This is a genomic window from Vibrio azureus (assembly GCF_002849855.1).
Classification (GTDB): Bacteria; Pseudomonadota; Gammaproteobacteria; order Enterobacterales; family Vibrionaceae; genus Vibrio; species Vibrio azureus.
The window spans coordinates 288,358-344,637 of sequence record NZ_CP018616.1 but is presented as its reverse complement, the minus strand read 5'-3'; the positions used below and the strand labels follow the sequence as shown (position 1 = coordinate 344,637).

65 protein-coding genes (1 of these 65 only partly in view) are annotated in these 56,280 nt (G+C 44.4%); 20 read left to right on the top strand and 45 right to left on the bottom strand.

Annotation, left to right across the window (positions count from 1 at the left end):
* Positions 1–2,167, top strand: the 3' portion of a protein-coding gene (locus BS333_RS01750) for a TRAP transporter permease (protein ID WP_021709389.1). 413 nt of this gene lie to the left of the window's left edge; only the last 2,167 of its 2,580 coding nucleotides appear in the window; its start codon lies off the left edge, out of view; it ends in the stop codon at positions 2,165–2,167.
* A gap of 67 nt (positions 2,168–2,234) precedes the next feature.
* Here BS333_RS01750 and thiQ read toward each other — a convergent pair whose 3' ends face one another.
* The 5 genes from thiQ to mpl all read right to left on the bottom strand — a co-directional run bounded on the left by thiQ (position 2,235) and on the right by mpl (position 7,782).
* Positions 2,235–2,948 carry a thiamine ABC transporter ATP-binding protein gene (thiQ, locus tag BS333_RS01745; RefSeq protein WP_021709390.1) on the bottom strand — a complete coding sequence of 238 codons (714 nt, stop codon included), beginning with the start codon at positions 2,946–2,948 and terminating at the stop codon, positions 2,235–2,237.
* A complete protein-coding gene (thiP, locus tag BS333_RS01740; RefSeq protein ID WP_021709391.1) occupies positions 2,942–4,534 on the bottom strand; it encodes a thiamine/thiamine pyrophosphate ABC transporter permease ThiP in 1,593 nt (530 codons plus the stop codon). Before thiP ends, thiQ begins: the two co-directional genes overlap by 7 nt.
* 14 nt (positions 4,535–4,548) lie before the next feature.
* The gene (thiB, locus tag BS333_RS01735; protein WP_021709392.1) at positions 4,549–5,541 is read right to left on the bottom strand and encodes a thiamine ABC transporter substrate binding subunit; all 993 of its coding nucleotides are present in this window, start codon (positions 5,539–5,541) and stop codon (positions 4,549–4,551) included.
* Positions 5,542–5,785: 244 nt separating this feature from the next.
* Positions 5,786–6,424, bottom strand: coding sequence for a flavin prenyltransferase UbiX (locus BS333_RS01730; RefSeq protein ID WP_021709393.1), 639 nt, complete (start codon positions 6,422–6,424; stop codon positions 5,786–5,788).
* Positions 6,424–7,782, bottom strand: a complete 1,359-nt coding sequence (gene mpl, locus BS333_RS01725; RefSeq protein WP_021709394.1) for a UDP-N-acetylmuramate:L-alanyl-gamma-D-glutamyl-meso-diaminopimelate ligase — start codon at positions 7,780–7,782, stop codon at positions 6,424–6,426. Before mpl ends, BS333_RS01730 begins: the two co-directional genes overlap by 1 nt.
* Positions 7,783–8,134: 352 nt before the next feature.
* On the opposite strand from mpl, the gene fbp reads away from it, so the two are divergent.
* Both fbp and ppa read left to right on the top strand, forming a co-directional pair.
* The gene (fbp, locus tag BS333_RS01720; protein WP_021709395.1) at positions 8,135–9,151 is read left to right on the top strand and encodes a class 1 fructose-bisphosphatase; all 1,017 of its coding nucleotides are present in this window, start codon (positions 8,135–8,137) and stop codon (positions 9,149–9,151) included.
* A 109-nt stretch (positions 9,152–9,260) separates the two neighbouring features.
* The gene (gene ppa, locus BS333_RS01715) at positions 9,261–9,785 is read left to right on the top strand and encodes an inorganic diphosphatase (RefSeq protein WP_021709396.1); all 525 of its coding nucleotides are present in this window, start codon (positions 9,261–9,263) and stop codon (positions 9,783–9,785) included.
* A 103-nt stretch (positions 9,786–9,888) separates the two neighbouring features.
* On the opposite strand, the gene BS333_RS01710 is transcribed toward ppa, so the two are convergent.
* From BS333_RS01710 to tamA, 3 genes are all read right to left on the bottom strand, one after another.
* Positions 9,889–10,236, bottom strand: coding sequence for a gamma-glutamylcyclotransferase family protein (locus BS333_RS01710; protein WP_021709397.1), 348 nt, complete (start codon positions 10,234–10,236; stop codon positions 9,889–9,891).
* A gap of 93 nt (positions 10,237–10,329) precedes the next feature.
* Entirely contained in the window at positions 10,330–14,097 is a 3,768-nt protein-coding gene (gene tamB, locus BS333_RS01705) for an autotransporter assembly complex protein TamB (protein ID WP_021709398.1), read from the bottom strand.
* Positions 14,094–15,809, bottom strand: coding sequence for an autotransporter assembly complex protein TamA (tamA, locus tag BS333_RS01700; protein WP_033003631.1), 1,716 nt, complete (start codon positions 15,807–15,809; stop codon positions 14,094–14,096). Before tamA ends, tamB begins: the two co-directional genes overlap by 4 nt.
* Before the next feature lie 245 nt (positions 15,810–16,054).
* Here tamA and msrA point away from each other — a divergent pair, with 245 nt between their 5' ends.
* Positions 16,055–16,687 carry a peptide-methionine (S)-S-oxide reductase MsrA gene (gene msrA / locus BS333_RS01695; protein ID WP_021709400.1) on the top strand — a complete coding sequence of 211 codons (633 nt, stop codon included), beginning with the start codon at positions 16,055–16,057 and terminating at the stop codon, positions 16,685–16,687.
* Between the two features lie 68 nt (positions 16,688–16,755).
* Here msrA and BS333_RS01690 read toward each other — a convergent pair whose 3' ends face one another.
* Positions 16,756–16,956, bottom strand: coding sequence for a DUF1107 domain-containing protein (locus tag BS333_RS01690; protein WP_021709401.1), 201 nt, complete (start codon positions 16,954–16,956; stop codon positions 16,756–16,758).
* A gap of 319 nt (positions 16,957–17,275) precedes the next feature.
* Here BS333_RS01690 and BS333_RS01685 point away from each other — a divergent pair, with 319 nt between their 5' ends.
* The 7 genes from BS333_RS01685 to BS333_RS01650 all read left to right on the top strand — a co-directional run bounded on the left by BS333_RS01685 (position 17,276) and on the right by BS333_RS01650 (position 23,523).
* Positions 17,276–17,827 (top strand): YtfJ family protein, encoded by a 552-nt coding sequence (locus BS333_RS01685; RefSeq protein WP_033003623.1) that lies wholly within the window; start codon positions 17,276–17,278, stop codon positions 17,825–17,827.
* 475 nt (positions 17,828–18,302) lie between these two features.
* A complete protein-coding gene (locus BS333_RS01680; RefSeq protein ID WP_021708900.1) occupies positions 18,303–18,647 on the top strand; it encodes a DUF2607 family protein in 345 nt (114 codons plus the stop codon).
* 146 nt (positions 18,648–18,793) lie between these two features.
* On the top strand, positions 18,794–19,441 hold the full coding sequence (zrgA, locus tag BS333_RS01675; protein ID WP_021708901.1) for a zinc uptake protein ZrgA: 648 nt from the start codon (positions 18,794–18,796) through the stop codon (positions 19,439–19,441).
* A 195-nt stretch (positions 19,442–19,636) separates the two neighbouring features.
* Positions 19,637–20,365, top strand: coding sequence for an ABC transporter ATP-binding protein (locus tag BS333_RS01670; protein WP_021708902.1), 729 nt, complete (start codon positions 19,637–19,639; stop codon positions 20,363–20,365).
* Positions 20,362–21,621, top strand: a complete 1,260-nt coding sequence (locus tag BS333_RS01665) for an ABC transporter permease (RefSeq protein ID WP_021708903.1) — start codon at positions 20,362–20,364, stop codon at positions 21,619–21,621. Before BS333_RS01670 ends, BS333_RS01665 begins: the two co-directional genes overlap by 4 nt.
* Before the next feature lie 6 nt (positions 21,622–21,627).
* Positions 21,628–22,182 carry a DUF3299 domain-containing protein gene (locus tag BS333_RS01660; RefSeq protein WP_021708904.1) on the top strand — a complete coding sequence of 185 codons (555 nt, stop codon included), beginning with the start codon at positions 21,628–21,630 and terminating at the stop codon, positions 22,180–22,182.
* Positions 22,183–22,629: 447 nt separating this feature from the next.
* On the top strand, positions 22,630–23,523 hold the full coding sequence (locus tag BS333_RS01650; protein WP_021708905.1) for a TIGR03899 family protein: 894 nt from the start codon (positions 22,630–22,632) through the stop codon (positions 23,521–23,523).
* A 95-nt stretch (positions 23,524–23,618) separates the two neighbouring features.
* Here the strand turns inward: BS333_RS01650 and cysC are convergent, their stop codons facing one another.
* From cysC to cobA, 5 genes are all read right to left on the bottom strand, one after another.
* Positions 23,619–24,236: an adenylyl-sulfate kinase gene (cysC, locus tag BS333_RS01645; protein WP_021708906.1), complete on the bottom strand. Its 618-nt coding sequence runs from the start codon at positions 24,234–24,236 to the stop codon at positions 23,619–23,621.
* A 25-nt stretch (positions 24,237–24,261) separates the two neighbouring features.
* Positions 24,262–25,986: an SLC13 family permease gene (locus BS333_RS01640; protein WP_021708907.1), complete on the bottom strand. Its 1,725-nt coding sequence runs from the start codon at positions 25,984–25,986 to the stop codon at positions 24,262–24,264.
* Between the two features lie 241 nt (positions 25,987–26,227).
* Complete coding sequence (gene cysN, locus BS333_RS01630) at positions 26,228–27,661, bottom strand: sulfate adenylyltransferase subunit CysN (protein ID WP_021708908.1); 1,434 nt, start codon at positions 27,659–27,661, stop codon at positions 26,228–26,230.
* A gap of 18 nt (positions 27,662–27,679) precedes the next feature.
* On the bottom strand, positions 27,680–28,588 hold the full coding sequence (gene cysD / locus BS333_RS01625; protein ID WP_021708909.1) for a sulfate adenylyltransferase subunit CysD: 909 nt from the start codon (positions 28,586–28,588) through the stop codon (positions 27,680–27,682).
* Positions 28,589–28,642: 54 nt separating this feature from the next.
* Positions 28,643–29,518: a uroporphyrinogen-III C-methyltransferase gene (gene cobA / locus BS333_RS01620; RefSeq protein WP_021708910.1), complete on the bottom strand. Its 876-nt coding sequence runs from the start codon at positions 29,516–29,518 to the stop codon at positions 28,643–28,645.
* A 292-nt stretch (positions 29,519–29,810) separates the two neighbouring features.
* On the opposite strand from cobA, the gene BS333_RS01615 reads away from it, so the two are divergent.
* On the top strand, positions 29,811–31,775 hold the full coding sequence (locus BS333_RS01615) for a bifunctional 2',3'-cyclic-nucleotide 2'-phosphodiesterase/3'-nucleotidase (RefSeq protein WP_021708911.1): 1,965 nt from the start codon (positions 29,811–29,813) through the stop codon (positions 31,773–31,775).
* 81 nt (positions 31,776–31,856) lie between these two features.
* The gene (locus tag BS333_RS01610; RefSeq protein ID WP_021708912.1) at positions 31,857–32,423 is read left to right on the top strand and encodes a Crp/Fnr family transcriptional regulator; all 567 of its coding nucleotides are present in this window, start codon (positions 31,857–31,859) and stop codon (positions 32,421–32,423) included.
* 180 nt (positions 32,424–32,603) lie between these two features.
* Here BS333_RS01610 and dbpA read toward each other — a convergent pair whose 3' ends face one another.
* Positions 32,604–33,983 (bottom strand): ATP-dependent RNA helicase DbpA, encoded by a 1,380-nt coding sequence (gene dbpA, locus BS333_RS01605; protein WP_021708913.1) that lies wholly within the window; start codon positions 33,981–33,983, stop codon positions 32,604–32,606.
* Positions 33,984–34,141: 158 nt separating this feature from the next.
* Between dbpA and BS333_RS01600 the strand changes: the two genes are divergently transcribed.
* From BS333_RS01600 to BS333_RS01585, 4 genes are all read left to right on the top strand, one after another.
* Complete coding sequence (locus tag BS333_RS01600) at positions 34,142–34,594, top strand: GNAT family N-acetyltransferase (RefSeq protein WP_021708914.1); 453 nt, start codon at positions 34,142–34,144, stop codon at positions 34,592–34,594.
* The gene (locus tag BS333_RS01595; protein ID WP_021708915.1) at positions 34,595–35,482 is read left to right on the top strand and encodes a DMT family transporter; all 888 of its coding nucleotides are present in this window, start codon (positions 34,595–34,597) and stop codon (positions 35,480–35,482) included.
* Complete coding sequence (locus BS333_RS01590; protein ID WP_021708916.1) at positions 35,454–36,161, top strand: helix-turn-helix transcriptional regulator; 708 nt, start codon at positions 35,454–35,456, stop codon at positions 36,159–36,161. The genes BS333_RS01595 and BS333_RS01590 overlap by 29 nt, the downstream gene beginning before the upstream one ends.
* Positions 36,162–36,255: 94 nt before the next feature.
* On the top strand, positions 36,256–36,732 hold the full coding sequence (locus BS333_RS01585; RefSeq protein WP_021708917.1) for a DUF4405 domain-containing protein: 477 nt from the start codon (positions 36,256–36,258) through the stop codon (positions 36,730–36,732).
* A gap of 184 nt (positions 36,733–36,916) precedes the next feature.
* Here BS333_RS01585 and BS333_RS01580 read toward each other — a convergent pair whose 3' ends face one another.
* Entirely contained in the window at positions 36,917–37,510 is a 594-nt protein-coding gene (locus BS333_RS01580) for a LysM-like peptidoglycan-binding domain-containing protein (RefSeq protein WP_021708918.1), read from the bottom strand.
* 288 nt (positions 37,511–37,798) lie between these two features.
* Here BS333_RS01580 and BS333_RS01575 point away from each other — a divergent pair, with 288 nt between their 5' ends.
* Positions 37,799–38,419, top strand: coding sequence for an FKBP-type peptidyl-prolyl cis-trans isomerase (locus tag BS333_RS01575; RefSeq protein WP_021708919.1), 621 nt, complete (start codon positions 37,799–37,801; stop codon positions 38,417–38,419).
* Between the two features lie 191 nt (positions 38,420–38,610).
* Complete coding sequence (locus BS333_RS01570) at positions 38,611–39,096, top strand: DUF2780 domain-containing protein (protein WP_021708920.1); 486 nt, start codon at positions 38,611–38,613, stop codon at positions 39,094–39,096.
* 91 nt (positions 39,097–39,187) lie between these two features.
* Here the strand turns inward: BS333_RS01570 and rplQ are convergent, their stop codons facing one another.
* The 29 genes from rplQ to rpmE all read right to left on the bottom strand — a co-directional run bounded on the left by rplQ (position 39,188) and on the right by rpmE (position 53,617).
* Positions 39,188–39,568, bottom strand: coding sequence for a 50S ribosomal protein L17 (gene rplQ, locus BS333_RS01565; RefSeq protein WP_005383141.1), 381 nt, complete (start codon positions 39,566–39,568; stop codon positions 39,188–39,190).
* Positions 39,569–39,594: 26 nt separating this feature from the next.
* Positions 39,595–40,587 (bottom strand): DNA-directed RNA polymerase subunit alpha, encoded by a 993-nt coding sequence (locus BS333_RS01560; protein ID WP_021708921.1) that lies wholly within the window; start codon positions 40,585–40,587, stop codon positions 39,595–39,597.
* A 24-nt stretch (positions 40,588–40,611) separates the two neighbouring features.
* Positions 40,612–41,232 (bottom strand): 30S ribosomal protein S4, encoded by a 621-nt coding sequence (gene rpsD / locus BS333_RS01555; RefSeq protein ID WP_021708922.1) that lies wholly within the window; start codon positions 41,230–41,232, stop codon positions 40,612–40,614.
* 27 nt (positions 41,233–41,259) lie between these two features.
* Entirely contained in the window at positions 41,260–41,649 is a 390-nt protein-coding gene (gene rpsK / locus BS333_RS01550) for a 30S ribosomal protein S11 (RefSeq protein ID WP_001118870.1), read from the bottom strand.
* 18 nt (positions 41,650–41,667) lie between these two features.
* The gene (gene rpsM / locus BS333_RS01545) at positions 41,668–42,024 is read right to left on the bottom strand and encodes a 30S ribosomal protein S13 (RefSeq protein ID WP_005450559.1); all 357 of its coding nucleotides are present in this window, start codon (positions 42,022–42,024) and stop codon (positions 41,668–41,670) included.
* Between the two features lie 149 nt (positions 42,025–42,173).
* Positions 42,174–42,287, bottom strand: coding sequence for a 50S ribosomal protein L36 (rpmJ, locus tag BS333_RS01540; RefSeq protein ID WP_000868186.1), 114 nt, complete (start codon positions 42,285–42,287; stop codon positions 42,174–42,176).
* A gap of 38 nt (positions 42,288–42,325) precedes the next feature.
* Complete coding sequence (gene secY, locus BS333_RS01535) at positions 42,326–43,660, bottom strand: preprotein translocase subunit SecY (RefSeq protein WP_021708923.1); 1,335 nt, start codon at positions 43,658–43,660, stop codon at positions 42,326–42,328.
* 20 nt (positions 43,661–43,680) lie between these two features.
* A complete protein-coding gene (gene rplO / locus BS333_RS01530; RefSeq protein ID WP_021708924.1) occupies positions 43,681–44,115 on the bottom strand; it encodes a 50S ribosomal protein L15 in 435 nt (144 codons plus the stop codon).
* Between the two features lie 6 nt (positions 44,116–44,121).
* Positions 44,122–44,298 (bottom strand): 50S ribosomal protein L30, encoded by a 177-nt coding sequence (rpmD, locus tag BS333_RS01525; RefSeq protein ID WP_000201159.1) that lies wholly within the window; start codon positions 44,296–44,298, stop codon positions 44,122–44,124.
* Positions 44,299–44,305: 7 nt separating this feature from the next.
* A complete protein-coding gene (rpsE, locus tag BS333_RS01520; protein ID WP_021708925.1) occupies positions 44,306–44,809 on the bottom strand; it encodes a 30S ribosomal protein S5 in 504 nt (167 codons plus the stop codon).
* 14 nt (positions 44,810–44,823) lie between these two features.
* A complete protein-coding gene (rplR, locus tag BS333_RS01515; protein ID WP_021708926.1) occupies positions 44,824–45,177 on the bottom strand; it encodes a 50S ribosomal protein L18 in 354 nt (117 codons plus the stop codon).
* A 9-nt stretch (positions 45,178–45,186) separates the two neighbouring features.
* Positions 45,187–45,720, bottom strand: coding sequence for a 50S ribosomal protein L6 (gene rplF, locus BS333_RS01510; RefSeq protein ID WP_021708927.1), 534 nt, complete (start codon positions 45,718–45,720; stop codon positions 45,187–45,189).
* 12 nt (positions 45,721–45,732) lie between these two features.
* Positions 45,733–46,125, bottom strand: a complete 393-nt coding sequence (rpsH, locus tag BS333_RS01505; RefSeq protein WP_005450567.1) for a 30S ribosomal protein S8 — start codon at positions 46,123–46,125, stop codon at positions 45,733–45,735.
* A gap of 29 nt (positions 46,126–46,154) precedes the next feature.
* Positions 46,155–46,460 (bottom strand): 30S ribosomal protein S14, encoded by a 306-nt coding sequence (rpsN, locus tag BS333_RS01500; RefSeq protein WP_004410442.1) that lies wholly within the window; start codon positions 46,458–46,460, stop codon positions 46,155–46,157.
* 17 nt (positions 46,461–46,477) lie between these two features.
* On the bottom strand, positions 46,478–47,017 hold the full coding sequence (rplE, locus tag BS333_RS01495; protein ID WP_021708928.1) for a 50S ribosomal protein L5: 540 nt from the start codon (positions 47,015–47,017) through the stop codon (positions 46,478–46,480).
* 24 nt (positions 47,018–47,041) lie between these two features.
* Positions 47,042–47,359 carry a 50S ribosomal protein L24 gene (rplX, locus tag BS333_RS01490; RefSeq protein WP_005435084.1) on the bottom strand — a complete coding sequence of 106 codons (318 nt, stop codon included), beginning with the start codon at positions 47,357–47,359 and terminating at the stop codon, positions 47,042–47,044.
* A gap of 13 nt (positions 47,360–47,372) precedes the next feature.
* The gene (gene rplN, locus BS333_RS01485) at positions 47,373–47,744 is read right to left on the bottom strand and encodes a 50S ribosomal protein L14 (protein WP_004410450.1); all 372 of its coding nucleotides are present in this window, start codon (positions 47,742–47,744) and stop codon (positions 47,373–47,375) included.
* A gap of 165 nt (positions 47,745–47,909) precedes the next feature.
* Positions 47,910–48,164, bottom strand: coding sequence for a 30S ribosomal protein S17 (gene rpsQ / locus BS333_RS01480; protein ID WP_021708929.1), 255 nt, complete (start codon positions 48,162–48,164; stop codon positions 47,910–47,912).
* Positions 48,164–48,355, bottom strand: coding sequence for a 50S ribosomal protein L29 (rpmC, locus tag BS333_RS01475; protein WP_004410456.1), 192 nt, complete (start codon positions 48,353–48,355; stop codon positions 48,164–48,166). The genes rpsQ and rpmC overlap by 1 nt, the downstream gene beginning before the upstream one ends.
* Entirely contained in the window at positions 48,355–48,765 is a 411-nt protein-coding gene (rplP, locus tag BS333_RS01470) for a 50S ribosomal protein L16 (RefSeq protein ID WP_021708930.1), read from the bottom strand. Before rplP ends, rpmC begins: the two co-directional genes overlap by 1 nt.
* Before the next feature lie 11 nt (positions 48,766–48,776).
* Positions 48,777–49,475, bottom strand: coding sequence for a 30S ribosomal protein S3 (gene rpsC / locus BS333_RS01465; RefSeq protein WP_005435080.1), 699 nt, complete (start codon positions 49,473–49,475; stop codon positions 48,777–48,779).
* 18 nt (positions 49,476–49,493) lie between these two features.
* Positions 49,494–49,826 carry a 50S ribosomal protein L22 gene (gene rplV, locus BS333_RS01460; RefSeq protein WP_005528535.1) on the bottom strand — a complete coding sequence of 111 codons (333 nt, stop codon included), beginning with the start codon at positions 49,824–49,826 and terminating at the stop codon, positions 49,494–49,496.
* Positions 49,827–49,836: 10 nt separating this feature from the next.
* Complete coding sequence (gene rpsS / locus BS333_RS01455; protein WP_005435078.1) at positions 49,837–50,115, bottom strand: 30S ribosomal protein S19; 279 nt, start codon at positions 50,113–50,115, stop codon at positions 49,837–49,839.
* A 21-nt stretch (positions 50,116–50,136) separates the two neighbouring features.
* Positions 50,137–50,961 (bottom strand): 50S ribosomal protein L2, encoded by an 825-nt coding sequence (rplB, locus tag BS333_RS01450; protein ID WP_021708931.1) that lies wholly within the window; start codon positions 50,959–50,961, stop codon positions 50,137–50,139.
* 15 nt (positions 50,962–50,976) lie between these two features.
* Positions 50,977–51,282, bottom strand: coding sequence for a 50S ribosomal protein L23 (rplW, locus tag BS333_RS01445; RefSeq protein WP_021708932.1), 306 nt, complete (start codon positions 51,280–51,282; stop codon positions 50,977–50,979).
* On the bottom strand, positions 51,279–51,881 hold the full coding sequence (gene rplD / locus BS333_RS01440) for a 50S ribosomal protein L4 (protein ID WP_005435074.1): 603 nt from the start codon (positions 51,879–51,881) through the stop codon (positions 51,279–51,281). The genes rplW and rplD overlap by 4 nt, the downstream gene beginning before the upstream one ends.
* 17 nt (positions 51,882–51,898) lie before the next feature.
* Entirely contained in the window at positions 51,899–52,528 is a 630-nt protein-coding gene (gene rplC / locus BS333_RS01435) for a 50S ribosomal protein L3 (protein ID WP_021708933.1), read from the bottom strand.
* Between the two features lie 14 nt (positions 52,529–52,542).
* Positions 52,543–52,854, bottom strand: coding sequence for a 30S ribosomal protein S10 (gene rpsJ, locus BS333_RS01430; RefSeq protein WP_005392381.1), 312 nt, complete (start codon positions 52,852–52,854; stop codon positions 52,543–52,545).
* A gap of 544 nt (positions 52,855–53,398) precedes the next feature.
* Complete coding sequence (rpmE, locus tag BS333_RS01425) at positions 53,399–53,617, bottom strand: 50S ribosomal protein L31 (RefSeq protein WP_021708934.1); 219 nt, start codon at positions 53,615–53,617, stop codon at positions 53,399–53,401.
* A gap of 309 nt (positions 53,618–53,926) precedes the next feature.
* Between rpmE and priA the strand changes: the two genes are divergently transcribed.
* On the top strand, positions 53,927–56,128 hold the full coding sequence (gene priA / locus BS333_RS01420) for a primosomal protein N' (protein WP_021708935.1): 2,202 nt from the start codon (positions 53,927–53,929) through the stop codon (positions 56,126–56,128).
* Positions 56,129–56,280 lie beyond the last annotated feature (152 nt).

Sequence of the window (56,280 nt, the reverse complement as noted above, 5' to 3'; positions counted from 1 at the left end):
ACTGCTCGAGGCAACTCGCCGTGCACTGGGTCCACCTCTGATGATCGTTGCCGCCGTCTTTCTCACCTATACCTTTGCTGGCCCTTACATGCCAGAAGTCATTGCCCATAAAGGAGCCAGTTTAAATAAAGCCATGTCACACCTTTGGTTAACCACTGAGGGTGTATTTGGTGTTGCTCTGGGGGTCTCTACATCTTTTGTATTTTTATTTGTTCTTTTCGGAGCCATGCTTGAACGGGCAGGCGCAGGCGCTTATTTCATCAAAGTCGCCTTCTCTTTGTTAGGCCATATGAAAGGTGGCCCAGCCAAGGCAGCCGTCGTCGCTTCAGGGCTGTCTGGTTTAGTCTCAGGCTCTTCGATTGCAAACGTAGTCACAACAGGCACCTTTACTATTCCCCTAATGAAAAGAGTTGGCTTTCCAGGAACCAAAGCTGGTGCAGTTGAAGTGGCCGCTTCGACCAATGGTCAATTAACGCCACCTATTATGGGGGCAGCGGCATTTCTGATGGTCGAGTATGTGGGGATTTCTTACGTTGAAGTCATTAAAGCTGCCCTTCTCCCTGCCCTTATTTCTTACATTGCTCTGATTTATATTGTCCACCTTGAAGCCTGTAAAGCGGGGATGACAGGCCTACCTCGACGCCATAATCCAACGCTGCTGTATAGCTTACTTTCTTTTACCGGCACGATTCTCGGACTCTGTGTAATCAGCGCGGCTGTTTATTATGGTGTTGGATGGACAAAAGATGTTTTTGGTGAAGCCGCCACAATGATCGTCACTGGAGTCTTATTACTTTCCTATGTCGGTTTAGCAAAAATATCAGCAAACCACGCTCAGCAAGGTAAGGTTGAGATCGATGCGGAACTAACAGAAGTCCCTGAGCCTGGACCAACCATTAAGTCTGGTTTGCACTTTTTACTGCCTATCGTGGTATTAGTTTGGTGCCTAACTGTCGAGCGTTTTTCACCCGGCCTATCAGCTTTCTGGGCAAGTGTATTCATGATTTTTATCTTGCTCACTCAGCGACCGTTGATCGCTTGGCTATCCAAACAAAATGATCTGATCGAACCGACAAAAGCTGGCGTGACTGACTTACTCGAAAGTCTCGTATCTGGTGCCCGTAATATGATCGGTATTGGTGTAGCCACAGCTGCAGCAGGAACGGTTGTCGGTGTCGTGACACTAACTGGTATTGGCTTGGTGATGACCGACTTCGTCGAATTTATCTCAGGTGGAAGTATCATTCTGATTTTGCTGTTCACCGCAGTGATCAGTTTAATTTTAGGAATGGGTTTACCCACCACAGCTAACTACATCGTTGTTTCAACCTTGATGGCTCCAGTTATCGTCACACTGGGTGCTGCACACGGCCTAATCATTCCACTTATTGCAGTACACTTATTTGTTTTTTACTTTGGCATCTTAGCTGATGATACTCCGCCGGTTGGTTTAGCTGCTTTTGCAGCAGCAGCGATTGCAAAATCGGATCCTATCAGGACAGGTATTCAAGGTTTTACTTATGACATTCGTACCGCAATTCTGCCCTTTATGTTCGTCTTTAACACTCAGTTATTATTAATTGGGGTCGACTCTTGGTGGCATTTAGCGCTGACGATTATCTCTTCCATTATTGCGATGTTGATTTTCTCAGCAGCAACACAGGGTTGGTGGTTAACACGCAATAAGTGGTGGGAAACCGTCATACTGCTGGTTCTTACTTTTTCTTTCTTCCGACCGGGTTTTTGGTGGGACATGATTTATCCAGCACACTCTGTTTCTCCTGGAGTGGAAGTCACCCAGATTGCTCAAAACCTTAAACCAGGTGAAACCCTTAAGTTGCTTGTTGCTGGTGAAAATTTAGAAGGAAAATATCAAGAGAAAACGGTCCGCCTTCCATTTGAGGAGCAAGCGAAAACTGGCGAAGAGCGCATCACATCGATGGGCCTAATGCTGCAAGAAAGCGATAATAAAATGCTGGTAGATATGGTCGAATTCGGCAGTCCAGCAGAAAACGCAGGGATTGATTTTGATTGGGAAATTAAGTCCGTCATTCAAGAGGCAAACCGCCCGATGAAAGAGTGGGTTTTTGTACCCTGCCTATTGCTGTTATTACTCCTCGCCATGAACCAAAAATACCGCGTCCGTCGAGAAGCTCTGACCAACTAGGCTTATCGCGTACCTTCGCACCTTAAATCACCTATCAGGCCTCGACTGTGTCGGGGCCTTTTGTGTTTCAATTTACTGTTTTTGCTGCCTGAACAAAACTTCTTACAACAGGGCTAGAGTGATGTTCGGTAAATTCATTGATTGCGCCACAAGCCTCAACTCGACCTGCAGCAATTAAGGCAAAGTGACTAGCAATCGATCGTGCGTCACTGAGATGATGCGTCACCATCAACACTGTAATATCTCGGGCGACGGCCAACTGTTTGACTAACACGAGCATCTCTTCACGCAAAACCGGATCAAGCGCTGAAAAAGGCTCATCCAATAACCAAATAGGATGAGGTTGAACAAAACAACGGGCCAGTGCCACCCGTTGCCGCTGACCTCCAGAAAGATGCTCTGGCAATCGATCAAGATAGTCTGCAACTCCAACCTGTACAGCAGCTTCTTCGATAAGCTTTTGCTCTGCTTCATTAAGCTTTAAGTTCGGCTTTAGTCCTAAAGCGATGTTGTCTCTGACCGTCAAATGGGCAAACAAATTATGCTCTTGGAATAACATTGAACATGGGCGCTGATAAGGCTCTCTTTCCACAATAGAATGGCCTTCAACACATATGTCACCTTGTTCGGGGTTAATAAAACCAGCAACTAAAGCGAGTACCGTTGATTTGCCCGAACCACTAGGCCCCATTAAAGCAACAATTTGCCCCTTCTCAATGTTTAGATCAAAATAAAAACATTCTTGAAGATAGGTATATTGCACATCACTCAACACTAGCATGGTACGTTATTCCTTGTTTTAAAGAGTTTTTCAATCAAAGCGAAACAACCTAAATTCAATAACAGCAAGGTGACAGAAACAACGGCCGCGGCTTCCATTTGGTAGCTTCCCAATAGCTGAAATAAATATAACGGTAAAGTCCGGAAATCTTGGCTGCCAAATAAAGCAATTGCACTTAAATCCCCCATCGAAAACATCAAGCTAATCGTAAATGCATGAGCAAAAGGTTTACGTAAAGCACGCCATTCAATCAGACGGAAACGCTGCCAGCCAAGAAGGCCTAAGCTCGCACACAAGTATTGGTATTGTTGTTCAATATGTAACATTGGCTGAGATAAGGTTTTAATCACGTAAGGTAACGCCATTAATCCGTTAACGACGATCACCACCCAAAACGCCAAACTGTATACGTCGGTTATTGAACGTAACAACAAAAATAATCCAGTACTGATCACTAAGCCAGGTGTCACTAAAATAATGGTACCAATAAACTCAATATGATCAGCGCGCTTCGAGCGAAAAGATAATCGTAAACGTCGGCTTGTTTGTAAAATAGCCACGCCCGCTCCCATCGCTAATGAACTGGCCAGTAAAGCCACCTTGAGCGACGTTAATAATGCCGACCAAAACGCCTCGTCGGTTAAAACAGTCCAAATTTTCTGATTAAAACCGCTGACTAATACCATCAATAAAGGCGGTATTACGAGTAAAAAGGCACCCATGATCCAAAAGCTATCCCAAGCTTTTGACCACCGATGATCCTTCGTTAAGTATTGCTGTACCAAAGTACTACCACTGGTCACTGATATCGGTTTAGTTAATGCTTGAATGCCTAATGAAAGCACACTACAAAGCAGTATTTGCCATAGCGCCAGTAACGCTCCGGTTTGAAGATCAAAATCAAACTTAATGGCTTGATAAATCGCTAATTCTATTGTGGTTGACTTAGGGCCACCACCTAATGCCATCACCGTCGCAAAACTGGTAAAGCACAGCATAAAGACCAGACCACACACGTGAGGCAATTGCTGTCTTAGCCGTGGCCATTCTACCCAGCGAAATTTATCCCAGTGGCTCATCCCAAGATGCGCACACAATTTATGCTGCTCTGTTGGAATCGACTCCAACGCTTGCACTAAAAGGCGGGCAGCATACGGCATATTAAAGAAAACATGAGCAAGTAAAATACCACTCAAACCATAAATTGAAAAAGGCAGTTCAATACCAAAGCTGAGCAACCACTGGGCCAGTAAGCCACTATTGCCGTAAATGGCTAATAAACCAAAAACACCAACCAAAACCGGTAAAACCAAGGTCGATGCAAACAGCTTAAGTAATAAAGATTTGCCAATAAACTCACGGCGGTAAAGGGCATGAGCAAGTGGAATCGCTAACGTAATACTTAACCCCATCGAGAGGAAAGCTTGGTAAAAACTAAATTTAGTAACGTGTTGATAATAGGGATCGTTCCAAATTAAAGACACATCGAGATCTGGCGCTTGAACAAATAATGCACCAAGAGCGGAAATAACAAAGGTCGCGATAAGTATCGCGACCCCTAAACCGACTTTAGGAATGTGATTCAAAAGTAGTCTCTATATTAATTGGTCAAAGCATGTTGCCACTCACGAATCCAAGATTTGCGCATTTTCGCGACATCATCGGTATCCAAGGTGAGTGTTTTTTGAGGAACATTCAATGCTGCAAACCCCTCGGGTAATGCTACCTGAGTCACTGGATACATCCAGTTTCCTGTCGGTATGACAGCTTGGAACGGTTCGCTCAAGATGAAGTTCATAAACTGATCGGCCAATTCAGGATGGGGGGAGTTTTTCACTTTCGCCGCCACTTCTACTTGCATGTAATGCCCTTCTTTAAAGTCAGCACTGGCGTACTTTGTGTCGTTTTCAGCAATCCGATGATAGGCAGGTGAGGTTGTGTAAGAAAGCACAAGATCAGATTCACCTTTTAAGAACATCGAATAAGCCTCAGACCAACCTTTGGTTACGGTCACCGTTTTGTTTGCTAACTGCTTCCAGGCTTGATCGGCTTCCTCACCATAAAGAGACTTTATCCACAGCATCAAACCTTGTCCTGGAGTGGAAGTTCGTGGATCTTGATAAATAACCTTAAGATCATCGCGCTTCTCCAACAATTCTTGCATACTTTTCGGCGGGTTCTGCAACTTGTTTTTATCATAGATAAAGGCAAAATATCCGTAATCATAAGGTACAAAAGTATCGTTTTTCCAGCCATTTGGCAGCACGATCGTGCTCAAATCGACATTGTGCTTTCCAAGTAATCCGGTTTTTTTTGCTTCAGCCATTAGATGGTTATCTAATCCTAGAACAACATCTGCTTTGCTGCGTTCTCCTTCAAGACGCAACCGATTCAGAATCGAGACGCCATCATCCAGTGCAACAAAATTGACCTGGCAATCGCACTGAGCTTCGAAAGCTTGTTTAATTTTGGGTCCTGGCCCCCAATCGGCAGAAAAGGAATCATAGGTATAGACGGTAAGAGTGTCTTCAGCGGCATACGCAGAAGCTGAAGTGATCGCTGCAAGGGCAACTAAACGACAAGAGGTTTTCACTGCTCGCTCTCCATTTACATTAGGTAGATATAGGTTGAGCGGCACAGGGTTGAGGCGGCTATTTAGGACCGATAATATCCAGACTCAATTCCTACGCCAGCATTATCTGGTTCAGGTAATACGGGTCCCCGATTGCATACTAAGTTGCATTTAGGTCTCAGCGTCCAGTTCAACAATATGATCAGTACTGGGTGGCTCCCCGATGAGTAAGCAGAATTGTAAAGCTATTTGATGTATTTCACAATCAGCGTTGATCATACCCCCAGCGCGGCACCAAACCTTGTTCAACCCCTAGGTGATCCAATACTCTTGCCACCATAAAATCAACCAAATCCTCGATGCTTTGTGGCTGATGATAAAAACCCGGTGCCGCAGGCATGATTGTGACGCCCATTCGCGATAGTTTGAGCATATTTTCAAGGTGCAATGTGGAGAAGGGGGTTTCTCGTACTACCAACAGTAATTGTCCACGTTCTTTGATCACAACATCTGCAGCGCGTTCAATCAGGTTATCCGACATACCATGTGCGATGGACGCTAAACTGCCCGCTGAACATGGGCAAACGATCATCTGTTTAGGCGCCGCTGAACCGGAAGCAACTGGAGAGAACCAATCTTCTTTACCACAAACAGTGACGTTATCTGGAGTGCAGTTGAGATGTTCAACCAATGCCTTTTGTGCCGCTTCAGGGCCGCTTGGCAGCTTTAAATCATACTCGGTTGCCATCACGACTCGAGCTGCGGAAGAAATCAGCACATAAACGTGGTAATCCGCAGCCACCAAACATTCAAGAAGACGAAGTCCGTACGGAGCACCAGAGGCGCCCGTCATAGCTAATGTGATGGCTTTTTTAGGGGTTGCTTTTTGCTGCATAAGTGTCATTAAGTTTTTTGTTTCAGTTGTTCGAGAAGCTTGCCATGGATACCACCAAAGCCACCATTACTCATCACAAGAATTTGGTCGCCAGGTTGCGCTCTTTCGACGATTTTCGCAACAAAAGTATCCATTTCTGCATCAACAAACGCAGGCTGTTCACACTGTTCGGCAATCTCTTGTACAGACCATTCAATGTTATCTGGTTGAAAAAGAAATACTTCATCTGCATTGTGCAGAGAAGATGCCAAAGTATTCTTATGAACACCGCGCTTCATCGTCGCAGAACGAGGCTCCAAAACGGCAAGAATTCGCTGTTTACCTACCTTATTACGTAAACCACCTAAAGTCAGTTCAATCGCCGTTGGATGATGAGCAAAATCATCATAAACCGTCACGCCCTGCTCTTCACCTTTTAGCTCTAAGCGACGCTTGGTATTAATAAAACGCCCAAGAGCCTGACAAGCCAGCTCGGGGGCAACACCCACATGACGCGCAGCAGCAATCGCCATCAAAGCGTTATCTACGTTGTGATCACCTACGAGGTTCCAATCGACAATGCCCACGTTCTCGCCTTGTAGTGACACCTCAAACTTAGAACCATCGACAACCAATTTGTGCGCTTGCCAATCACCAGCGCTGCCAGTGAACTGCGTTTCTGTCCAACAACCACGAGCGAGCACGTCTTTTAACGATGAATCTTGCTGCGGAGCAAGGAGCAAACCATTCTCCGGAACAGTGCGCACTAAGTGATGGAATTGACGCTTGATCGCCTCTAGATCATCGAAAATATCCGCATGATCGAATTCAAGGTTATTCATGATCAGCGTGCGTGGGTGGTAGTGAACAAACTTAGATCGTTTATCAAAGAACGCACTGTCATATTCATCCGCTTCGACCACAAAAAACATACTTTCCCCTAATCGAGCTGACACGCCAAAGTTGCCTAACACTCCACCGACGAGGAAACCCGGCTGATAACCGCAATCTTCTAAGATCCAAGCCAGCATACTTGAAGTGGTTGTTTTACCGTGTGTACCTGAAACAGCCAGCACCCAGCGGTCATGGAGTAAAAACTCCTGTAACCATTGTGGACCAGAGGTATAACGCATATTTTTATTAAGCACGGCTTCAACACAAGGGTTACCTCGGCTCATCGCATTACCAATCACGACTAAATCAGGTTGAGGTTCAAGCTGCTTAGGATCAAACCCTTGGATAATTTCAATACCTTGAGACTCCAATAGAGTACTCATTGGGGGATAAACATTCGCGTCAGAGCCCGTCACTTTATGGCCTAGCTGGCGGGCTAAAATAGCTGCACCGCCCATAAACGTGCCGCAGATGCCCAAGATATGAATATGCATAGATTTGCCTTGTAAAACCGGTTTGAATGCTTTCATTATCGTGATAACGACCAGAAAAGCGAGTCTCTTTGTGTGATCTTAACGTTTTTTCACCATACCACCAAAATTAACCGTAAAGTCATCATCGGCATACATGGTTCACGATAAATCAATCACTTCTTGTTGAATAAGACAATAAATTGAGATCTCAAACAGTTACTTCATTACCATTAATAAGATCCACGGCATAAACTTGATATAAGGCAGTATTTTGTACCCAAGTGACCTCAACAGACTTAGGTATAGTATCCAGTAAGAGATGCACATATTGCCTAACTCCCAATACAATGAAATGAAACAGGTAGGATAAAACATGTCAGGACTGCGCACCCTAGGCGAGTTCATCGTTGAAAAACAAGTAGACTTTCCCCATGCGAGTGGTGATCTTTCATCTCTTCTAGCTTCGATTCGTCTCGCAGCAAAAATAGTGAACCGTGAAATCAATGCAGCAGGTCTTGGTGACATTACTGGTGCGGTCGGCACTGAGAACGTCCAAGGTGAAGATCAGCAAAAACTTGATGTGTATGCCAACGATAAATTTAAAGCGGCACTTGAAGCTCGTGATCAAGTATGTGGTGTTGCAAGTGAAGAAGAAGATGAAGCCATCACTTTCAACAAAGAATTGAACAAGAACGCCAAGTATGTTGTGTTAATGGATCCGCTCGATGGCTCTTCTAACATTGATGTCAATGTTTCTGTTGGTACGATCTTTTCAATTTATCGCCGCGTATCACCTATCGGTACACCACCAACAGAAGAAGACTTTCTTCAACCCGGAAGCAAGCAAGTCGCCGCAGGTTATGTCATTTATGGTTCATCAACCATGCTGGTTTACACCACAGGTAATGGTGTAAATGGCTTTACTTATGATCCATCGATTGGCAGCTTCTGTTTATCCCATGAAAACATGATGATCCCAGAAAACGGTAAGATCTACTCGATCAACGAAGGAAACTACATCCGCTTCCCTCTTGGGGTGAAAAAGTACATCAAGTACTGCCAAGAAAATGAGCCTGAAGACGGTCGTCCTTACACTTCTCGTTACATTGGATCTTTAGTTGCTGACTTCCATCGTAACCTACTCAAAGGTGGCATCTATCTCTACCCAAGCACACAAAGCTACCCTCAAGGTAAATTACGTTTACTGTATGAATGTAACCCTATGGCCTTCTTGATTGAACAAGCTGGCGGTCTTGCCTCTGATGGGGTCAATCGTATTATGGATTTGAAACCAACCGAGCTGCACCAACGAGTGCCATTTTTTGTTGGTTCAAAGAACATGGTACAAAAAGTAGAAGCGTTTCTTGCAGAGCATCAAGACCAAGAGTAAACCGAGATCTTAGTTCAGCGCAGCAGCGGTTTACCTGCTGCGTTTTTGTCGCTAAAGTGAATCGACACCTTCAAACTATTTCCTCATTTCACTGAAAAGGAACATTCAAATGAGTCTGAAAAATATACCAGCAGGTCTATCGCTTCCTGAAGACATCTACGTTGTTATCGAGATCCCAGCCAATGCTGATCCAATCAAATATGAAGTAGATAAAGACACTGGTGCTGTATTTGTCGACCGTTTCATGTCAGCTCCAATGTTCTATCCATGTAACTACGGCTATGTGAACAATACACTCTCGCTCGACGGTGATCCGGTAGACGTACTGGTGCCGACCCCTTACCCATTAATGCCAGGTTCTGTGATTCGTTGCCGCCCCGTTGGCGTATTAAAAATGACCGATGAATCGGGTGAAGATGCGAAAGTGTTTGCGGTCCCACACACAAAAATCTCAAAAGAATACGACCATATTCAAAATGTCGGTGATATCCCAGAGCTGTTGAAAGCACAAATCACCCAGTTCTTTGAGCGCTATAAAGAGCTTGAAGCCGGGAAATGGGTGAAAGTCGATGGCTGGGCTGATGTTGAAGCTGCAAAAGCAGAGATTCTCGAGTCATACCAACGCGTTAAGTAGAAGAAGGAAGAGAGGTAGAGAAAGCGCCCCTCGCTCTAAAAATAAATACCCAAGTGACTCAAAGCACTTGGGTATTTTTATGAGGGTGTATGGATAGATTCGCTTAAACTCGCTGACACCAATCCCCTGAAGCAATCTCCTCATTAAGTGGCTCTGTCCCTTGATATAAATAGATCCAAGCCAAACCAAATGGCGTCACAATGGTTTCTCTACGATATTCCACAGGGACATCCTCGAGCTTATCCAACTCAGCTAAAGTTTGATTATCAATTAAATAAATCTCACCAGAAATGGACTTTTGCCCAGTGGACAAGGCAGGATATGGCCCTAAATCATACAACGCAAATTGTGCATCCGTTTCGTGGTGACCAAGACATTCTGCATGTTTCAAAAAGCGATGGTGGCACTCTCCTTGACGTAACGTGCCATAGACAAAGACCAAATGTTGCATAAGCTCTCCTTTATTCCTTTTCATCGCACTGCGCAAAGCAGATTTTCATGATGATAACTGATGATGGCTTGGCCACTGGCAGCCTCATCAGCCCTAGTTGAATTCGAATTGATACAAGAAGTCGACGGCACTGTCGACGCCCGATACCGCTTCAATATAAAGGTCTTTCAGTAAGCGATAACGCACTGTAAATTCGCCCAGCGAGTTAAAGATACCAACCCCATATTTCACTTGTAGACCAGGCAGAATATAACCACTTACCGTTACTTGAGAGTCATCTCCTGAGCCCGCAGTATCTAATTGTAGGTCTTCTACGCCAAACGCTTCTCCAATTTGCCCGACAACTTGACCACTTTGAGCCAAGCTCAAGCCAATAAGGGCGGTTGTCATCGCATTATCACCTGACTCAGCATCCAGTTTCTGACCACGCAATAGATAAGAGAGAGCATTGGCTTGCGACATCGCAGGTTGAGAAAAGACCTCTATTTTCGGATCACTGGCAGGCCCTGTAACATCGACCCCTGCGATCACATCATCTTGCGTGTTATTAGGATTTCGAATGGCCCTAATCGCAATGTACGGTTCATCTGCTGGGCCATTCATCAAGATTTTACCTTTCTCAATCTGCAAGTCTTGCCCAAATGAGCGATAAGAACCATCAATGATATTCACTTCACCAACGATAAACGGCCCTTTGTCTTTTTGGGTCACATTGAGCTTACCTTGTAAATTACCTTCGAGCCCAAAGGCTGAAAATTGGAAATCATCACCGATATTAATATCCACATCGGTGACCACCTTAAAGGGTAATTTTGCCCCATCATCAAGTGGACGAACATTCGCATTCAAGATAACCGTATCAGAGGAGACCTTGACCGCACTGGGAGGCAATTCATCAATAAATAAGCGCCCCCATGGTAAGTGTATTTTGCCGTCAATTTTAGCCAAATTGGGCTGAAGGTGAATCGTCATGTCCGGTTCAACCATGGCTTTACCCATTGGTGATAAATCCACTTTAAGCTCTTTAGCGAAGACATGTGCCGATGAGTGCCAATCATTCAGATCTTGCCAATCAGCAGCACCATCAACGATCAACTTTCCATCTGGAGTGAGAATATCGGCATTTAATTCAGCTTGATGCCCCTTAAAATCGAGCACCACTTGACCGGAATTTATATCGACTGGCGTCACTTCACCTTGAAGCTTGAGTTGGTTCAGTGTGACATGACCATTAACTTCAGGATGCATAATATCGCCAGATAAGGCCAAATCAGAGTCAAGACTGGCCTTCATCTCACTAAACTCGCCCAACAATGGTGACAAGAAATCTAAGCTAAACGTAGACAGCGATACTTGGCCATCAAGCGTTGCCTCATCGGTAGAGACATTATTAATCACCAGATCACCAGAAAGATCCCCGTTATCGGTAATATCCACCAACCACTGCGTCATTAACTTATCCTGTGCCAATTTGGCTTCAAGATTCATTTTATTCCAATTTAATGTAATGGGTTTATCCAGTGTTTGGACTGCCTTACCTTGTGGCAAAGTAATGATTGCGTTCAATTCAGGCTTAGTGTCGGGAGCCCATTTCGCGTTAATATCCGCAGCCAATTTGCCATACAGTTGCGTCTCTTTGGGTAAGAAATTGTCAACTTGGTCAAAGTCAAAATCACTGATGGCGAGAGACACCTCACCGGTTTTGCCTAGTGTCACATCTTGGGTCAAACATATTTTTGATTCCGCTTGTAACCAGCAATTGGCTTGCACATCAACCAACTGTTTATCAATATTTGCCGTTATTTGAGTCGGTTTTTGTAAAGCCCATGGCCCCTGAGGGGTGCTAAGCGCGAGACGTTGTATCGAGCCATCCCAAATCAGTTGTGGCTTTTGCTTCAAGCTACCCTCAATTTCCACATGACTGGCCAATTTCTCTGATGTCACGTTCCACACAAGCTGATGACTTTGCTCATTTCCAGATAAAGAAACATCAGTACGTTGGATGTGCTGACCACCATACAAGATATCTTTTACGACTAAATTCACATCTGCTTTAGGTTTCGGGTAAGGCGCCACACTCCCTGTCAGAGCAGCACTGGCAATATTTAATTGCTCCTGCCATTTAAGTTTTGTGAGTGATATATCCAGTTCTGCCTGTGGTTGCTTTACATTGCCACGCACCGCTATCGAGCCTGTTACACTACCAGCAAGATCAGGGACCGTTTTAGCAATATCAGGGAACTTAACCTCTAAATCCATCAAGATATCATTATCTACCTTGCCTGTTACCTGCAATAGATTCGGACCATGGGATAGCGTCAAGCCTTGAGTGTTCAGGTGAATATTTTCGGTTTTACCTGTTTTATCAGCAGCCTCTAATTGCCCTTTGATATTAAGAGGATAACCACGCAGAACCCCATCAATATCGAGCATGGGTAGACTCACTTGCCAACCACCTTGAGATGTTAAAGAGCCTGAAGTGTTCAACTGGCCATTTAAATTTCCTTCAATGTCTTGCCATTGCAGACCGGGTTGTATGTGTGCCAAGTTTAAATCAGCTTGCCAGTTTAGCGGAGCATGCCAATTGACCATAACGTCACCCGATAGCTCCCCACCTAAGGTCTTAATCACGATACTTTCTAAATCAATGTGCTCTAAGTTCCCTGCTCCTTTTACATTTACATCAACAGCAGGGAAATCTTTCCCTGAGGCTTCTCCTTGTAAAGAGAGGGTATAACCATTTAAAGACCCTTTTGCTACGACATTAGGCAGCGAGACCTGATAATCACTTTTGCCAACCAATGGCCATTGTGCTTTGACATTGTCCAAAGTGAGGTCAAAAGGAAGCTCTGCTTTCAATGGTTGAAGATGTGCTTGAATTTTCGCGCTGGCTAAATCACTCAATGATGCCTGCAAAGAGAGATCAGCAACACTTCCCGATGCCGATAACGCCAATTTCTGTCCCTTGGCATCCGCTTGCTTAATAAGCGCATCGATTTGTGCGGTGATGGGATAATCTGCGGATAGTGTCACTTGTGTACTGAGCTGCCCTTCCACTTCTGGCATCTTAAGTTCAAGCGTTTGTATATCAACTTTATCACCCGCCGCTTCAGCTTCGAGACCTAAATGATTAACCGTAACGGGAGTTTGCCCCTGCAACTGAAAATCATTGATATCTAAACGTTGCAATTTTATCTTAAGAGGCAGCCAAACCTCTGGCAAAACAATTGGCTCGCGAGTGTGTTCAGTGGCTTGAGTATTGGAGGCTGCCGCCTTGGTTTGGTTTGGCTTCAAGTCAGCAAGTGACACCTTGATCGTACTCATCGTGGTTGGCGCAATCGCCAAACGGTCTCCGTGCATCAACAATGCCGTTGAAAATTCTTGCCAGTAAAGCTTATTACCAAGAATATTCAAATTGATGTCGTTGAAGTTGACTTTATTGACCAAGATCGGCACTGGAGTACTGATTCTTCGAGTGGGTGGTTTTTCTTCTTTAACCGATTCCTGCTGAGGCAGTTCCGGCATTTGCAAATCTACCCCTTGTAAAGTCAATTCATCAATGCACAACCTAAAGTCGAGCAAGCATCGCGCATTTATTGCCAATGTAACACGCTCTGACTTGGCATCAATATGCAAGGTCTCATCAACAAAGGTAACTTTGTTAAGTGAAAAACGCCGGAATAGCGCACCTTGTGCTTGTTCAACCTTCAGTTGGGGTAACACTTTCTCTGTTCCCCACAAAACCAGTTGTAAGCCAGATTGGGTGAACAAACCCACACCAAGACAAACGCTCAGGATCAAGATCAAGCTTAACAAAGCGAAAGAAAACCATTTCATCCACTTAAACGATAGAGTCATCATAATTCAGGCCCTAGAGAGAAATGGATACGAAAGTCTGTCTTAGGTTCAGCATCTAAGCCCCAAGCAAAGTCTAAACTAACAGGACCAACTGGAGAGCCCCATCGAATGCCCACCCCGGTTCCTCTCATCCATTCTGGTGTTTCATTAAACGCGTCACCGATATCATAAAATACGGCCCCCCACCAGTTACCATACAATCGATATTGATACTCTAACGTGCTGGTAAGAAAGTACTTCGCACCAGTCAAAGCACCACTGGCATCCGTTGGAGAAATAGATTCATACCCATAACCTCGAATACTGTTATCACCACCAGCAAAAAAGCGCAGCGATGGCGATAGTTTATCTAATTCATGGGTTAAGTTAGCCCCCCCATCCAAACGGAATAAACCCCGGTTATTTTCGCCGATAGAGCGAATCCAAGAGGTTCGACCTAACAATCGCAACACTTGGGTTTCTGACAGCAATTTAGGATCGCCATATTCAATCCTCAGGCTTTGTTTATCTCCCCACATCGGCATATTACCGCCACGGGTTCGAGTACGAGAGAAAGAAACACCAGGTAAAACAAATTGAACACCGTCGTCTTGTAAACCCTGTGAAAAGTTTTCATACAAGTGACGGACATATAACGTTTTATGCCAACCATTATCACTTAACCAGTGACGTTCTAAAGAGAAAGTCGACTCCAAGCTTTCAGTATCGCTCTTATCCAAATGACGTAAACCTAACTGAGTCTGATAATACTCATGCTGAACATCCTCTAATGGTATTTTATAGCCAGCAGTAATGGTCTGTTCAGGTTTAGACAAAGCCAATGCGGTATTAAAGCTATGACCACGACCACTCACCCAAGGTTTCTTCCACTTTAAAGTTCCACGAACGCCAATATTCGTTGAATAACCCAGACCTGTTTCTAGCTGATTTTTGGCTGCTGGAGCAAGTGATACCTTAACGGGCAAATCTCGGCCATCGTCAAGTTTAGTCAAATCCGGTTCAACAAATACAGATGAAAACCAATCGGTGTTGGATAAGTTTTGGTTGTATTGACCAATTTCAGACACTAAATACGGCTGTCCGGTTTTAAAAGGGCTAAGCGATTCCACTCTATCTTGCCAAATTTGACTACCAGATATATCTAAAGGGCCAAAATGATAACGGATACCGCTGTCATAATGTAAACGTACATTGGCTTCATTTAATTCAGGAATAACTTCTAATCGGCTAAGGGTAAAGTCCCCATTAAAGTATCCCCGCTGTAAAGCCAAATTACGAATACCAGATTTCAAGCTATCGTAATCACCTTGATTAAGCACTTTGCCAATTTTTAAGGGGGAGCGCTTAATCAAGTCAATGAAAGCGTCATCCTCTTTCGCTTCGCCCTTCAAATCAACATCCATGACTTTGACCCGAACTGGGTCGCCAGGCGTCACCCGCACAACCAGATCAGAATTATGTTTAGAGAATAATCCATAGGCAATTTTGGGGTGGTAATAGCCGAGTGCGTTAAGAGCTTCGGTAATACTTTGTTCGACTCGAGATCGAAAGCGCAACGTGTTGACGTAGTCTTTCTTGGGAATGGAAGACAGGTAAGCATCAACATTATCTTTTAACTCGCCGTCTATCCCTTTAATCTTAAGAGAAATAGTGGCATGTGCACTATGAGAAAAAACAAGCAGGCTAGCAATTATTAAGAAAGCTTTTTTTATCATGCTTTTGAGCTGAATGGATGAATAAACGTAAACAATCATAGCGCCAATTCAATGCTAAGTCTGTAATAGTACAGGTTTTATCGAAATTTATACCACTTAAGTATAAAATTCGAACAAGATATTGATTGTATAACCGCGTATATATACCCAAGTAACCTCAAGATACTGTGTTCAGCGAGATGACCTCACTCTGAATTCAGCGCCTAGGGACCTTGGGATAAGAACATACGACAAAGGATGACCCTATGTTGAATAAGCAGACCACGATTAGTGTAGAAGATGCTCTACCAGGTAGAAGTACGCCGATAAAGATCGAACCCATTCACTTTGTTAACCACTCAGATCTCTTTGCTCCACTCACAGAAAATCAGCAGGTCGTTTTATTAGGCATGGGCTGCTTTTGGGGTGCTGAACGCTTGTTTTGGCAACAACCAGGCATTGTATCGACCTCTGTAGGCTACTCCGGAGGTTACACACCGAATCCGACTTATCAAGAAGTGTGTTCAGGTCAAACCGGTCATACCGAAGTAGTACGAGTCGTTTTTGATCAGAACATTACCAACTTAGAAACAATATTGAGCCTGTTTTGGGAGAAACACAATCCAACGCAGGGCATGCGCCAAGGTAACGATTTAGGCACTCAATACCGTTCTGCGATTTACACCTATTCAGATCAACAGCAAGCCATTGCCCAGCACTCTAAGCAAGCTTATCAGCACGCCTTAAATCAAGAGCAACTGGTTGAAATAACCACCGAAATTTACCCTGCAGGTCCTTACTACTTCGCCGAAACATACCACCAACAATATTTAGCAAAAAACCCAAATGGCTACTGTGGTTTAAATGGAACTGGCGTTTGCTTTCCTATGACGGATTAGGGCAACTCTTATCAACATTAAACGCTTAAATACCCAAGCTATGATAGGCTTGGGTATATGTAGACGAGTTATACTGGCAGTAATAAAATAGCACGATTTACTTCACGAAATACCGAGAGTAACTGAGGGTCTTTTACATTCGGAAGTAGAACCTTTCCGTTATCAAACTCAAATTCACCGATACCAGCAATCAAAAATCGGCCTTTAAATAAGGTTTTAACAAAACGAGCTACTTGGCGGGGGCGATAAATAGAAAATACACGAAACATGACGACCTCGAAATCCTTGTCAAAAGCGATTGCTAGTCCATAGCAACCTTCGCACACAATTTGCGACGGAGATCATTCTAACAGACTATCACCACAAACAAAATAAACAGAACATCATTCTCAAAAAGAAAATTTAAGACCCTTTCTATACCCAAATGATTACAAGATTCTTGATTCAGAGCGATATTCTTGCCGAAATACTTCTGTGAACAACAGCATATTTTGAGAGCTTTTGAATCAGCCAAGTCCGTTAAAGTAGCTCCTTGGCCCCCTGAGCAAGTATACTAATAGATTAACTACGGATATGGATGTAAATAGCATGAAAGCAAGAATTCTTCTTCCTCTTTTCTTCACCTTAGCCCCAAACCTAGTTCAAGCCCACAACCTTAAATTGGGCCAACCAGTACCTGAAGCAAATGTGGATGCTTATGGTGAAATCGTGATGCAAGGCAAAGGCGTCGCTTACCAACCATGGAAAACCCAAAATATGCTCGGCAAGGTTCGAGTTATTCAGGCTATCGCAGGTCGCAGCAGCGCTAAAGAAATGAACGCCCCTCTAATGACCGCGATCACGGCCTCTAAATTCCCTGAAAAAGCTTATCAAACCACCACCATCATCAACCAAGATGATGCAATTTGGGGAACGGGGTCGTTTGTTAAGTCATCGGCACAAGACAGTAAAATAGAATTCCCATGGTCTTCTATGGTGTTGGATGAAAACGGCATCGTGGCAAATAAATGGGCCTTAAAAGAAGAAAGTTCCGCCATTATCGTCCAAGACAAACAAGGTAATACTTTATTTATCAAAGAAGGCGCGTTGACTCCTGAAGAGGTGACCCAAGTACTCGCCCTTATCAAGGAAAACATTTAAGACTCGTGTCTAATTATCTAGCTTTTGCACTCACGGTGACTCATTGTCACTTGGCACAGTGGCAAGATAATTAGACTGAGCATGGGTTTAATTACACCTGTAAATGTATTTCCATCGCAGTAATATACCCAAGTAACCTCAAGATGCTGCGTTCAGCGAGATGACCTTAGCTCTCAGGCGCGGCAACGATTCGAAGATATAGTGGCTCTACATTGAGAATCGTTAACAAAGTCTGAGAGTTAAGGTCACTCGCCCTTTGGGAGCGTGTCACTGAGCCGAATTCTTGCGTCAGACAACCGTTCTTCTTACAAAAATAAGAAATAGAATACTATTCCGCTTCGCTGTCTTCCTTGAATTCAACTCAGTGACCTCGCTCTGAATCAAGCATCTTGAGGTCACTTGGGTATAAATGAATGTTATTTAAAACAGATTCAGTGAATTAACTGGCAAACTATTCATATACGAGTCAGAATAAATGTTATATTATAACACTTATTCTGGCTCGGGCATGATCATGCATTCTCATTGTAAAGCATATCAAAATCACTGGCATCGCAAGGTCGCTCTGTTTATTAGCGCGCTTATGCTTGTCTGGAGCTTTGCAACTATCGCTCACCAACTTGATGTCACCCCCGAACACCACACTGACCATCATTGCCAATTATTTTCTGGCCTTCAGCACGGTGCATTAAAATCTTTACCGATACTGACCCCACCCAGCTTTCATCGTTCCTACTTTGTTGACAGCCAACAAAAAAGGCAACAGGTTACCTCACTTCTTCCTTCTGCTCGCGATCCACCTTTAATGCTTAATATTTAACAATGTCTGTCTATTTGCTACCTAAATGCCCTAAAAAGGCTTGGGTGAATAAACTTAGATATATAAATAAGTAAGAAAACTGCAATAGACTTAAACTAAATTTAGAAATATTAATAACTTTTAAGCCAAATTAAAGGAATAACACTATGCCATCAAAACATATTCTTGCACTGACCATCGGTTTATCTTTCAGCGCAGCAGCCGTTCATGCAGAAGAGTATCGCCAGCATGAAGCCCATGTTCATGGTCATGCCGAATTCAACATCGCTCAAGATGGCCATGATCTTCTGATTGAAGTGAAATCACCGGGTGCGGATATCGTCGGTTTTGAGCACGCCCCACAGGATGCACAGCAAGAAAAAGCACTCACGCTTGCAGTGAACAAACTCAAAGATGCGACTTCTCTTTTCACCATTAACCCGCAAGCAGATTGTACTCTCGAAGAGGCACGTGTTTCTCATACATTGAATAAGCATCATGAGGAACATAACGATGCCGATCATGAAGAACATCATGATGAAGGTCATGAGAACCACGATCATGAAGAACATCATGATAAAGGTCATGAAGGCCACGACCATGAAGAACATCACGATCACAAACATGGCGGCCATGGTGAATTTTCTGCACAATACCAGTTCCACTGTGAGAACATCACTCAACTCGACTCTATCGATACCTCTTGGTTTACCCAGTTTGTTACCACAAAGGCAATCAACGCCAATGTATTTACCGATAACATTCAGGCTTCAACAGAGCTTGATAAAACCAAAACTCGTATCAAGCTAAAATAATCACCCGTGTCACAATCAATGGCCTTTAAACAGACACTAAAGCCACTTTGTATCATGACTGCAATGAGAATAGTGTGTAGTGAAAATATTATGTAATAAGAATATTGCGTGATTAAAGTATTTTGAAGGCCTTGATTAAAACAAAATGAGGGAGTAAGTAACTACTTACCCCTCATTGCAACTTTGGTAACCAACATGACTGAAACCACGTCAAACGTTGTTGAGCTCAATAACGCTAAGTTTGTCTGGCCCGGCTCAGCAAACGCCACCATTGATATTAAACAATTAAACATTGCTCATGGCGAACATGTGTTTATTAAAGGTCCAAGTGGCTGCGGTAAATCAACCTTACTTGCCTTACTTACGGGCATCAATGTGCTTTCTTCAGGAAACTTATCGGTCTTAGGTACCGATCTTGCCCAGTTGCGCTCAAGCCAACGCGATAAATTCCGCGCTGATCATATTGGCTATATTTTCCAACAATTTAACTTATTGCCTTACTTAACGGTCGTGGAAAATGTTCTTATTCCTTGCCAGTTCAGTGAGGTCCGTCTTCGTAGAGGCGCACCTAACGCTTCTCTTCATGCAATGAAAGAGCAGGCCATCGCACTCCTGACCCGTTTACGCCTGCCCGAAGAATTACATCATCGACGGGTATCCGAACTCAGTATTGGTCAGCAACAACGTGTCGCCGCAGCTCGCGCACTGATAGGTAACCCAGGGCTGGTTATTGCCGACGAACCCACTTCTGCCTTGGATCATGACAATCGCAAAGCCTTTATCGAATTGCTCATGGAACAAACCAGCCACGCTAACGCCACACTCATTTTCGTTAGCCATGACCCGACGCTAGAGCCTTTATTCGACAAAGTCATTAGCTTACCTGAAATCAATCAAGCTCAGCACATGGGGGAAAGATCATGAAAACCATCGCAATACTCGCTTGGAAGAGCTTGATGAATCGTAAAGCGACGGCGCTATTGACTGTTTTGACGGTTTCTATTTCCGTTGTTCTTTTACTGGGTGTAGAACGAATTCGAACTGAGGCAAAAGACAGTTTCGCTAATACCATTTCTGGAACAGACTTAATTATTGGTGGCCGTTCAGGACAAGTTAACCTGTTGCTCTATTCCGTATTTCGCATTGGTAACGCAACCAATAACATTGACTGGAAAAGTTACCAAGAATTTGCCAATCACCGAGCTGTAGATTGGGCTATCCCGATTTCACTCGGTGATTCCCATAAAGGGTTCCGAGTGATGGGCACCAACCACAGCTACTTTGAGCATTATAAATATGGAAGTAAGCAATCACTTACTTTCTCTCAAGGTAAAGAGTTCAATGGGTTATTTGAAACCGTCCTAGGCGCGGACGTAGCAAAACAACTTGGCTACAAAATTGGTAGCGAGATCATCATTGCTCATGGCATCAGCGACGTTGGTTTTAGCAGACATGATAACTTACCTTTCAAAGTTGTCGGTATTCTGGCGCCAACGGGCACGCCGGTTGATAAGACCGTCCATGTTTCCTTAGAAGCCATTGAAGCAATACACGTGGGATGGGAAAGTGGCGCTCGCTTGGGGCCAACTCCAGATGCAGAGACGTTAAAAACAAAAGCGCTACAACCAGAACAAATTACCGCCATGCTTGTCGGTTTGAAGTCGAGAATTCAAACCTTTACACTACAACGACAAATTAACACCTATACCCAAGAACCACTCAGCGCTATTATGCCGGGTGTCGCACTACAAGAATTATGGGGTATGATGTCCGTGGCGGAGCAAGCCTTAATGGCAGTGTCTGGCTTTGTTGTCATTGCAGGCCTATTGGGTATGCTCAGTAGCCTTCTGACCAGCTTACAAGAACGCAGACGCGAAATGGCGATTCTTAGAGCAATGGGGGCTAGGCCAAAACACATTTTCTCGTTATTAATTAGTGAAGCCAGTCTACTGACTTTCGCGGGTATTATAACAGGTGTGATCGGCCTCTATCTGGTGCTCGCTTTTATACAGCCTCTCATTCAGCAGCATTATGGTATCCATATAACGTTAACGCCTCTGTCGAGTTATGAATGGATACTGATTGGTTTAGTCCAGTGCGCAGGTATTTTTATTGGCTTTATCCCAGCATTTCGTGCTTATCAACAATCACTCAGCGATGGAATGACCATAAGGATTTAATAGATTATGTGGAAAAATATTTTGATAAATGGCGTCTTGCTGATGTCATTAACGACAACAGGTATCGCTGCTGCAGCTTCAACCAGTGAAGTAAATAAAAACAGTGATGCTAAAAAAACAGTACAGACAGAAAGTAAAGTACAAGTCTTGGAGTGGATCGATCTCATTCCTGAAGCAGAACGAAAAATGTTTGATGCCGGGGGCATGCCCGTTGCCGATCATAGCGGAGGTCAGGCTCAACAAAGCACTATCGGTCAGGTACGTAAAGATCTTAATGGCAAAACCGTGAAAATACCCGGCTTTGTCATACCACTAGAGGGCGATGCGAATTCGGTTACCGAGTTTCTTCTTGTTCCTTATTTTGGAGCATGTATTCACGTGCCACCACCGCCACCAAACCAAATTATCTATGTGAAGTTCCCTCAAGGAGCACCAGTACAAGACTTATGGGATGTCATTTATGTTATCGGTACATTGAAAACTCAAACGATGAACCATGAAATTGCTGAAACAGGTTATGTTCTTGAAGGCTCCAAGATAGAGCCCTACGATGATATGTAATTTGTTCCACGACATCGAAAAAAGCGCTTTTGTGGCGCTTTTTTTTATACCCAAGTAACCTCAAGATACCGAGCACAACGAGAAGACCTCTGCTCTAAAGCACAATCGCTCTCAAGCACAATAATGCTTCAAAGACACTTGTTGTCGTTCTACACTGTCTTTATTCAATAATTACACAATAGCCAGTCAATAATTAGACAATATAACGCGATAAATACGCTAACGACCCAACATAAACCGTGAAGACAAACACAAGCGATAGATATTTTTTTAGTTTCCCTGCATCTAAATATTTCATCATCCCTCCAACTAACGATAACAATTTTAACAACTTGTTATCATCTTGGGTAGTGTTTATTTTGTAAAAATAATGGTGAAATTGTGGTCGCCCAAGTCGGAAAGGTGTAGATTGACAATCAGCACTTGTAAGCACTCGCAGGAGAACCCATGACGGAGCCTACTCAACCGCCAGTTGTCATTTCAAAGGAAACAGCGGGCAATAACGATAAAAAGTCCGGTTATATCAAAGACAGCGCTGGTCGAGTGAAAAATATCGCTCAAGCGCATGGCCTTGACGCCCTAATGCACTCTGAGCCTCCTGCCAAAAACGCTCAAGAAAGAGCTCAATTGAGAGAGCAACGCCGCCAAGAGCAGCGACAAAAAAACTTAGAGCAGATCTTAAAGCTGGCACACAGTGCATGCCGAGATGAAACCGCAGGTGATCCAGACCCTGATTGGCTCACGCGCTTTTTCGATCTCGCACAAGATATCCAAAATGTCGCCATGCAAAAACTGTGGGCACAAGTCATGAAGTTGGAGGTCATCAATCCAGGTTCAACGTCACTAAAAGCCTTAAAAGTTCTCAAAGATATGTCGCCTAAAGAAGCACAGACTCTACAAAGAGCCGCGGCACTAGCTTGCAGTTTTGGCGGCGATACCAGCAAAAAGCTATTAACTGGCTATAAATCTCATAATGGCCTGTTCAGTTTTGGCAAACGCGACTCCAATTACCATCTCAATATGGGTAACTTTCAATTGCCCTTTTCAAGTCTATTAGTGTTAATAGAGCTTGGATTACTTCACCGTACTGAGTTGGAATCAGGAGAGATTGACATTGACTCCCCTCTGCTGCTCAACTATCAGGGGAAAAATCTCTCCCTGCAGGTACATAGTAAAGGAGTTCGTCTGCTGTACTATCGCTTCACACCGACGGGGAACGAGTTATGTCGATTACTTGGTAATAAACCCAACAGCCAGTTCTACGATCAAATGATCGCCCTGTTAAATCACAAGTTTAGCGTGCAAAGTGATGTAAAAAGCACGGTGGACTATACCGTCTAATATCACCATTACATGCGATGATACCCAAGTAACCTCAGGGTACTTGGATAGACACTCTATCACTCAAACTACGAGGGATACCTGTTCATTTAGCCCTAACGAATAATGCCTCGCTGCTGCATGGTTTCGATACACAGCTCAACAAGCTCAGCCACACTTTTCTCACCAGCAGGCAAATCGATCTCGGGAGTGAGTGGGGCCTGATATTCTGAGTCAACCCCTGTGAAGTGGCGGATCTCGCCTGCTCGTGCTTTTTTGTATAGCCCTTTAGGATCTCTTTTTTCGCACACTTCTAAAGAAGCATTAACGTAGACCTCAATAAATTCATTTTCTGGCAGTAAATCACGAACTAACTGACGTTCTTCACGATGTGGTGAGATAAAAGCAGACAAGACAATCAAACCCGCATCTGCCATCAACTTGGCTAATTCACCAATACGACGAATATTCTCACGGCGATCCTGTTCTGAAAAGCCGAGATCACGACACAGCCCATGACGAACATTATCCCCATCCAGCAAATAAGTATGATAACCCAACTGTGCTAAGCGTGTTTCTAATGCCCCAGCTACTGTCGATTTTCCAGCACCAGACAGCCCGGTAAACCACAGCACGGCCGGTTTTTGCTGCTTTAAATTGGCACGAGCCTGCTTATCAATAGCGTGCTGATGCCAAACAATATTTTGATCTTTTAACGGGGTATCGACTGTCATAGTAACCTTCTGAATATTTTTAAAATTAAAAGGGGAAGAAGACCGGAATCAACGTAAGTACAAGAACAGAATAAACAATCGAGATCGGAACCCCGACTCTCACATAGTCACTCAATGTGTAGTTACCTACGCTATAAACCAACAAGTTGGTTTGGTAGCCATAGGGTGAAATAAAGCTGGCACTGGCCCCAAATAACACCGCCATAATAAACGGCATAGGATCAACGCCATAGCCTACTGCCATACTGTAGCCAATCGGGAAAGATAACGCTGCAGCAGCATTATTGGTGACAAGTTCGGTTAATACCAACGTCATGATGTAAGTGGCCACTAACGCTCCAAACACCCCCCAGCCATTAAAAGCTTGCATGAACACTTCGCCCATACGAACGGAGAGCCCTGACGATATCATTAATTGAGCAATCGACAGCGCACAGCCAACGATCACCACAATATCGATGGGAAAGCGACGCCGCAGCTCAGACATTTGAATCACACCAAAGGCCAGTAAAGTGAGCAAATAAGCAGCCAAACCTTTGAGTATTGGCACCCACTCCAGCAACGCTCCAGCAATCACAGCGGCAAAGCCAGCCAATACAAAAGCAGACTTATTACGATCTAAGCGCGCACTAGAATCCAAATCATTTATAACAACAAACTCTTTACGATGCGCTTTACGCTCAGTTTCAAAACGTTTTCCTGGCACTAAAACTAATGTATCACCGGGGGCAAGATGAATATTTCCCAATCCACCTTCCAAACGTTCATGACCTCGACGAATGGCGACAACCACCGCGTCAAAGCGATCACGAAAGCGACTTTGTTTCAGAGTCTGATGACAAAAAGTGGCAGAAGAACTCACGACCACTTCCATAAAATTTTGACCATTGAGGTGTTGCTGACCAAATAAGGTTAAACCCGGAATTTCCTGTAAGGTCGCAACACTTTCAACATCACCACAAAACAATAATCGATCGCGTGCTTCAAGAACAAAGTCAGGCCCAACCGATGGCACCGTCACGCCATCACGAATCACTTCCGCTAAAAATAACTTTCGTAAGGCTCGCAAATTATTTTCGCTAATCGTATGACCAACCAAAGGAGAACCTGATTCTACGCGCGATTCTAAAAAGTACGGTAACTCCTCCTGGTTTTGCTCGTCATAACTGGGTAACAAGTAGCTCAGCGGGATCAAAATTAGTAATCCACCGAAAAGCACCACCAAACCTATCAAGGTCGGAGTGAAAAAGCTCAAGCTTGGCAAGCCGACATCTTCAACAAAGCTATTGATGATCAAATTGGTTGAGGTACCGATCAACGTCAGCGTACCACCCAAAATTGCGGCATAAGAAAGAGGAATTAACAACTTAGAAGGCGCATGCTGCTGATTACGTTTTATCGCACCAATTAAAGACACCACAACCGCGGTGTTATTCGTAAAAGAGGAAAGCAATGCTGTTGAGAGACCCAGTTTAGCGATCACACTGCCTAAACGTCCTTGAGAAATACAGCGACTCACCCAACTGATTAACAAGGTCTTTTCAAGCGCACAAGAAACCAAGATCAGCAGCACCAAAGTCAATAAAGAAGCATTGGTGAAATTCGCTGCGACCGTTTGAAGCTCAATACCACCGAGCATAAAGGCAATAAAAGCAGCACCTGCAAATACATAACTGGGCTTTAGCTTTGTCATGATCAAACAAGTAATAATGCCCAGCAAGATCGCAAATACCATCACTTGTTCCCACATAATATTTCCTTAGCAATAGCCCAATGCGAGGGACACAACAATTTGAACCAAGCGATACAACCACCTGATGAAAGCTTTGCCAGATCAGGTCAGTTGGTCAGTACAAAGAACTATCCGTCACAAAGAACGATCAGTCACAAAAAGCCATCAGTCAGTGAAAAAGAACACCAGAGGCTCAACCAAAATCGATATGAGCACTCTGGGTTCTTGGGGGAGCGGCTCACTGACACATGAAACTGATTTATGAATGCTGCAACATTTGGCTGAGGTCCTTTGCTTCCCAGTGAGGAAAGTGTTTCCTAACCAGTGCATTAAGCTCAAGCTCAAAAGCTGAAATATCCGCTAAACTGCGTTCAATCGTGGCGAGACTGCTTTTCACCATCCCAGCGCCCACTGTCACGTTGGTTAAACGGTCAATAATAATAAAACCGCCAGTATCGACACAGTCTTGATAACGGTCGAGTGCTACTGCTTCCGTTAACGACCATTCACATAAACCAATTCCATTGAGTGGTAATTCAGATGTGCTGTAAGTCGATAAGTTATTGATATTGTATTGATGATGAATCGATTCTAAGCGTCCAACCGTCTTCTTCCCTGCAATTTTGATGTCATAATCTCGGCCTGAATGCAAAGGCTGCTCTGTCATCCATACAACATCAGCCAACAAATGGTTAGTCGATTCTACTTGAGCATTTTCTAGAACAATCAAGTCACCACGACTGATATCAATTTCATCGTTTAAAGTCAGAGTGACGGCAAGACCTGCCTGTGCTTCTTGCACATCACCATCAAAAGTGACGATACGTGCAACTGTTGAAGTTTTACCAGAAGGTAAAGCCTTAATCGCATCTCCAACTTTTATCGAGCCCGAGGAAATCGTGCCAGCAAAACCTCTAAAATCAAGGTTCGGTCGGTTGACATACTGCACAGGAAAACGAAACTCTCCTTCGCCTTTCTCTTGATCAACATCGACATTTTCAAGCAACTCCAATAAAGATGGGCCTTCAAACCAACTCAATTGGGTGCCTTTATCCACCACGTTGTCGCCCTCTAAGGCAGAGATAGGAATGATCTGAATATTCGTATTTCCGGTTAAGTTCTCAGAAAACTGCAGGTATTCATCACGAATCTCTTCAAAGCGCTGTTGAGAATAGTCAACGAGATCCATTTTATTGATCGCGACAATAAAATGTTTCAAGCCAAGTAAATTAGAAATAAACGAGTGACGACGAGTTTGATCTAATACGCCTTTACGCGCATCAATCAAAATCACCGCAAGATCACACGTTGAGGCTCCAGTCGCCATATTTCGAGTATATTGTTCATGTCCTGGTGTATCGGCAATAATGAACTTACGTTTTTGGGTTGAAAAATAACGATAAGCCACATCGATGGTAATGCCTTGTTCACGCTCTGCTTGTAGACCATCGACCAGCAATGCCAAATCAGGTTTCTCGCCAGTCGTGCCGACCCGTTGACTATCAGAATGAACGGCCGCTAATTGATCTTCATAAATTTGTTTAGAATCGTGGAGCAAACGGCCAATTAGCGTACTTTTCCCGTCATCTACCGAACCACAAGTCAGGAATCTAAGTAACGACTTGTACTGATGTTGTGTTAAATAGCCTTCAATACCAAGCTCGGCTAATTGAGCTTCAACTGCACTGTTCATTCTCTTCCCTTTGATCCTTTAGAAATAACCTTGACGCTTTTTCAGCTCCATCGATCCTGATTGATCATGATCGATCGCACGCCCCTGTCGCTCACTGGAGGTCGCCACCAGCATTTCTTCAATGATGCCAGTTAATGTATTCGCTTCTGATTCAATCGCTCCCGTTAATGGGTAGCAACCTAGGGTACGAAAACGAACACTTTTCTCTTCAATCACTTCTCCTGGTTCTAGCTCCATACGATCATCGTCAACCATGATGAGCATCCCATCACGTTCAACAACTGGACGTTTGTCAGCCAAATACAAAGGGACGATTTCAATATTTTCCAGATAGATGTATTGCCAAATATCTAACTCAGTCCAGTTCGATAGAGGGAAGACTCGAATGCTTTCACCTTTATTCACCTGGCCGTTGTACGTCTTCCACAACTCCGGACGCTGGCTCTTAGGATCCCACGTATGGTTTTTATCGCGGAATGAATAGACTCGTTCTTTAGCACGGGATTTTTCTTCATCACGTCGAGCGCCACCAAAAGCTGCGTCGAATCCGTACTTGTTCAGAGCTTGCTTTAAGCCCTGAGTTTTCATAATGTCAGTGTGCTTCGAAGAGCCGTGAACAAATGGGCTGCATCCCATGGCAAGCCCCTCTGGGTTCTTATGAACCAACAACTCAAAACCGTACTTCTCGGCAGTACGATCACGAAACTCAATCATCTCGCGAAATTTCCAATCGGTATCGACATGTAATAGAGGAAACGGAATTTTACCGGGATAAAAAGCTTTACGTGCCAGATGGAGCATGACTGAAGAGTCTTTGCCAATCGAATACATCATGACAGGATTATCAAACTCAGCCGCAACCTCACGGATGATATGGATACTCTCCGCCTCCAGTTGTTTCAAGTGAGTTAAACGTTGTTGGTCCATGTGTTACCTTTCCTTTTGAGCTTTTAAAATCGAGTGCTGATTTATATTGCGTGCTTATATTGCTTGGGCCATCGCACTAGGTTCTTCAGCCGTTTGTGGTGAGAACCAATCCAATTTCTGATGCAACGTGACGACTTCACCCACCACAATTAATGATGGTGACTGAGCATGTTTAGACAGTTCAGCAAGTTGGTTGAGTTGCCCAGTAAAGACTTGTTGTTGATCCTGAGTACCACGTTCAATAATGGCGACAGGCGTCGAAGTAGAACGACCAAATTTAATTAATTGATCTTGGATATAATGGGATTTCATCAGCCCCATGTAGATCACCAGAGTTTGATTACCACGGGCCAAGGTCGACCAATCCATGTCGTCACTGTCTTCTTTCAGGTGGCCTGTCACAAACAGCGCTGACTGAGCATAATCACGATGGGTTAAAGGAATGCCAGCATAGGCTGTGGCCCCTGCGGCGGCAGTAATGCCTGGCACCACTTGAAAACGGATGCCAGCTTGTGCCAAGACCTCCAGCTCTTCACCTCCGCGTCCAAACACAAATGGATCGCCCCCTTTTATTCTCACCACTTTGTACCCTTGCTGAGCGAATTCAACTAACAGCTGATTGGTCTTCTCTTGTGGCACGCTATGATGCCCTGCTTTTTTGCCCACACAGACTAAAATAGCGTCACTCGGGGCAAGAGCCATGATCTCTTCCGATACCAAATAATCATAAAGAATCACGTCAGCTTGCTGTAAGCAATTCAATGCTTTAATCGTTAATAGCTCGGCATCGCCAGGCCCTGCGCCAACTAAGGCCACTTCCCCCGCTTGCAAGGGGTGCTTACCAAAACGAGAACGCTCAGCAAAAGGCTGATGAGCCACGAGGCGAGGCTTCTTCGCAGAAAAAGGGGTCACTGAATTATTCGCTGTCATGCTCTTGCCTATCATCCATTGATATCGTTATGGATCTCATTATGACGTCAGCGGCATATTACCTGAAATTCTAAAATTTCATTTTTTATGCCAAAAACTGCTAAGGCATGCTGTTGCTTAAATCAGCAGGGTGGTTAAAAAATATGTCATCGTCACAATACGCATTAATTGTCATAAAACTCATTAAGTAACTCGACTATACTCACATTTTTCTGTGTGGCTTAGATGGCTTTACAAGCTTCTTTGATACATTACGCATTTGCACTTTTATCCCATTAACTTGGAGTTACTCATGAAAATGGCCGTTAATCCAATCTCCGTCGCAGTTCTCGGTGGTATGTTCGCTCTAGCCAACCCAGCTATGGCAGATACCATTAAGCTACGTATCATTGAAACCACTGATATTCATACCAATGTGATGGATTATGATTACTACAAAGACCAACCTTCTCAGCAAATTGGCCTAAGCCGTGCGGCAAGCTTGGTTAAGCAAGCCAGAGCAGAAGCAGAGAACAGTGTCTTAGTCGATAATGGTGATTTACTTCAAGGCAGCCCAATGGGCGATTACATGGCAGCGAAAGGAATCAAAATGGGGGAAACGCACCCTGTTTATAAAGCCATGAACCAATTAGGCTACGATGTAGGTAACATCGGTAACCACGAATTCAACTATGGCCTAGATTTCCTCAAAAACTCGACAGCGGGTGCTAACTTCCCTTACATCAATGCTAACGTCTTTGATCAAAAAACGGGTGAACACTACTTCAAGCCTTACCTGATCAAAGCACACACATTCAAAGATACCGATGGTCAAGAACATCAAATCAAGGTCGGATACATCGGTTTTGTTCCACCTCAAATTATGGTGTGGGATAAAAAGAACCTAGAAGGCAATGTGTTTGCTAAAGACATCAAAGCCACAGCAGAAAAGCTTGTCCCACAAATGAAAAAAGAAGGGGCAGATGTCATTATTGCTATCCCTCACTCAGGCCTGTCTACCGATCCTTACAAACTAGGGGCTGAAAACTCGGTTTACTACCTCACAGATGTTAAAGGGATTGATGCCATCGCATTTGGCCATTCTCACGCTGTTTTTCCAGGTAAAGGCTTTGATAACCTACAAGGCGTAGATAATAAAAAAGGCGTAATTAATGGCGTCACTGCCGTCATGCCTGGACGCTGGGGAAGCCACGTTGGCGTAATGGATTTGATGCTTAAGCAGAAAGAGGGCAAGTGGCAAGTGGTTGATGGCCAATCTGAAGCGCGTCCTATCTTTGACAAGGCTCATAAAAAAGCGCTCGCGAAAGCCGATCAAGGCATTGTTGATGCGTTAAAAGACGATCACAAAGGCACACGTGACTTTGTTAACCAGCCGATTGGTAAAGCAAATGATGTTATGTACAGCTTCCTTGCATTGGTACAAGATGATCCTACGGTTCAAATTGTGAACCTTGCGCAAAAAGATTATGTAGAGCGCTTTATTCAAGGTGATCCAAACCTAGCCGACATTCCTGTTCTCAGTGCCGCAGCCCCGTTCAAAGCCGGTGGCCGTAAAAACGACCCTAATAATTTCACTGAAGTTGAATCCGGTCAGTTAACGTTCCGTAATGCTGCTGACCTTTATTTGTATCCAAACACGCTTGTTGCACTAAAAGTGACAGGAAAAGAAGTCAAAGAGTGGCTAGAATGCAGCGCAGGACAGTTTAAGCAAATTGATACTAACACCACGAAACCGCAATCCTTGATCGATTGGGATAACTTCCGTACCTACAACTTCGATGTGATTGATGGCGTTAACTATCAAATCGATGTGACTCAAGCGCCTAAATACGATGCCTCATGTAAAGTCATTAATCCGACTTCTCAACGTATTGTCGATCTGACCTTCAATGGTAAACCGGTTGATGCGAAGCAAGACTTTATCATTGCTACCAACAACTACCGAGCATACAGCAATGCCTTCCCTGGTACTGGCGCTGACTTCATTGCTTTTGATTCTCCAGATGAAAACCGTTCTATCTTAGCGGCTTACATCTCACGAATCAGTAAAGAGAAAGGTGAAGTAACACCAAGTGCAGATAACAACTGGTCGTTTGCACCGATACAATCCGATAAGAAATTGGATATTCGCTTTGAAACATCACCCGGTGATAAAGCAGCACAGTTCATCAAAGATAAAGGCCAATACCCGATGACACGCTTAGCAGACGATGAAGTCGGCTTTGCCGTTTATCAAATTGACCTAAGCAAAAAATAACCGATTAAGTTATATTAATGACTTATTAACGCGGCTCAATTGAGCCGCTTTTTTTCACCCGTTTTGCGATTAGGTTTACCTATGCCCCACGACCTCTCCAGCGATTTAATTCAGTTCGGCTTTGTTGCTGACGAAACTCGGCAGCTCATAGAACACGGCCAACAACTTGAATTACCAACGCGCCATATTTTGCATCATCAAGGTGAAGTCAGCTCGCACATCTACTTTGTGCTGGAGGGCTTATGTCATGCCAGTTATCTGACAGATAAAGGTAAGGAGTTCAGTAAAGAGTTTTACTGGGAGCAAGATTGGATAATCGGTTTTGAGAGCGTGATTAAAGAGCAACCATCGCCCTATGTTTTAGAAACACTGACCCCTTGCCATTTGTTTTGTTTGCCGATTGAAGTCTTTCATCAATGGCGCAAAGAGACGCACCCAATCTACATCAAATTACTCGAAGCTCAGTTGATGTACAAAGAAAACAAAGAACGCTTTATGCTGCTGTACACACCAGAAGAGCGCTACCAATTATTTTGCACGCACTACCCCGATTTAGAGCAGCGAATCACCGACGGTCAGATTGCCGCTTATTTGGGGATTACCGCAATCAGTCTTAGCCGAATTAAGTCACGCTTAAAAAAGGCATAGAATAAGGTCAGACACCCAAGAGCCTAAGTGACCTCAAGGGGCTTGATTCAGAGCGAGGGCTCTGGGGTATTGAGGGAATAAGGTATCGAAGGCACTGAAGTATCGAGTACACTAAAGTATATAGGCTGGAAAAACAAAGGCACTCAATATCGAGCGCCTTGGCATTTAGTGAAGCTCCGCTTATTTCAGAATACGAGCTCGAAATTGACGCCCTTTCATTTTGCCATTACTGATGGTTTGCAACGCTTTCTTCGCCACAGATTTCTCCACAGCAACATAAGATCGCATCGCCATTAACTGGATCTTACCCACTTGTGCACCTGTGATACCATTTTTACCGGTTAAGCAGCCTAGAATGTCACCAGCACGTACTTTTTGCTTCTTACCACCATCGATGTTAATCGTTACCATTTTCGCTTGGTATGGCTGCTGGGTTGATTTCACAGGCAGGGTTGCTGGCATCACATCCATCTCTAAATATTCTTCGATACGCGCAACACGTAAACCATCTTTTTCGCCATAAAAGCTAAATGCAAGTCCTTTACTCCCCGCACGACCAGTACGACCAATACGGTGCACATGCACTTCTGGGTCGCGAGACAGCTCAAAGTTAAATACGGCATCAAGGTTATCGACATCGAGGCCACGCGCGGCAACATCCGTTGCAACAAGGATAGAAACACTCTTGTTAGCAAACTGTACCAAAGCTTGATCACGCTCTCGTTGCTCAAGATCCCCATGAAGATCGATCACACTGAAGCCTTTGTGATGCAGTTCATCAGCGACGCTTTGCACTTCCTTTTTAGTATTACAAAAGACGACTGCAGACTCTGGTTGGTGGGTCAAAAGCAAATTGGCTAGAGCTTCATCTCGCGCTTCCGAACCTTCAACCTGATAAAAGTACTGTTTAATGCTGGAAGTATCGTGCGTCGATTCCACTTTGATCATCTCAGGTGATTGCATAATGCGCTGAGCAATCTGTTCGATCTTCTCTGGAAATGTCGCACTAAATAGCAGTGTTTGACGTTGTTTAGGCGCCGCCGCAATGATGGCATCGAGTGCGTCTTGGAAGCCCATTTCCAACATACGATCGGCTTCATCAAGCACCAAGGTGTTCAACTCGTCTAAATTGATACGACCTTTCTCTAAATGATCAAGAATACGGCCAGGGGTGCCAACTAAGATATGTGCACCATGCTCTAATGAACCAATTTGAGGGCCCATTGGCATACCGCCACATAACGTCAGCACTTTGATATTGTGAATACCTCGACCCAAAGTACGAATCTCTTTCGCCACCTGATCGGCAAGCTCACGCGTAGGACAAAGCACCAACGACTGAACTCGAAAGCGCTTCACATTGAGGTTAGATAATACACCAAGGCCAAACGCAGCGGTTTTACCAGAACCTGTTTTACCCTGACCAATCACATCACGAGCATTTAAAATCGCCGGTAAACTCAACGCTTGAATCGGCGTCATATGGGTATAATTCAATGAAGCCAGCGTATCGAGTAAGGCTGGATTTAACCCTACTTGGTCAAAAGTTGGTTTGCTCACGGGGAAACATCCTCAGGTGGTGTGAAAAGAGGGCACATTATCGCCAGATTTGCGGCGAAGGCCAGATAAAATTAACCATTGTTAATGAGTATGAGTACAAATAAGCGTAAAGTCGTCGCAATATTGAATCAATCCTCTTATGTTTTGGAGATACAACGATGCTGAACTGGGTACTTTTGCCTTTCTCTCAACTCACCAATCAACAATTGTATGAAATGCTTCGTTTGCGTGTCGATGTCTTCGTCGTTGAACAAACATGCCCCTACCCTGAGCTCGACGGTAAAGACACCATCGAAGATGTTCAGCACTTACTCGGCTATCAAGGTGATCAACTGGTCGCTTGTGCACGTTTACTGCCCAGCGGTCTCTCTTTTGAGTGTGTCAGTATTGGTCGAGTAGCCACCAAGTTGAGTGCCAGAAAACAAGGTTTAGGTCATCAATTACTTCAACAAGCTCTGACTCATTGTCAAAGGCTCTGGCCTGAGCAAAGTATTGAAATCGGAGCACAAGAGCATCTTGTTGCCTTCTATGCTCAGCATGGTTTTGAAGTCAGCTCAGATGTCTACCTTGAAGATGGCATCCTACATGTGAATATGCGTCGAGGAAGCTAGATGTCTTCCCATCATTTGGCGTTACTCTTACTGGTACTCGGTAACTTGGCAGCCTCTTTGTCTGATGTTGCCGTAAAACTTATCGAAGGGGGCATCTCCCCATTTCAATACATGTTTCTGCGCCAATGTTTTGCCCTACTGCTTATTTTGCCCTTTTATCTGAAACAAAAGCAGGACAAACGCACGCTCAAACAAACACCGATCACACTGATTCGAGCCCATCTTATTTTGCTCGGGAGTGGCTGTATGATGGTTGCCATCACCTATTTACCGCTAGCAACAGCCAATGCCGTGTTCTACGCTGCACCACTTCTTATGCTGCCACTATCGGTATGGCTACTAAAAGAGCACCCGCCATTAAGTAAAATACTACTCACTGGCTTTGGATTTATTGGCGTATTAATTGTGCTACGACCAACCCAATTTCATTGGGCAGCACTGTTCGCTTTAGGTACGGCAACAACCCTTGCGCTGTTTAATATATTAGTAAGACGCTTACCCAGCGAACAAACAGTCGTGACGACGTTATGGTGGACCACATTATTTTCGCTTCCCTTTTCCACATTATTAGCGGCCTTCTATTGGCAACCCATAACTGCAAGAGAGTTGACGCTTGTTTTTATGAGTGCGGGCTGCATTTTAAGCTACAATGGCTTAGCGGTATTGGCTTACCAAAAAGCACCCGCTGGAGAAATTGCTTTTGCTGAATATTCTGGCTTAGTATTTGTCACACTATTTGGCATATACTGGTTCAATGAAATACCAGATATTTTAAGCATCATTGGAATGGCAATGATCCTCCTACCGATAATGCTAAAAAATGCCATTGCCTCTCGCTGGAGATTAGCAAGAAAGAAATATGATAGAGCACAAGATAAAGCATTATGAAATAGAAGAACGTTCGGATTATCACTCTCACCAAGAGCATCAATTAGTCTATGTTCATAGCGGGCTATGCGCTTTACAAACAGAAAAACAAAACTACCATGCTGTTAATGGTCAAGCACTTTGGATCCCTGCAAACGAATCCCACTCTGCGATCTTTTTCCAAGACTCCTGCTTGAGCTTGCTGTTTTTTAATCAATCTCCACCGAAACCCTTAACGACAAAACCGGCGTTACTTAGAGTCACAAATCTTTGGTCTCAATTAATGCATGAATATTGCCAACATCACCTCAGTTTTGATATCAATACTCAACATGCTTACAACAATGTTCTTTGGGACCAAATACGGCATTTAAGCCAAATACAAGAGATTCAAGCGCACACAAATCATTTCGACAAACGCCTCAATTCTCTGATCCATGCTGTGTGTCTTAACCCAAATAAAAATATTACTTTGCAAGATTTTGCCAAACATTGTGGCGCTTCTGAAAGGACCTTGAACCGGCTATTTTACAAGCAATTTAACCGTTCATTTGGTGACTGGCGGAATATGATTGTCATGGAGCGTGCTAATCAAATGCTCAAACAAGGTCATAGTGCAACGAATGTAGCTCTCGAGCTTGGCTACCAAAGCCTACCGACCTTTTCTTCTGCACTGAAACGCTACAACGCCAAACAATAATGACAAAAATGACAAGAAGGTTGTCATAAATCGATAAGCGCTATTTTACCCAGCCTTTATTATTCTCATCCTGAATAAAAAAGGCGAAAGTGTTATGTCAAAAAGAAAGAAAACCACCCCACTTCTCATTGTTACTAGCCTGCTGGTCTTAGTATCAGGCGTCATGCTGTTCTTCGATATCATGCCGCAAAAAGTGGTGTTAATGCATGAATGGATAGGCTTGATTCTTACCCTAGCAGTCATGAGTCATGTCTTAATGCACAAGAAATCGGTTCTGATGCACTTAAAAAAAGGCAGTAATCTGGTGTTGATAGTCTGTGTCTTATTACTTGGCAGTAGCATGTTACAGCCAGAAGATGGCACGGGTAACCCTGCTGCAAACCTCTTTGCCGCTATAGATAATGCCTCAATGGAAACCATTGCTGCGCTAAAGCATATGTCATTTGAGGAAATAAAAGCTGTGATGCAAGCCAATCACATCCAGATCAATAATGAAAACGCGACGATCACCGAAGTAGCACAGAAAAACGGCCTCAGTAATGAGCAACTACTAACGTTAATTTTCAGATAGATATTGTGGGCTCTTCATCATGGATGAATCGGACACACACCTCATGAATACCCAAGCCCTCTCAAGTTCTTGGGTATTATACAACTTGGAAAGAGCCTGCTATTCCGCTTCGTTGTCTTCCTTGAATTCAACTCAGTGCCCTCGCTCTGAATCAAGCATCTTGAGGTTATTTGGGTATATTAGCTTATTTACTGCGAGCAAAACCGCCATCGGATAAACGGAAAAATATCACTGACTCACCACTGTTTTCCAGTTGTAGCATATCGAGAATGCCCGTTTTAGTTAGCTTAAAACGAATAAGCTGGCCTTGTTTAATGCGGCTAAGAGGTTTATCACTTCCTTCCACTTTAACCAGTGCATTGAGGTCAGACATAGGCAATTGAATGCTACGAAATACTTGGGCAAGCGTATCACCTGTTTTAACCGTGTAGGTTTTCCAAAGCGCTGATTTGGATTCCGTTTCTTGCGGTGAACGCTGCTCACTTAAACTTTGTGCATTCAACTCGATAGCCACACGCTGAGCTTCCACAGGCGGTAAGGCCTTATCATCCGTCAATGCAGGTTGCGGTAAAACCAGCAATACCAAGACAAACGGGATCAGCACCATCAATAGGCGTTGATGTAGCTTCGGAAGCCTCTGCCAAAAAGATACGATTGGCAGGCAGCGACGATGCCAGAACGCTTTACTGCCTAGCGATTTCCAGTCGATAGCTGTGAATTTTTGTTTCACCAATTCGACATAATCGACCTGCTGTTTTTTCTTTCTGCGACGATTCATTCTCATGGTTTCCTTAATACTTCTGATCTCAGTATAAAAATATCAGCGCAATGAGTATATGTTTTTTGCCAAAGTAAAATGTAATTTGGCATAAATTAGCTAAAAAATGACCTAGATTGACGAGGTATATCAAGGTTTCATTGTATTTTCAGCCAAGCTTACGGAACGAAATGCTTAAGTCACTGAAAGATGCTTGGGTATAGCACACAGATTGAAGGACAATCATTTAAACCCTAGCTCGAAACTGATATGCTGTCTTTTTATTACTCCTAACAAGAGCGACATTCCATGTCTGAAACAAACTTTGAAACAGTAGAACAAAAAGCAAGCTACGGTATTGGTCTGCAAATGGGTCAGCAACTTGCTGGTTCTGGTCTAGAAGGTCTTAGCGTTGACGCTATCGCTGCTGGTATTGCAACGGCACTAACGGGTGACATGCCATCTATCGAAATCGACGAGATCAATAGCGCACTGCAAGAGCTACACACTCGTGCAGAAGCTGTTCGTCAAGAAGCCGCTAAAGCAGCTGCTGCTGACGGTGAAGCATTCCTAAAAGACAACGCTCTACGCCCAGAAGTTAACGTTCTTGAGTCTGGTCTACAGTACGAAATCATCACTGAAGGTACTGGCGAAATCCCGACTTCAGCATCTCAAGTACGTGTTCACTACCATGGTGAGCTAACTGACGGTACTGTCTTCGATAGCTCGGTATCTCGTGGCCAACCTGCAGAGTTCCCAGTAACGGGCGTAATAAAAGGTTGGGTTGAAGCCCTTCAACTGATGCCTGTTGGTTCAAAGTGGAAACTATACATCCCACAAGATCTTGCATATGGTGAGCGTGGTGCTGGTGCAGCAATCCCTCCATTTGCAGCACTTGTTTTCGAAGTAGAGCTACTAGATATCCTATAATTGAGACTCACTTCAACATGTTGAAAAGCGGCGCACAAACGCCGCTTTTTTTGTCTAAACTTTAAGCCAAATCTAAACACCTTCTAATAGCTGTTATCGAATTCTGATATATCCAACCTACTTTCTCACTCAAGTAGGTTTCCATACACATCACGATCCACTCAGACAATTATGAACCACATGGAGGGCTCATGCGAAAACTATCACTTGTTTTACCGTTATTGACTATGAGTATTGGCAGTGCACATGCATTTCTTGACAACCTTACGGAAAAAGCAGAGCAAGAAGGAAGTGGCTTAATGGATATGGTCAGTGACAAAATGACCACGGGAAGTTCACCATTGACCAATTTATTAACCAGCCAACTACCAGTTTCCACTGAGCAAGCTGCTGGGGGAACCGGTGCGTTACTGGCTTTAGCTCAGAGTCAATTATCCGATCAAAACAGTAAGGAGCTCAGTTCACTGATCCCAGGTATGTCTAAGTTAGAAGGTGCACAAAAACTTTTAGGCAACGTAGAAAACTTAGGTGCGGTACAAGGTGCTTTCGATAAACTTGGCTTGAATTCATCTATGATAGGTCAATTTGCGCCACTAATTTTAGGGTATTTAGGCAAGCAAGGGGCAAGTGAAGGCTTATTGAGTTCTCTAACAAAATTATGGCAGCCGGGTGGTTAGAGAAGGATAGAAGAACGCTATCTTAGCAATGGCGAAAGCAAAAAACAAAAAAGCCGAGCTAATGCTCGGCTTTTTCGTTCTTACGAACTGATTACTCAGCAGCTTCTTCAGCAGCTGGGCGATCAACAAGCTCAATGTAAGCCATTGGAGCTTTATCACCAGCACGGAAGCCAGCTTTTAGGATACGAGTGTAACCGCCCTGACGAGCAGCAAAACGTGGACCTAGTTCGTTAAATAGTTTTGCAACTACTTCGTTGTCACGAGTACGTGCAAATGCAAGACGACGGTTAGCAACACTGTCAGTCTTAGCTAGTGTAATCAAAGGCTCAACTACGCGACGCAGCTCTTTTGCTTTTGGCAAAGTAGTCTTGATAACTTCATGACGTACTAGAGAGCTAGCCATATTGCTGAACATCGCTTTACGATGTGAGCTGTTGCGGTTGAGTTGACGACCACTCTTACGATGGCGCATGACCTAATCCTTCTAACTAGTATCGATTAATCTTCAGCGATTGATGCAGGTGGCCAATTTTCTAGGCGCATGCCCAGAGAAAGACCACGTGACGCAAGTACGTCTTTAATCTCAGTAAGAGATTTTTTACCAAGGTTAGGCGTTTTAAGTAGCTCAACCTCAGTACGTTGTACTAGATCACCGATGTAGTGAATCGCTTCTGCTTTCAGACAGTTAGCAGAGCGAACTGTTAGTTCAAGATCGTCTACAGGACGCAGTAGGATTGGATCGAATTCAGGCTTCTCTTCCTTCTCCTCAGGAACACGTACATCACGAAGATCTACGAACGCATCCAATTGCTCAGCAAGAATAGTTGCTGCGCGACGGATAGCTTCCTCAGGTTCTAGAGTACCGTTCGTTTCCATATCGATGACAAGCTTGTCTAAGTCAGTACGTTGTTCTACACGAGCTGCTTCTACAGCGTAGGCAATTTTGTCTACAGGGCTGTAAGTAGCATCTACAAGTAGACGACCGATTGGACGCTCATCTTCTTCAGTATGGATACGGGCAGAAGCAGGAACATAACCACGACCACGTTCTACTTTAATACGCATAGCGATATCAGCATTGTCATCCGTTAGGTGACAAATAACGTGTTCTGGGTTAGCGATCTCTACATCACCATCATGGGTGATGTCACCTGCAACCACAGGGCCCGAGCCTGATTTGTTCAAAGTAATGAACACTTCATCTTTGCCTTCAGCAACACGCACAGACAAACCTTTTAGGTTCAAAAGGATTTCAAGAATATCTTCTTGAACGCCTTCTTTTGTGCTGTATTCATGAAGTACGCCTTCGATTTCTACTTCTGTGACTGCACAACCAGGCATAGAAGATAGAAGGATGCGGCGAAGTGCATTACCCAGAGTATGACCAAAGCCACGCTCTAATGGCTCAAGAGTTACTTTTGCGTGAGTCGAGCTGATTTGTTCGATGTCAACAAGACGTGGCTTAAGAAATTCTGTTACAGAACCCTGCATTGTGTCCTCTCTTTAGTTTAAACCTTACTTAGAGTAAAGTTCGACGATCAATTGTTCGTTGATGTCAGCTGATAGATCTGAACGCTCAGGCATACGCTTGAATGTACCTTCCATCTTGCCACCATCTACTTCAATCCAAGTTGGTTTTTCACGTTGTTCAGCAACTTCTAGAGCTGCTTTGATACGAGATTGCTGTTTAGCTTTCTCGCGAATAGAAACAACGTCATTAGCCGCTACTTTGAAAGAAGGAACGTTTACAACTTTACCGTTAACTAGGATAGCTTTGTGGCTAACTAGCTGACGAGATTCAGCGCGAGTCGCACCAAAACCCATACGGTAAACTACGTTATCAAGACGACCTTCAAGAAGCTGAAGTAGGTTTTCACCAGTGTTGCCTTTAAGGCGAGCAGCTTCTTTGTAGTAGTTACGGAATTGTTTTTCTAGAACGCCGTACATACGACGAACTTTTTGCTTCTCACGAAGCTGAACGCCATACTCAGATAGACGACCGCGACGAGCGCCGTGTACACCTGGTGCGTTATCAATTTTACACTTGGTATCGATCGCACGAACACCAGACTTAAGAAATAAGTCAGTGCCTTCACGACGGCTAAGCTTCAGCTTAGGACCCAAATATCTTGCCATGATTCTTCTCCAATAGTCCTAGAAACGTTAAACGCGACGTTTCTTAGGTGGACGACAACCGTTATGAGGGATTGGTGTAGCATCAACGATATTTGTGATGCGGAAACCAGCTGCATTCAGTGCGCGAACAGTAGATTCACGACCTGGACCAGGACCCTTAACCATAACTTCCAAGTTCTTTAGACCGTATTCTTTAGCCATTTCAGCACAACGCTCAGCAGCAACCTGTGCAGCGAACGGAGTAGACTTACGAGAACCACGGAAACCAGAACCACCTGCAGTAGCCCAAGCTAGAGCATTACCTTGACGGTCAGTAATGGTTACGATTGTATTATTGAAAGAAGCATGGATGTGCGCAACGCCATCTGCAACTTGCTTGCGTACGCGCTTACGAGCGCGAGTTGGTTGTTTAGCCATTGTACTCTACCTTCCCGATTATTTCTTGATCGGCTTACGCGGACCCTTACGGGTGCGAGCATTGGTTTTAGTACGCTGTCCACGTAGTGGTAGACTGCGACGATGACGAAGACCACGGTAACAGCCAAGGTCCATAAGACGCTTGATGTTCATGGATACTTCACGACGTAGATCACCTTCTACAGTGTATTTAGCTACACCATCACGCAGTTGATCGATCTGCTCTTCAGTTAGTTCACTGATCTTAACATCTTCAGCAATACCCACTTCAGCTAGGATAGCTTGAGAGCGAGTTTTACCGATACCGTAGATCGCTGTTAAAGCGATTACAGCATGTTTTTGATCAGGAATGTTAATGCCGGCTATACGGGCCATTATTCACTCCTAAGTGTTTCTATAAAAGAATTAGCCACAGCAAAGCCCGTTATGGATACGCTGTGGGATACTACTTCTTTTGCACGCAAAAGGTAGGCCGAGGAATATACCCGACCTATCCTTCATTTTCAAGTAAAAACTTCTGCTAATTAGCCTTGGCGCTGTTTGTGCTTTGGCTCACTGCAAATCACGCGAACGACACCGTTACGCTTGATTACTTTACAGTTACGGCAGATTTTTTTAACGGAAGCACGAACTTTCATTGCTAAACTCCGTAATTGAAACTGAGTCTACCGCCGGATTAACGGCCGTAGCCCTTCAGATTCGCTTTCTTCAACACAGAATCATACTGCTGAGACATCAGATGAGTCTGTACCTGTGCCATAAAGTCCATGATAACAACAACTACAATTAGTAGTGATGTGCCGCCAAAATAGAAACGTACGTTCCATGCGACCATCATGAACTCGGGAATAAGACAGATAAAGGTAATATACAGTGCACCTGCTAGGGTTAAACGTGTCATTACTTTATCAATGTACTTCGCTGTCTGCTCACCTGGGCGGATGCCGGGTACGAATGCACCGGACTTCTTCAAATTATCTGCTGTTTCACGCGGATTGAAAACCAATGCCGTGTAGAAGAAACAGAAGAAAATAATTGCTGCTGCATAAAGCATAACATACAAAGGCTGACCTGGACTAAGAGCCAATGACACGTCAGTTAACCAACCGAACGCGCTGCCCTCACCCCCTTGACCGAACCACTGTGCTAGTGTTCCAGGGAACAAAATAATGCTTGATGCAAAAATTGCTGGAATAACACCTGCCATATTTATTTTAAGTGGCAAATGAGAACTTTGCGCAGCAAATACTTTACGACCTTGTTGACGCTTCGCGTAGTTAACGACGATACGGCGTTGACCACGTTCCATGAAAACAACGAAGTAAATTACTGCGAAAGACAATACAGCAATAAACAACAAAAGAAGTACATGCAATTCACCTTGACGCGCTTGCTCAATTGTTTGACCGATTGCAGAAGGCAATCCAGCAACAATACCTGCAAAGATCAATAATGAAATACCATTACCGATTCCACGCTCTGTAATTTGTTCACCTAACCACATTAAGAACATGGTGCCGGTTACTAAACTTACGGTAGCAATAAGCGTAAACATGGTTTGGTTGATAACAACCAGATTATCGACCATGTTTGGTAAGCCTGTTGCAATACCAATAGCTTGGAATGTTGCAAGTACAAGCGTGCCGTAGCGCGTATATTGGCTTATCTTACGACGGCCTGCTTCACCCTCTTTTTTGAGTTCGGCTAACGCTGGATGAACTACAGTTAGCAGTTGGACAACAATAGATGCCGAAATATACGGCATGATGCCCAACGCTAATATAGATGCACGCTCAAGAGCACCACCGGAGAACATGTTAAACATTTCAACGATGGTACCTTTTTGCTGTTCGAACAAATTGGCAAGTACAGCCGCATCAATACCAGGAATCGGCACAAAAGAGCCGGCTCGGAATACTAAAAGTGCACCAATTACGAATAATAAGCGCGACTTTAGCTCACTTAAGCCGCTCTGAGCACTACGAAAATCTTGTCCTGGTTTCTTAGCCATCTGTACCTCGTTCCTCGAGATTATTCCTCGATTTTACCGCCTGCAGCTTCGATTGCAGCTTTAGCGCCTTTAGTCACACGTAGACCTTTAACAGTCACAGCTTTGTTAATTTCGCCAGAAAGAACAACTTTTACAAATTCGATGTTCTTAGTGATGATATTAGCAGCTTTAAGGCTGTTTAGATCAACTACGTCACCAGAAACTTTCGCTAGTTCACCTAGACGAACTTCAGCAGACACTAGGCTCTTACGAGAAGTGAAACCGAATTTTGGTAGACGTTGTTTTAGAGGCATCTGACCGCCTTCAAAACCTGGACGAACGCTGCCGCCAGAACGTGACTTTTGACCTTTGTGACCACGGCCACCAGTTTTACCTAGGCCAGAACCGATACCACGACCTACACGCTTAGGAGCATGCTTAGAGCCAGCAGCCGGTGCAAGAGTATTCAAACGCATTTCTGATTACTCCTCAACTTTAACCATGTAGTAAACCTTGTTGATCATTCCGCGAACACACGGAGTATCTTCAAGTTCTACTGTATGGTTGATTTTACGAAGACCTAGACCACGCAAAGTAGCTTTATGCTTTGGTAGGCGACCAATTGAGCTTTTAGTTTGAGTTACTTTAATAGTTGCCATTGTGTTCTTACTCCGAAATAGCTTCAACAGTTAGACCACGTTTAGCAGCAACCATTTCTGGCGACTTCACACTACCTAGCGCATCGATCGTTGCACGAACGATGTTGATTGGGTTCGTAGAACCGTACGCTTTAGATAGTACGTTGTGTACACCAGCAACTTCTAGTACTGCACGCATCGCACCACCTGCGATAACACCAGTACCTTCAGCAGCAGGCTGCATGTAAACTTTAGAGCCCGAGTGGCGACCTTTCACTGGGTGGTGAAGAGTGCCTTCGTTTAGCGCGATTGTCGTCATGTTACGACGCGCTTTTTCCATTGCTTTTTGAATCGCTGCAGGTACTTCACGAGCTTTGCCGTAACCGAAACCTACACGACCATTACCGTCACCAACTACTGTTAGTGCAGTGAAGCTCATGATTCGACCACCTTTAACCGTCTTAGATACACGGTTAACTGCGATTAATTTTTCTTGCAAATCATTCGCTTGAACTTGTTGTTCTTTAGCCATCTTCCAACCCTACCTTAGAATTTCAGACCAGCTTCGCGAGCAGATTCTGCTAGCGCCGCTACTCGACCGTGGTATTGGAAACCAGAACGATCAAATGCAACTGCAGTTACGCCTTTTTCAAGAGCGCGCTCTGCAACAGCTTTACCTACTGCTTTAGCTGCATCAACGTTACCAGTGTATTTCACTTGCTCACGGATCGCTTTTTCTACAGTAGAAGCTGATGCGATAACCTCAGAGCCATTAGCCGCGACAACCTGTGCGTACACGTGACGAGGAGTACGGTGTACAACTAGGCGAGTCGCACCCAGTTCTGCAATCTTACGACGTGCACGTGTAGCACGACGGATGCGAGATGCTTTCTTATCCATAGTGTTACCTTACTTCTTCTTAGCTTCTTTAGTACGCACATTTTCATCTGCGTAACGAACACCTTTACCTTTGTAAGGCTCAGGCTCACGGTAAGAACGAATGTCAGCCGCAACTTGACCAACTAGTTGCTTATCACAACCAGTAATGATGATTTCAGTTTGGCTTGGACATTCAGCTTTAATACCCGCTGGCAACTCGTGCTCAACTGGGTGAGAGAAGCCTAGTGTTAGACCTACAGCGTTGCCTTTGATAGCAGCACGGTAACCAACACCTTTAAGTGTTAGCTTCTTAGTAAAGCCTTCAGTAACACCAACAACCATGTTGTTAACTAGAGCGCGAGCTGTACCAGCTTGTGCCCATGCGTTAGCAAAACCTTCTTTAGGACCGAAAGTTAGGTTGTTTTCTTCCTGAGCGATCACAACTGCGTTATTCATAACGCGAGTTAGTTCGCCTTTAGCACCTTTTACAGTGATTTCTTGGCCGTTTAGTTTCACCTCTACGCCAGCTGGAATAGCGACAGGTGCCTTAGCAACACGAGACATATTCTACTCCTATTAAGCTACGTAGCAGATGATTTCACCACCAAGACCTGCTTTACGTGCAGCGCGGTCTGACATAAGACCCTTGGAAGTAGAAACGATAGCAATACCAAGACCACCCATTACAGAAGGAAGTTGATCTTTCTTCTTGTAAACACGTAGACCTGGACGAGAAACACGTTTAAGTTGCTCGATTACTGGTTTTGCTTGGAAGTACTTAAGTGTAACTTCTAGCTCTGGTTTTGCTTCGCCTTCAACAGCGAAGTCAACGATGTAACCTTCAGCTTTCAGTAGTGCAGCGATTGCAACTTTAAGCTTTGAAGAAGGCATTTTAACAGCAACTTTGTTTGCTGCTTGACCGTTACGAACACGGGTCAGCATATCCGAAATCGGATCTTGCATGCTCATATGATTTACTCCAAATGATTAAGTGGCAATTACCAGCTAGCCTTACGAAGACCCGGAATCTCGCCTTTCATGCAAGCTTCACGAACCTTAATACGGCTTAGACCGAACTTACGTAGGTAACCGTGTGGACGACCAGTTTGGTTACAACGGTTGCGCTGACGTGATGCACTTGAATCACGTGGAAGAGATTGCAGTGTAAGAACCGCATTCCAACGATCTTCTTCAGATGCGTTTACATCGCTGATGATAGCTTTTAGCGCAGCACGCTTTTCAGCGAACTTAGCTACTAGCTTCGCACGTTTTGCTTCACGTGCTTTCATTGAATTTTTAGCCATAACAGTAACCCTTCACCTTACTTACGGAATGGGAAGTTAAAGGCAGCCAGCAGAGCACGGCCTTCCTCATCAGTACCAGCAGACGTCGTAATAGTGATGTCTAGACCGCGTACTCGATCAACTTTATCAAAGTCGATTTCCGGGAAGATGATTTGCTCGCGAACGCCCATGCTGTAGTTACCGCGTCCGTCAAAAGACTTAGCGCTAACACCACGGAAGTCACGTACACGTGGAAGTGCGATCGAGATTAAACGCTCGAAAAAATCCCACATACGTTCGCCACGCAAGGTTACTTTACAACCGATAGGGTAGCCTTCGCGGATTTTGAAACCTGCAACAGATTTACGCGCTTTAGTGATAAGTGGCTTTTGACCAGAGATCGTTGCCATATCAGCAGCTGCGTTTTCTAGCAGTTTCTTATCGTTGATTGCTTCACCAACACCCATGTTTAGGGTGATTTTCTCGATTCTAGGGACTTGCATGACGCTTGTGTAGCTGAACTCTTTGGTCAGTTCAGCGACTACAGACGACTTGTAGTAATCATGCAGTTTCGCCATAGTAGAACTCCAAATTACTTCTAATTAGTTAGAAACGATTTCGTTGTTAGATTTAAAGAAACGTACTTTCTTACCATCTTCAAAACGGAAACCGATACGGTCAGCTTTACCAGTAGCTGCGTTAAAGATCGCCACGTTAGAAACGTCGATTGCTGCTTCTTGCTCTACGATACCGCCTTGGATACCTAGTGCAGGAACAGGTTTCTGGTGTTTCTTAACAAGGTTGATACCTTCAACGATAACTTTACCAGTTGCTAGGACCTTAGTTACTTTACCTTTCTTGCCTTTGTCTTTACCAGCAAGAACGATTACTTCGTCATTACGACGGATTTTAGCTGCCATTTCTACGTGCTCCTTACAGAACTTCTGGAGCCAGTGAAACGATCTTCATGAACTTATCGCCACGAAGTTCGCGTGTCACAGGACCAAAGATACGTGTACCGATTGGTTGCTCAGTGTTGTCGTTTAACAATACGCAAGCGTTTCGGTCGAAGCGAATGACAGAACCGTCAGGACGACGTACGCCTTTACGGGTGCGCACTACCACCGCCTTCAGAACGTCACCTTTTTTAACTTTACCGCGAGGAATTGCTTCCTTAACAGTAACTTTGATAACGTCACCGATATGTGCATAACGGCGGTGAGAGCCACCCAGAACCTTAATACACATTACGCTGCGTGCGCCTGAGTTATCAGCTGCGTCCAGCATACTTTGCATTTGGATCATGTTAGTGCTCCGCTAAATTATAAAAAAACTAGACCCTCTCGGGTCGGGCTGCCTCTTTAAAAGGGACGCGAATTGTACCACCCTTTTTTGTGATTGGGTAGTCAAAAAATAAGCGGCCCCAAAAATATTTTTTTGGAGCCGCTTTTTACCTAAGAACAGTGAAGATTAAACCTTCGCTTTTTCTAGGACTTTTACCAATGTCCAAGACTTAGTCTTAGACAGAGGACGACACTCTGCGATTTCAACTGTGTCGCCTAGGCCACACTCGTTGTTCTCGTCATGTGCGTGTACTTTGGTCGTACGCTTTACGAATTTACCGTAAATTGGGTGTTTCACCATGCGTTCGATAGAAACAACGATAGACTTGTCCATCTTGTCGCTAATTACACGACCTTGTTGAGTACGTTTTACTTCGCTCATTATGCGCCTGCCTTCTCAGTCAAAACAGTTTTCACACGTGCGATATCACGGCGTACAGCTTTCAGAGTATGAGTTTGCTGTAGCTGACCAGTTGCAGCTTGCATGCGCAAGTTGAACTGTTCGCGTAGCAAATTCAATAGCTCAGCGTTAAGCTCTTCAACGCTTTTCTCGCGTAGATCTTGTGCTTTCATCACATCACCTGCTTAGTTACAAATGTAGTCTTGAAAGGCAGTTTACGAGCCGCTAGGCGGAACGCTTCACGTGCCAATTCTTCAGGTACACCATCCATTTCGTACATTACCTTTCCAGGTTGGATTTGGGCTACCCAGTACTCAACGTTACCTTTACCCTTACCTTGACGAACTTCAAGTGGTTTTTCTGTGATTGGTTTGTCTGGGAACACACGGATCCAGATTTTACCTTGACGCTTAACGTGACGTGTCATTGCACGACGTGCCGCTTCGATTTGACGAGCAGTTAGACGACCACGGCCAACAGCTTTAAGACCGAATTCGCCGAAGCTTACATCAGTACCTTTAGCTAGACCACGGTTACGACCAGTCTGAACCTTACGGAACTTAGTACGTTTAGGTTGTAGCATCTGTCGACTCCTTACTTACGGCCTTTACGCTGCTTCTTAGGCTTATCGCCTTTAGGCTCTACAGCGTTAGCTGCTGGCATACCACCTAGGATCTCACCTTTGAAGATCCAAGTTTTAATGCCGATCACACCGTATTGAGTGTGAGCCGAAGAAGTTGCGTAATCAATGTCTGCACGTAGAGTGTGTAGAGGTACACGACCTTCACGGTACCACTCAGAACGTGCGATTTCAGCGCCGCCTAGACGACCGCTTACTTCCACTTTGATGCCTTTAGCGCCTAGACGCATTGCATTTTGTACCGCGCGCTTCATAGCACGACGGAACATAACACGACGCTCTAGCTGAGACGCGATGCTGTCACCAACAAGTTGCGCATCAAGTTCAGGCTTACGTACTTCAGCGATGTTAATTTGCGCTGGTACACCTGCAATTTTTGCTACAGCTGCGCGTAGTTTCTCTACGTCTTCACCTTTCTTACCGATTACAACGCCTGGACGAGCAGTGTGAATAGTCACACGGATGCTCTTAGCAGGACGCTCGATAACGATACGTGAAAGAGACGCTTTTTGTAGTTCCTTAGTTAGGAACTGACGTACCTTGAAGTCGCCGTCTAGGTTGTCAGCGAAATCTTTGGTGTTAGCAAACCATGTAGCATTCCAAGGCTTAACGATGCCAAGACGAATACCATTAGGATGTACTTTTTGACCCATTGCTTACTCTCCTAGTCTCTAGCGATCTGCTACAACAACAGTGATGTGGCTTGAACGCTTCAAGATACGATCCGCACGACCTTTAGCACGAGGCATAATACGCTTCATGGTTGGGCCTTCATCTACAAAGATTTTTGCGACATTCAGATCGTCAATATCTGCACCTTCGTTGTGCTCCGCGTTTGCGATAGCAGACTCAAGAACTTTCTTAACAAGAACAGCAGCTTTTTTGTTGCTGAATGTTAGGATTTCTAGAGCTTGGTCAACAGATTTACCACGAATTAGATCCGCAACTAAGCGAGCTTTCTGAGGCGAAATGCGAGCAAAGTTATGTTTAGCAATAGCTTCCATTATTTACTCCTTAACGCTTCTTAGCTTTCTTATCCGCAGCGTGACCGCGGTAAGTACGTGTTGGTGCGAATTCACCCAGTTTGTGACCGATCATTTCTTCAGTTACAAATACTGGTACGTGCTGACGACCATTATGGACAGCGATGGTCAAACCGATCATCGTAGGGATGATCATTGAACGACGGGACCAAGTCTTAATAGGCTTTTTGTCTCCGCTTTCCACCGCTTTCTCTACCTTCTTCAGCAAGTGTAGGTCAATAAATGGACCTTTCTTGAGAGAACGTGGCATGGCGATTCCTCTTTAAATAGATTACTTGTTACGACGACGTACGATGTACTTGTCAGTGCGTTTGTTCTTACGAGTCTTGTAGCCTTTAGTTGGCATACCCCAAGGAGATACTGGATGACGGCCACCAGAAGTACGACCTTCACCACCACCGTGTGGGTGATCAACCGGGTTCATTACTACACCACGTACGGTTGGACGTACGCCGCGCCAGCGTGAAGCACCAGCTTTACCAAGTTCACGTAGCATGTGCTCAGAGTTACCAACTTCACCGATTGTTGCACGGCCTTCAGAAAGAACTTTGCGCATCTCGCCAGAACGTAGACGGATAGTTACGTACGCACCGTCGCGAGCAACGATTTGAGCGTAAGCACCAGCCGAACGAGCTAGCTGACCACCTTTACCAGGTTTAAGTTCAACGTTATGTACAGTTGAACCTACTGGGATGTTACGCATTGGTAGCGTGTTACCAGCTTTAATCGGTGCATCAACACCTGACTGAACAACATCACCTGCTGCAACACCTTTAGGTGCTAGGATGTAGCGACGCTCACCGTCTTTGTAAAGAACTAGAGCAATGTTTGCGCTACGGTTTGGATCGTATTCTAGACGCTCAACTTTCGCTGGGATGCCATCTTTAGTACGCTTGAAGTCAATAACACGGTAGTGGTGCTTGTGACCACCGCCGATGTGACGTACTGTGATACGACCGTTGTTGTTACGACCACCGTTCTTAGAGTTTTTCTCTAGAAGAGGTGCGTATGGCTTGCCCTTGTGTAGGTCAGCGTTAACAACTTTAACGACGTGACGACGACCAGGGGAAGTCGGCTTACATTTAACAATAGCCATTCTTAACTACTCCTGTTATTCCGCGCCGCCAGTAAAGTCAATATCTTGACCTTCTTTCAAGGTAACGTACGCTTTCTTAACGTCGCTGCGGCGACCTTGGCGTAGACCTTGACGTTTGGTCTTACCCTTAGTGATAAGAGTATTTACAGACTTAACTTCAACATCTTCAAAAAGCTTTTCTACAGCTGCTTTGATCTCTTTTTTAGTTGCATCTTTCGCTACTTTGAAAACGATAGTGTTCGCTTTCTCAGCTACCATAGTTGCTTTTTCAGAGACGTGCGGAGCACGTAGAATTTTTAGGATACGCTCTTCAGTGATCATGCTAGCATCTCCTCAACTTGCTTAACTGCTTCAGCAGTCATTACAACTTTGTCGAACGCGATCAGTGAAACTGGGTCGATACCAGCAACGTCACGTGCGTCAACTTTGTATAGGTTACGAGCAGCTAGGAATAGATTCTCATCTACTTCGCTAGTCACGATAAGCGCGTCAGTTAGCTCAAGCTCTTTAAGCTTAGCTACAAGCTCTTTGGTCTTTGGCGCTTCAACTGAGAAGTTATCAACAACGATTAGACGCTCTTGACGAACTAGCTCAGAAAGAATGCTCTTCATAGCACCACGGTACATTTTTTTGTTTACTTTTTGGCTGTGATCTTGTGGTTTCGCAGCAAAAGTAACACCACCTGTACGCCAGATTGGGCTACGGATTGTACCAGCACGTGCACGGCCAGTACCTTTTTGACGCCATGGCTTAGCGCCACCGCCAGAAACTTCTGAACGTGTTTTTTGAGCACGTGTACCTTGACGAGCACCTGCTGCAAATGCAACAACTACTTGGTGTACAAGAGCTTCGTTAAACTCACGTCCGAAAGTAGTTTCGGAAACAGTTAGTGCATCAGCACCTTTAACCATTAGTTCCATTACTTACTCCTGAGACGTTATGCTTTAACAGCTGGTTTAACGATCACGTTGCCACCTGTTGAGCCTGGTACTGCACCTTTGATAAGAAGCAGATTGCGCTCAGCGTCAACACGTACGATCTCTAGGTTTTGAGTCGTTACACGCTCAGCACCCATGTGACCTGCCATTTTCTTGCCTTTAAATACGCGACCTGGAGTTTGACATTGGCCAATTGAACCCGGTGCACGGTGAGACAATGAGTTACCGTGAGTCATATCTTGAGTACGGAAGTTCCAACGCTTAACAGCGCCTTGGAAACCTTTACCCTTAGATGTACCAGTAACGTCTACTTTTTTAGTTTCGTTGAATAGCTCAACTGTTAGCTCAGCGCCAACTGTGAACTCTTCACCGTTTTCCAAACGGAATTCCCAAAGACCACGACCAGCTTCAACACCAGCTTTAGCAAAGTGACCTGCTTCTGGCTTAGTTACGCGGTTAGCTTTCTTTGTACCAGTAGTTACCTGGATTGCTGCGTAGCCGTCAGTTTCAAGTGTTTTAACTTGAGACACACGGTTAGCTTCAACTTCAACAACTGTTACTGGGATAGAAACGCCGTCTTCAGTAAATACGCGGGTCATACCCACTTTACGACCGATTAGACCAATCATTCTTCTAATCTCCCTTAACCTAGGCTAATTTGAACGTCAACGCCCGCAGCAAGGTCTAGACGCATTAGAGCATCAACAGTTTTTTCTGTTGGCTCAACGATGTCGATTAGACGCTTGTGAGTACGGATTTCGTACTGGTCACGTGCTTTCTTGTTAACGTGTGGAGAGATAAGAACTGTGAAACGCTCTTTACGAGTAGGTAGTGGGATTGGACCACGAACCTGTGCGCCAGTGCGCTTAGCTGTTTCAACGATTTCCGCTGTAGAAGCGTCGATTAGTTTGTAATCGAAAGCTTTTAGGCGGATACGGATACGTTGGTTCTGCATGAGACAGAGCTCCAATATTAGTAAATTACACAAACAATATCGCCACTCAAACTCGTTAAGACGAGAGAATGCCGATTGATTTATGTGAAACCGTAGCATCCAAGATTAGGACGCATTGTCAGTTAATTTTCGATTAACTATCCCTACATGCCAAAGTCACCTTTGGGGATAGTTTTTCCGAAGAAAAGATAGCTAATTGTATTAACCGCGAACATAAGCTGAGTCTACATTACCTTGTAAAACCGGAGATTTACTCGCTCCTCATTGCTCATTGGTTCACAACTGGCTTAACCAGTGCGACGCATTATACAGATCACACTTTAGTATGCAAGCACTGAGTGAAAAATAATCGCATAAAATTTCAGCTTAAATGGCTTAAGTCTACGGAGCTCTAATTTGCAAAGGGGCTAAATCTTCAAAGGGGCTGGGTCTGAAAATAGAACGCAGCAACAAATGAGCTGGTCTATAAAGGAATGGGAACAGCAGAAACACAAAAGGACGCCGTAGCGCCCTTTTTAAGCAGAAAGAATAATAGCGTCGGCTATTACTTCTTGCTTGATAGTGCGCCGAAACGCTTGTTGAAGCGATCAACACGGCCGCCAGTATCAACGATACGTTGCTTACCAGTGTAGAATGGGTGACACTTGTCACATACGTCTAGGTGGATAGACTCTTTGTCTAGAGTTGATTTGAACTCAAAAGAGTTGCCACAAGAACAAGTCGCTTTTACTGCTTTGTATTCTGGGTGGATACCAGCTTTCATGGGATAACCTCAATAGTAGGCCGTGTCGCTATACGAATCAAAGCCGCACACCACACGTAATTAATATAAAAATGTGATACCGCATCTGCTTATAGCTGAAGCCATATCTCAAGGCGCAGTATAATAATGAATCACTGTGCCCTGATCAACACATTTGGCAATTATTTCACCATTTTTTATCTTTGGTCTTTTTTGCTTTTTGTTCTTTGAGCAAGCCGGTTTGGCTTATGAGGTAAACTGTCTCTTCTTATCAAGCGCATCTTCTTATAAACTGTTTATCTATTCCTATTTATTTAGCTTTAAGATTCTATGCGTCCAACCATCGCCAGAGTGGCTTTGCCAGTCCCGCTCGATAAGCAATTTGACTACCTTATTCCTGGGCATCTCTTTCCGCTGATTGGTGGTCGCGTCTCTGTGCCTTTTGGTCGACAAACCTTAGTTGGCGTCGTTACCGCCTTAGTCGAGCATTCAGACTTTCCTCGAGAGCAACTTAAACCACTCAAAGCGGTATTAGATTCTCAGCCAATCTGGCCGGATAAGCTTTATTCTTTGCTTCATTGGTGCAGCCAGTTTTATCAATATCCACTCGGAGATACCCTACACAACGCAATGCCAGCGGCTTTACGAAAAGGCAAGCCTGCGGATTTCGCTACTTTGCAAGAATGGCAAATCACGCCATTGGGTAAAGATAAACTGATGCAGGGCTTGGGCCGGGCAGTCAAACAACATCGTGCTTTACAAATGCTGGTCAATGGCCCGGTTCCACATCAAGCTTTCATCGACCAAGAAATTGGCTCTACCGTGCTTAAGTCTTTGCAAGACAAAGGTTGGGTCGAGCGCATAGAAAAAAAGCCGACGATTGCCAAATGGGGCCAACAAGTCGAATGCGATGTAGAAAAACCCAAACTCAATCATGAACAGGCGCTCGCAATTGCTAGCGTTAACAGTCAAACTGGCTTTGCCTGCTATTTATTAGAAGGCGTGACAGGCTCAGGAAAAACTGAAGTCTATCTCAATCTTATCAAGCCAGTGCTAGAACAAGGCAAGCAAGCGTTGGTACTGGTGCCTGAAATTGGCTTAACGCCGCAAACGATCAATCGCTTTAAACGTCGTTTTAATGTACCTGTTGAAGTCATCCATTCTGGCCTTAATGATACTGAACGGCTCAATGCTTGGCTTTCGGCACGAGACAAAGCCGCCGGTATCATCATTGGTACGCGTTCAGCTTTACTTACACCTTTTGCCGAGCTTGGGATTATTATTGTCGACGAAGAGCATGACGCCTCTTATAAACAACAAGACAGCTTGCGCTACCACGCACGAGACGTAGCGATTATGCGCGCCCACAAAGAGCAGGTTCCGATCGTGTTAGGCTCAGCCACCCCTGCCCTTGAAACCTTGCATAACGCCCTGACTGGAAAATATCATCACCTGACTTTAACTCAACGAGCAGGCTCGGCCGTCCCGACAACCAACAAGGTGTTGGATGTTAAGGGGCTTTATCTTGAGAGTGGGCTTTCTGCACCATTAATTGCTGAAATGCGCAAACACCTTAAAGCGGGTAATCAGGTGATGCTGTTTCTCAATCGCCGTGGCTTTTCTCCTGCTTTAATGTGCCATGAATGTGGTTGGATTGCTGAATGTCAGCGTTGTGACGCTTATTATACCTTCCACCAGTACAGTAATGAGATTCGCTGTCACCACTGTGGCTCGCAGCAACCTGTGATCCATCAGTGCCATGGATGCGGCTCGACCCAATTGGTCACTGTGGGTGTGGGTACCGAACAGTTGGAATTACAACTGGCCGAGCTTTTTCCTGAATACAAAGCCATTCGTATTGATAGAGACAGCACTCGCCGTAAAGGCAGCCTAGAGCAAGCACTTGAATCAATCCGACAAGGCGAGTATCAGATTTTGCTCGGCACGCAAATGCTGGCTAAAGGTCATCACTTTCCTAACGTCACTTTAGTCGCGCTGCTTGATGTGGATGGCTCTCTATATAGCAGCGATTTCCGCGCTTCAGAACGATTGGCTCAATTATTCATTCAAGTCGCTGGTCGAGCCGGTCGAGCCAGCAAGCCCGGTGAAGTCATTTTACAAACTCATCACCCCGAGCACAGTTTATTGCAAGCTCTACTGCAGAAAGACTATCGCCACTTTGCCATGACCGCATTGGAAGAACGCAAACTCGCCCAACTGCCACCGTATAGCTTTTTAACTTTATTTAAAGCTGAAGCGAACCACAGTGAATTGGTTGAAGATTTTTTACGTCAGGTGCGCTTTACTTTGGAATCTCATCCTCTGTTTGATGACACTTGTCTTGTGCTCGGGCCAACACCATCACCTTTAGCCAAACGCGCAGGAAAATACCGCTGGCAGCTGCTGTTACAAACCCAACAACGTTCATTAATGCAAAAAATATTAACCAGTGCAAAACCTGCACTAGAATTATTACCCAATGCGAAGAAAGTTCGCTGGAGCTTGGACATAGAACCTCAAGATCTCAGCTAGTTATCCGTTCAGTTGTGGTAAATTCGGCTTGAATGTGAGAAAAATCACACAAAGGTTGTGGTTTTTGTTAAACAGACCGTAACTTTCCCCCTAAAAATGAATAGACTATTCAAATTAGTAAAATCTAAATAGAGTCGACTATAACGACTAAA

Excerpts from the sequence above, each read along its gene's own strand:
- thiQ (WP_021709390.1), bottom strand. The coding sequence starts at position 2,948 with ATGCTAGTGTTGAGTGATGTGCAATATACCTATCTTCAAGAATGTTTT.
- BS333_RS01730 (WP_021709393.1), bottom strand. The coding sequence starts at position 6,424 with ATGACACTTATGCAGCAAAAAGCAACCCCTAAAAAAGCCATCACATTA.
- mpl (WP_021709394.1), bottom strand. The coding sequence starts at position 7,782 with ATGCATATTCATATCTTGGGCATCTGCGGCACGTTTATGGGCGGTGCA.
- fbp (WP_021709395.1), top strand. The coding sequence starts at position 8,135 with ATGTCAGGACTGCGCACCCTAGGCGAGTTCATCGTTGAAAAACAAGTA.
- ppa (WP_021709396.1), top strand. The coding sequence starts at position 9,261 with ATGAGTCTGAAAAATATACCAGCAGGTCTATCGCTTCCTGAAGACATC.
- BS333_RS01710 (WP_021709397.1), bottom strand. The coding sequence starts at position 10,236 with ATGCAACATTTGGTCTTTGTCTATGGCACGTTACGTCAAGGAGAGTGC.
- tamB (WP_021709398.1), bottom strand. The coding sequence starts at position 14,097 with ATGATGACTCTATCGTTTAAGTGGATGAAATGGTTTTCTTTCGCTTTG.
- tamA (WP_033003631.1), bottom strand. The coding sequence starts at position 15,809 with ATGATAAAAAAAGCTTTCTTAATAATTGCTAGCCTGCTTGTTTTTTCT.
- msrA (WP_021709400.1), top strand. The coding sequence starts at position 16,055 with ATGTTGAATAAGCAGACCACGATTAGTGTAGAAGATGCTCTACCAGGT.
- BS333_RS01690 (WP_021709401.1), bottom strand. The coding sequence starts at position 16,956 with ATGTTTCGTGTATTTTCTATTTATCGCCCCCGCCAAGTAGCTCGTTTT.
- BS333_RS01685 (WP_033003623.1), top strand. The coding sequence starts at position 17,276 with ATGAAAGCAAGAATTCTTCTTCCTCTTTTCTTCACCTTAGCCCCAAAC.
- BS333_RS01680 (WP_021708900.1), top strand. The coding sequence starts at position 18,303 with ATGTTATATTATAACACTTATTCTGGCTCGGGCATGATCATGCATTCT.
- zrgA (WP_021708901.1), top strand. The coding sequence starts at position 18,794 with ATGCCATCAAAACATATTCTTGCACTGACCATCGGTTTATCTTTCAGC.
- BS333_RS01670 (WP_021708902.1), top strand. The coding sequence starts at position 19,637 with ATGACTGAAACCACGTCAAACGTTGTTGAGCTCAATAACGCTAAGTTT.
- BS333_RS01665 (WP_021708903.1), top strand. The coding sequence starts at position 20,362 with ATGAAAACCATCGCAATACTCGCTTGGAAGAGCTTGATGAATCGTAAA.
- BS333_RS01660 (WP_021708904.1), top strand. The coding sequence starts at position 21,628 with ATGTGGAAAAATATTTTGATAAATGGCGTCTTGCTGATGTCATTAACG.
- BS333_RS01650 (WP_021708905.1), top strand. The coding sequence starts at position 22,630 with ATGACGGAGCCTACTCAACCGCCAGTTGTCATTTCAAAGGAAACAGCG.
- cysC (WP_021708906.1), bottom strand. The coding sequence starts at position 24,236 with ATGACAGTCGATACCCCGTTAAAAGATCAAAATATTGTTTGGCATCAG.
- BS333_RS01640 (WP_021708907.1), bottom strand. The coding sequence starts at position 25,986 with ATGTGGGAACAAGTGATGGTATTTGCGATCTTGCTGGGCATTATTACT.
- cysN (WP_021708908.1), bottom strand. The coding sequence starts at position 27,661 with ATGAACAGTGCAGTTGAAGCTCAATTAGCCGAGCTTGGTATTGAAGGC.
- cysD (WP_021708909.1), bottom strand. The coding sequence starts at position 28,588 with ATGGACCAACAACGTTTAACTCACTTGAAACAACTGGAGGCGGAGAGT.
- cobA (WP_021708910.1), bottom strand. The coding sequence starts at position 29,518 with ATGACAGCGAATAATTCAGTGACCCCTTTTTCTGCGAAGAAGCCTCGC.
- BS333_RS01615 (WP_021708911.1), top strand. The coding sequence starts at position 29,811 with ATGAAAATGGCCGTTAATCCAATCTCCGTCGCAGTTCTCGGTGGTATG.
- BS333_RS01610 (WP_021708912.1), top strand. The coding sequence starts at position 31,857 with ATGCCCCACGACCTCTCCAGCGATTTAATTCAGTTCGGCTTTGTTGCT.
- BS333_RS01600 (WP_021708914.1), top strand. The coding sequence starts at position 34,142 with ATGCTGAACTGGGTACTTTTGCCTTTCTCTCAACTCACCAATCAACAA.
- BS333_RS01595 (WP_021708915.1), top strand. The coding sequence starts at position 34,595 with ATGTCTTCCCATCATTTGGCGTTACTCTTACTGGTACTCGGTAACTTG.
- BS333_RS01590 (WP_021708916.1), top strand. The coding sequence starts at position 35,454 with ATGATAGAGCACAAGATAAAGCATTATGAAATAGAAGAACGTTCGGAT.
- BS333_RS01585 (WP_021708917.1), top strand. The coding sequence starts at position 36,256 with ATGTCAAAAAGAAAGAAAACCACCCCACTTCTCATTGTTACTAGCCTG.
- BS333_RS01580 (WP_021708918.1), bottom strand. The coding sequence starts at position 37,510 with ATGAATCGTCGCAGAAAGAAAAAACAGCAGGTCGATTATGTCGAATTG.
- BS333_RS01575 (WP_021708919.1), top strand. The coding sequence starts at position 37,799 with ATGTCTGAAACAAACTTTGAAACAGTAGAACAAAAAGCAAGCTACGGT.
- BS333_RS01570 (WP_021708920.1), top strand. The coding sequence starts at position 38,611 with ATGCGAAAACTATCACTTGTTTTACCGTTATTGACTATGAGTATTGGC.
- rplQ (WP_005383141.1), bottom strand. The coding sequence starts at position 39,568 with ATGCGCCATCGTAAGAGTGGTCGTCAACTCAACCGCAACAGCTCACAT.
- BS333_RS01560 (WP_021708921.1), bottom strand. The coding sequence starts at position 40,587 with ATGCAGGGTTCTGTAACAGAATTTCTTAAGCCACGTCTTGTTGACATC.
- rpsD (WP_021708922.1), bottom strand. The coding sequence starts at position 41,232 with ATGGCAAGATATTTGGGTCCTAAGCTGAAGCTTAGCCGTCGTGAAGGC.
- rpsK (WP_001118870.1), bottom strand. The coding sequence starts at position 41,649 with ATGGCTAAACAACCAACTCGCGCTCGTAAGCGCGTACGCAAGCAAGTT.
- rpsM (WP_005450559.1), bottom strand. The coding sequence starts at position 42,024 with ATGGCCCGTATAGCCGGCATTAACATTCCTGATCAAAAACATGCTGTA.
- rpmJ (WP_000868186.1), bottom strand. The coding sequence starts at position 42,287 with ATGAAAGTTCGTGCTTCCGTTAAAAAAATCTGCCGTAACTGTAAAGTA.
- secY (WP_021708923.1), bottom strand. The coding sequence starts at position 43,660 with ATGGCTAAGAAACCAGGACAAGATTTTCGTAGTGCTCAGAGCGGCTTA.
- rplO (WP_021708924.1), bottom strand. The coding sequence starts at position 44,115 with ATGCGTTTGAATACTCTTGCACCGGCTGCTGGCTCTAAGCATGCTCCT.
- rpmD (WP_000201159.1), bottom strand. The coding sequence starts at position 44,298 with ATGGCAACTATTAAAGTAACTCAAACTAAAAGCTCAATTGGTCGCCTA.
- rpsE (WP_021708925.1), bottom strand. The coding sequence starts at position 44,809 with ATGGCTAAAGAACAACAAGTTCAAGCGAATGATTTGCAAGAAAAATTA.
- rplR (WP_021708926.1), bottom strand. The coding sequence starts at position 45,177 with ATGGATAAGAAAGCATCTCGCATCCGTCGTGCTACACGTGCACGTCGT.
- rplF (WP_021708927.1), bottom strand. The coding sequence starts at position 45,720 with ATGTCTCGTGTTGCTAAGGCACCTGTCGCTATTCCAGCTGGCGTAGAG.
- rpsH (WP_005450567.1), bottom strand. The coding sequence starts at position 46,125 with ATGAGCATGCAAGATCCGATTTCGGATATGCTGACCCGTGTTCGTAAC.
- rpsN (WP_004410442.1), bottom strand. The coding sequence starts at position 46,460 with ATGGCTAAAAATTCAATGAAAGCACGTGAAGCAAAACGTGCGAAGCTA.
- rplE (WP_021708928.1), bottom strand. The coding sequence starts at position 47,017 with ATGGCGAAACTGCATGATTACTACAAGTCGTCTGTAGTCGCTGAACTG.
- rplX (WP_005435084.1), bottom strand. The coding sequence starts at position 47,359 with ATGGCAGCTAAAATCCGTCGTAATGACGAAGTAATCGTTCTTGCTGGT.
- rplN (WP_004410450.1), bottom strand. The coding sequence starts at position 47,744 with ATGATCCAAATGCAAAGTATGCTGGACGCAGCTGATAACTCAGGCGCA.
- rpsQ (WP_021708929.1), bottom strand. The coding sequence starts at position 48,164 with ATGAGCGAAGTAAAACGTACTCAACAAGGTCGTGTAATTAGCGACAAG.
- rpmC (WP_004410456.1), bottom strand. The coding sequence starts at position 48,355 with ATGAAAGCACAAGATCTACGCGAGAAAAGCGTTGAAGAGCTTAACGCT.
- rplP (WP_021708930.1), bottom strand. The coding sequence starts at position 48,765 with ATGCTACAACCTAAACGTACTAAGTTCCGTAAGGTTCAGACTGGTCGT.
- rpsC (WP_005435080.1), bottom strand. The coding sequence starts at position 49,475 with ATGGGTCAAAAAGTACATCCTAATGGTATTCGTCTTGGCATCGTTAAG.
- rplV (WP_005528535.1), bottom strand. The coding sequence starts at position 49,826 with ATGGAAGCTATTGCTAAACATAACTTTGCTCGCATTTCGCCTCAGAAA.
- rpsS (WP_005435078.1), bottom strand. The coding sequence starts at position 50,115 with ATGCCACGTTCTCTCAAGAAAGGTCCATTTATTGACCTACACTTGCTG.
- rplB (WP_021708931.1), bottom strand. The coding sequence starts at position 50,961 with ATGGCTATTGTTAAATGTAAGCCGACTTCCCCTGGTCGTCGTCACGTC.
- rplW (WP_021708932.1), bottom strand. The coding sequence starts at position 51,282 with ATGATCACTGAAGAGCGTATCCTAAAAATTCTACGTGCTCCGCACGTC.
- rplD (WP_005435074.1), bottom strand. The coding sequence starts at position 51,881 with ATGGAACTAATGGTTAAAGGTGCTGATGCACTAACTGTTTCCGAAACT.
- rplC (WP_021708933.1), bottom strand. The coding sequence starts at position 52,528 with ATGATTGGTCTAATCGGTCGTAAAGTGGGTATGACCCGCGTATTTACT.
- rpsJ (WP_005392381.1), bottom strand. The coding sequence starts at position 52,854 with ATGCAGAACCAACGTATCCGTATCCGCCTAAAAGCTTTCGATTACAAA.
- rpmE (WP_021708934.1), bottom strand. The coding sequence starts at position 53,617 with ATGAAAGCTGGTATCCACCCAGAATACAAAGCAGTAAAAGCGACTTGT.
- priA (WP_021708935.1), top strand. The coding sequence starts at position 53,927 with ATGCGTCCAACCATCGCCAGAGTGGCTTTGCCAGTCCCGCTCGATAAG.